Origin of the sequence: Povalibacter sp. (assembly GCF_036520495.1) — a bacterium.
GTDB lineage: Bacteria > Pseudomonadota > Gammaproteobacteria > Steroidobacterales > Steroidobacteraceae > Steroidobacter.
In genome coordinates, this window is the sequence record NZ_DATDJO010000064.1 from 57,672 (window position 1) to 105,335 (window position 47,664).

General features: G+C 62.3%; 38 protein-coding genes (1 of these 38 cut by a window edge). 29 read left to right on the plus strand and 9 right to left on the minus strand.

Annotated features, from left to right (window positions below; translation table 11 throughout):
- A protein-coding gene (locus tag VIZ63_RS21940) for an EAL domain-containing protein (protein WP_331611948.1) crosses the window boundary here: on the plus strand, nucleotides 1–289 show its end. It extends 3,272 nt beyond the left edge of the window; 289 of the gene's 3,561 nt are visible here — the last part of the coding sequence; its start codon lies beyond the left edge, outside the window; the stop codon is at nucleotides 287–289.
- 129 nt (nucleotides 290–418) lie between these two features.
- On the opposite strand, the gene VIZ63_RS21945 is transcribed toward VIZ63_RS21940, so the two are convergent.
- Nucleotides 419–1,432 carry an aldolase/citrate lyase family protein gene (locus tag VIZ63_RS21945; protein ID WP_331611949.1) on the minus strand — a complete coding sequence of 338 codons (1,014 nt, stop codon included), beginning with the start codon at nucleotides 1,430–1,432 and terminating at the stop codon, nucleotides 419–421.
- 372 nt (nucleotides 1,433–1,804) lie between these two features.
- On the opposite strand from VIZ63_RS21945, the gene VIZ63_RS21950 reads away from it, so the two are divergent.
- The 22 genes from VIZ63_RS21950 (at nucleotide 1,805) to VIZ63_RS22055 (ending at nucleotide 30,514) form a co-directional block, all read left to right on the plus strand.
- A complete protein-coding gene (locus VIZ63_RS21950; RefSeq protein WP_331611950.1) occupies nucleotides 1,805–4,777 on the plus strand; it encodes a TonB-dependent receptor domain-containing protein in 2,973 nt (990 codons plus the stop codon).
- A gap of 112 nt (nucleotides 4,778–4,889) precedes the next feature.
- Nucleotides 4,890–5,858, plus strand: a complete 969-nt coding sequence (locus VIZ63_RS21955) for an MBL fold metallo-hydrolase (RefSeq protein WP_331611951.1) — start codon at nucleotides 4,890–4,892, stop codon at nucleotides 5,856–5,858.
- A 256-nt stretch (nucleotides 5,859–6,114) separates the two neighbouring features.
- On the plus strand, nucleotides 6,115–7,869 hold the full coding sequence (locus tag VIZ63_RS21960) for a DUF1592 domain-containing protein (protein WP_331611952.1): 1,755 nt from the start codon (nucleotides 6,115–6,117) through the stop codon (nucleotides 7,867–7,869).
- A gap of 32 nt (nucleotides 7,870–7,901) precedes the next feature.
- A complete protein-coding gene (locus VIZ63_RS21965; RefSeq protein ID WP_331611953.1) occupies nucleotides 7,902–9,239 on the plus strand; it encodes a DUF1552 domain-containing protein in 1,338 nt (445 codons plus the stop codon).
- Between the two features lie 25 nt (nucleotides 9,240–9,264).
- Nucleotides 9,265–10,674 carry a hypothetical protein gene (locus VIZ63_RS21970; protein WP_331611954.1) on the plus strand — a complete coding sequence of 470 codons (1,410 nt, stop codon included), beginning with the start codon at nucleotides 9,265–9,267 and terminating at the stop codon, nucleotides 10,672–10,674.
- 18 nt (nucleotides 10,675–10,692) lie between these two features.
- Nucleotides 10,693–11,802, plus strand: coding sequence for a hypothetical protein (locus VIZ63_RS21975; RefSeq protein ID WP_331611956.1), 1,110 nt, complete (start codon nucleotides 10,693–10,695; stop codon nucleotides 11,800–11,802).
- A gap of 268 nt (nucleotides 11,803–12,070) precedes the next feature.
- Nucleotides 12,071–13,282 carry a thiamine pyrophosphate-dependent enzyme gene (locus VIZ63_RS21980; protein WP_349261251.1) on the plus strand — a complete coding sequence of 404 codons (1,212 nt, stop codon included), beginning with the start codon at nucleotides 12,071–12,073 and terminating at the stop codon, nucleotides 13,280–13,282.
- A 1-nt stretch (nucleotide 13,283) separates the two neighbouring features.
- Complete coding sequence (locus tag VIZ63_RS21985) at nucleotides 13,284–14,297, plus strand: alpha-ketoacid dehydrogenase subunit beta (RefSeq protein ID WP_331611958.1); 1,014 nt, start codon at nucleotides 13,284–13,286, stop codon at nucleotides 14,295–14,297.
- A gap of 3 nt (nucleotides 14,298–14,300) precedes the next feature.
- Complete coding sequence (locus VIZ63_RS21990) at nucleotides 14,301–15,626, plus strand: dihydrolipoamide acetyltransferase family protein (protein ID WP_331611959.1); 1,326 nt, start codon at nucleotides 14,301–14,303, stop codon at nucleotides 15,624–15,626.
- Between the two features lie 7 nt (nucleotides 15,627–15,633).
- Nucleotides 15,634–17,034, plus strand: coding sequence for a dihydrolipoyl dehydrogenase (gene lpdA, locus VIZ63_RS21995; protein WP_331611960.1), 1,401 nt, complete (start codon nucleotides 15,634–15,636; stop codon nucleotides 17,032–17,034).
- 20 nt (nucleotides 17,035–17,054) lie between these two features.
- Entirely contained in the window at nucleotides 17,055–17,528 is a 474-nt protein-coding gene (locus VIZ63_RS22000) for an Lrp/AsnC family transcriptional regulator (protein ID WP_331611961.1), read from the plus strand.
- Nucleotides 17,529–17,835: 307 nt separating this feature from the next.
- On the plus strand, nucleotides 17,836–18,303 hold the full coding sequence (locus tag VIZ63_RS22005; protein WP_331611962.1) for an Lrp/AsnC family transcriptional regulator: 468 nt from the start codon (nucleotides 17,836–17,838) through the stop codon (nucleotides 18,301–18,303).
- Between the two features lie 200 nt (nucleotides 18,304–18,503).
- Nucleotides 18,504–18,932 (plus strand): CHRD domain-containing protein, encoded by a 429-nt coding sequence (locus tag VIZ63_RS22010; protein WP_331611963.1) that lies wholly within the window; start codon nucleotides 18,504–18,506, stop codon nucleotides 18,930–18,932.
- A 201-nt stretch (nucleotides 18,933–19,133) separates the two neighbouring features.
- Nucleotides 19,134–20,369 (plus strand): cytochrome c, encoded by a 1,236-nt coding sequence (locus VIZ63_RS22015; protein ID WP_331611964.1) that lies wholly within the window; start codon nucleotides 19,134–19,136, stop codon nucleotides 20,367–20,369.
- Between the two features lie 37 nt (nucleotides 20,370–20,406).
- The gene (locus VIZ63_RS22020) at nucleotides 20,407–22,449 is read left to right on the plus strand and encodes a carbon starvation CstA family protein (RefSeq protein ID WP_331611965.1); all 2,043 of its coding nucleotides are present in this window, start codon (nucleotides 20,407–20,409) and stop codon (nucleotides 22,447–22,449) included.
- Nucleotides 22,450–22,460: 11 nt separating this feature from the next.
- On the plus strand, nucleotides 22,461–22,652 hold the full coding sequence (locus VIZ63_RS22025) for a YbdD/YjiX family protein (RefSeq protein WP_331611966.1): 192 nt from the start codon (nucleotides 22,461–22,463) through the stop codon (nucleotides 22,650–22,652).
- A gap of 28 nt (nucleotides 22,653–22,680) precedes the next feature.
- Nucleotides 22,681–22,944 (plus strand): hypothetical protein, encoded by a 264-nt coding sequence (locus VIZ63_RS22030; protein ID WP_331611967.1) that lies wholly within the window; start codon nucleotides 22,681–22,683, stop codon nucleotides 22,942–22,944.
- 4 nt (nucleotides 22,945–22,948) lie between these two features.
- Complete coding sequence (locus tag VIZ63_RS22035) at nucleotides 22,949–23,512, plus strand: hypothetical protein (protein ID WP_331611968.1); 564 nt, start codon at nucleotides 22,949–22,951, stop codon at nucleotides 23,510–23,512.
- Nucleotides 23,513–24,001: 489 nt separating this feature from the next.
- Complete coding sequence (locus VIZ63_RS22040; protein WP_331611969.1) at nucleotides 24,002–25,972, plus strand: TonB-dependent receptor plug domain-containing protein; 1,971 nt, start codon at nucleotides 24,002–24,004, stop codon at nucleotides 25,970–25,972.
- A gap of 50 nt (nucleotides 25,973–26,022) precedes the next feature.
- A complete protein-coding gene (locus tag VIZ63_RS22045) occupies nucleotides 26,023–26,547 on the plus strand; it encodes a YfiR family protein (RefSeq protein WP_331611970.1) in 525 nt (174 codons plus the stop codon).
- Nucleotides 26,544–29,345 (plus strand): PAS domain S-box protein, encoded by a 2,802-nt coding sequence (locus VIZ63_RS22050; RefSeq protein WP_331611971.1) that lies wholly within the window; start codon nucleotides 26,544–26,546, stop codon nucleotides 29,343–29,345. Before VIZ63_RS22045 ends, VIZ63_RS22050 begins: the two co-directional genes overlap by 4 nt.
- A gap of 2 nt (nucleotides 29,346–29,347) precedes the next feature.
- Nucleotides 29,348–30,514 (plus strand): sensor histidine kinase, encoded by a 1,167-nt coding sequence (locus VIZ63_RS22055; protein WP_331611972.1) that lies wholly within the window; start codon nucleotides 29,348–29,350, stop codon nucleotides 30,512–30,514.
- Here VIZ63_RS22055 and VIZ63_RS22060 read toward each other — a convergent pair.
- Nucleotides 30,498–31,433: a hypothetical protein gene (locus tag VIZ63_RS22060; protein WP_331611973.1), complete on the minus strand. Its 936-nt coding sequence runs from the start codon at nucleotides 31,431–31,433 to the stop codon at nucleotides 30,498–30,500. The genes VIZ63_RS22055 and VIZ63_RS22060 overlap by 17 nt on opposite strands.
- A gap of 213 nt (nucleotides 31,434–31,646) precedes the next feature.
- Here VIZ63_RS22060 and VIZ63_RS22065 point away from each other — a divergent pair, with 213 nt between their 5' ends.
- Nucleotides 31,647–32,291, plus strand: a complete 645-nt coding sequence (locus VIZ63_RS22065; RefSeq protein WP_331611974.1) for a DUF2306 domain-containing protein — start codon at nucleotides 31,647–31,649, stop codon at nucleotides 32,289–32,291.
- On the opposite strand, the gene VIZ63_RS22070 is transcribed toward VIZ63_RS22065, so the two are convergent.
- The 5 genes from VIZ63_RS22070 to VIZ63_RS22090 all read right to left on the minus strand — a co-directional run bounded on the left by VIZ63_RS22070 (nucleotide 32,218) and on the right by VIZ63_RS22090 (nucleotide 39,500).
- Nucleotides 32,218–33,021: a phosphatase PAP2 family protein gene (locus VIZ63_RS22070; RefSeq protein ID WP_331611975.1), complete on the minus strand. Its 804-nt coding sequence runs from the start codon at nucleotides 33,019–33,021 to the stop codon at nucleotides 32,218–32,220. The two genes, VIZ63_RS22065 and VIZ63_RS22070, sit on opposite strands and share 74 nt — an antisense overlap.
- Nucleotides 33,022–33,052: 31 nt before the next feature.
- Nucleotides 33,053–34,759, minus strand: a complete 1,707-nt coding sequence (locus VIZ63_RS22075; RefSeq protein ID WP_331611976.1) for a BamA/TamA family outer membrane protein — start codon at nucleotides 34,757–34,759, stop codon at nucleotides 33,053–33,055.
- 161 nt (nucleotides 34,760–34,920) lie between these two features.
- A complete protein-coding gene (locus VIZ63_RS22080) occupies nucleotides 34,921–36,621 on the minus strand; it encodes a phosphoethanolamine--lipid A transferase (RefSeq protein WP_331611977.1) in 1,701 nt (566 codons plus the stop codon).
- Between the two features lie 238 nt (nucleotides 36,622–36,859).
- Nucleotides 36,860–38,605, minus strand: a complete 1,746-nt coding sequence (locus tag VIZ63_RS22085) for a glycosyltransferase family 39 protein (protein WP_331611978.1) — start codon at nucleotides 38,603–38,605, stop codon at nucleotides 36,860–36,862.
- A gap of 229 nt (nucleotides 38,606–38,834) precedes the next feature.
- A complete protein-coding gene (locus VIZ63_RS22090) occupies nucleotides 38,835–39,500 on the minus strand; it encodes a DUF6766 family protein (protein ID WP_331611979.1) in 666 nt (221 codons plus the stop codon).
- 515 nt (nucleotides 39,501–40,015) lie between these two features.
- On the opposite strand from VIZ63_RS22090, the gene VIZ63_RS22095 reads away from it, so the two are divergent.
- From VIZ63_RS22095 to VIZ63_RS22110, 4 genes are all read left to right on the plus strand, one after another.
- The gene (locus VIZ63_RS22095) at nucleotides 40,016–42,157 is read left to right on the plus strand and encodes a TonB-dependent receptor plug domain-containing protein (protein ID WP_331611980.1); all 2,142 of its coding nucleotides are present in this window, start codon (nucleotides 40,016–40,018) and stop codon (nucleotides 42,155–42,157) included.
- Nucleotides 42,158–42,443: 286 nt separating this feature from the next.
- A complete protein-coding gene (locus tag VIZ63_RS22100) occupies nucleotides 42,444–43,007 on the plus strand; it encodes a cysteine hydrolase (protein WP_331611981.1) in 564 nt (187 codons plus the stop codon).
- A gap of 628 nt (nucleotides 43,008–43,635) precedes the next feature.
- Nucleotides 43,636–45,153 (plus strand): FAD-dependent oxidoreductase, encoded by a 1,518-nt coding sequence (locus tag VIZ63_RS22105; RefSeq protein WP_331611982.1) that lies wholly within the window; start codon nucleotides 43,636–43,638, stop codon nucleotides 45,151–45,153.
- Nucleotides 45,154–45,169: 16 nt separating this feature from the next.
- Complete coding sequence (locus VIZ63_RS22110; protein WP_331611983.1) at nucleotides 45,170–45,733, plus strand: hypothetical protein; 564 nt, start codon at nucleotides 45,170–45,172, stop codon at nucleotides 45,731–45,733.
- Between the two features lie 11 nt (nucleotides 45,734–45,744).
- On the opposite strand, the gene VIZ63_RS22115 is transcribed toward VIZ63_RS22110, so the two are convergent.
- Nucleotides 45,745–45,954, minus strand: a complete 210-nt coding sequence (locus VIZ63_RS22115; protein WP_331611984.1) for a DUF2269 family protein — start codon at nucleotides 45,952–45,954, stop codon at nucleotides 45,745–45,747.
- A gap of 23 nt (nucleotides 45,955–45,977) precedes the next feature.
- Entirely contained in the window at nucleotides 45,978–46,364 is a 387-nt protein-coding gene (locus VIZ63_RS22120; protein WP_331611985.1) for an NAD-dependent epimerase/dehydratase family protein, read from the minus strand.
- A 730-nt stretch (nucleotides 46,365–47,094) separates the two neighbouring features.
- On the opposite strand from VIZ63_RS22120, the gene VIZ63_RS22125 reads away from it, so the two are divergent.
- Nucleotides 47,095–47,664, plus strand: a 570-nt coding sequence (locus VIZ63_RS22125; RefSeq protein WP_331611986.1) for an NAD(P)/FAD-dependent oxidoreductase, incomplete at its 3' end; no start/stop codon positions are given.

Here is a 47,664-nt window from a genome sequence, read left to right on the forward strand (position 1 = left end):
TCTCAAGAACCTGCCGGTCGACTATCTCAAGATCGACGGACAGTTCATCCAGGACGTCACCACGGATCGCGTCGATCGCTGCATGGTCGAGGCGATCACCCAGATCGGGCATGCGATGGGTATCAAGACGATTGCCGAACGTGTCGAAACGGCGGAAGTGCTTGCGTGCCTTGCCGATATCGGCGTCGAGTACGCACAAGGCATCTATATCGCGGTACCGCAATCGGTGGAGGCGTTGAGTCGCGTGATGCGCACCGGACCGCAGCTCAAACTCGTGCATTCCGCCTGAGGCGGGAGCTGTTGCGGTAGCAGCCGCTCCGGTGATCTTTAGTCCGGAGCGGCGCTGGATCTGTCATGACTTGTTGTTACCTGGATCCCGTCCTGCGACGGGACACGGCAAGACCTGAGTCAGTCTCTTCTAGTTAGGCAGCGGGCGGCCAGATGCCTTGCGGCCGACGTCGATGGTCTTAAAGCCGGCATCGCCCCAGTTCATGATGAAGACGCTGAAGCCCTGCTGCATGCGCAGTTCGATCTGTTCGGCTGTCGCCGGGATGCCGCACGGAACATTGAATTCCTTGCACGCGGACAGGACCTGCTGAATCGCGTTCTCCCATGCTGCTTCGTCGACCGTCCTCTTGCCTGACGCGTCAGTCGTCGAAAACACTCCGCGCAGAGTACCGATGCCGGGAATGAGCACGCCGAGGCCCTTCACAGCAGCGATTTCACGAACGTTCTGCAGGCCATCCTTGCTCTCGATGACGACCCAGTTGATGAGCTCACCGTTGGGATTGAGCGGCCAGACATCGGCCTTGCGGCGATAGTCCTTTTTCGACACGCCCCAGTAGGCAGGTGCCGATCCGACGCTGTCACGTCGTATGCCACCGTTGGCGGGGTAGCGCATCGCGGCGATTCCCTGGCTGAGTTCCTCCGCGCTCTCGACCTGCACGAACATGATCCCGCTGACGCCGAGGTCCAGTTGCTCGCTGATGTGCTTCGCGGCCAGCACCGGATCCGGCGCGATCTCGTGCATCTTCACGACCATGGGATAGCTGATGTGCGGATGCGGCTTTTTGCTCAGATGATTTTCCTTGCCGAGCGCCTTGGCATAGGCCGCAAACACCGGATACGTTTCGTCGTACTTGTGCTCCATGGTGCCGTCGAAGACGAAGTCGCTTAACTTGTAGGCGACAGTCTCGCGCGCGAGCTCCGTAGGTGTTTTCGGCTTGGTCGCTTCCGCGGCCGCGTTGCCTCCCGGACGACGATTGCTTGGCGCGTACAGGCCCATCACCGGCTGCTTCTGTTCGAGCAGCGAAATGATCGGATTGAGTCGTTGTGCCGATGCGGGCGCGTCGGCCGTTGCCGCCGCGCATGTCATTGCCGCGGCCGATATCGCCACCGCGCGTGCAAGTTGCAACAGATGGTTTCGAGTCATCGTGAAAGTCCCCCAACGTATTTGTGTCGATCGCGCGAGCAACTTAGTCATTGCCGTCAGTCGCTGCAAACGATTTTTGCAGCCGTCGAACATCGATCAGCGTGCTGATGCAGCGCCCTTTCCAGCGGCGCGCAAACTAATCCTGCCGATCGTCGTTCAAACAACTTATTCATGCTGTGTTCCGATCGGCGGTGCACGCTATCAGTAAATTCCTGCGAGACGAGAGGAGTACGCTGTTCCTCGAAGTCAGGCGCCGGCGCTCGCCGTTGCGCTCTGCATCGAGTGTGAGGTCGCTTGCTCCGTCGTCAGGGCAGGGGCTCGAGCCTCGCACAACAACGAATTTTTTCTTTGGTGTTAGGGGGTTTCTTGACGATGAATGATCAAAGCTCGGTGCGTCCGGTCGCAGTAGCTGTCCGGCGCGCGCTTGGTTCGGCGGGTATGACGTTGTTGGCGCTCTCGTCGCTCGCAGCGGCGAACGCTCTTGCGCAGGAACAGGCTACTGCGCCAGCCGCAGCGGAATCCGCAAACGTCGGCGGCTCGTCCGACTCCGAATTGAACCCGCTGCTCGGCGAAGTGACCGTGACCGGAACGCGTATCGTGCGCGACGGTTACGAAGCACCAACGCCGGTCGCCGTGCTCGGTAACGAGCAACTGGCGCAGATGGGCGTCACCAACATCGCCGACGCGGTGAACCGCCTGCCGGCGATCTCCAGCAGTATTTCCACCCGCACACAGCAGTCCAACATTGGTACTGGTACGGCCGGTGTGAACACGCTCAACCTGCGTGCTCTCGGTGCGAACCGCACCCTCGTGCTCCTCGACGGCAAGCGCATGGTGCCCTCCAGCCTGGGCACGGGCGGCAACGCCGGCGCGGTCGACGTCAATCAGATCCCCAACGGCCTCGTGCAGCGAGTCGAAATCGTGACTGGCGGTGCGTCCGCGGTCTATGGCTCGGACGCGCTGGCTGGCGTGGTCAACTTCATTCTCGACAAGAAATTCACCGGCCTGAAAGGCTCGGTGGACGGCGGCATCACCGAGGCGGGCGACGGCGAGAACTATCGACTCTCGTTGACCGGCGGTATGCCGTTCGCTGACGGACGCGGTCACCTGTTGTTCAGCGGCGAGTACGCGGACGACAAGGGCGTGATCGGCAACAACCGCAGCTGGGCAGATACGTCGTATCAGCTGATGAACAACCCGGACTACGCGCCTGGCAATGGCCAGCCGCAGTTGCAGACCGTGTTCAATGCGGGTGTCGCGAACGGTACCCGTGGCGGTTTGATTCTCGACGCTCGCCCGATTGGTTCGACGACGTTTACGCAGAACACGCCGTTCCGCGGTACGGCTTTCGGCGAGGGTGGCACACCGTATACGTTCAATTTCGGCCGTACGGCCAACGGCAGCCCGGTGATGGAGGGTGGCGATTGGGAAGCGTCGCGTATCGATCGCTCCACCACGCTCGGCTTGCCTCTGACCCGCCGCACGATGTTCGGTCGCGGCAGCTTCGACGTCACCGACAATCTGACTGCATTCGTCGAGCTGCAGTACTCGCACACCAAGTCGCATAACAGACAAGTGGTGCCAAACCTCAACAACGGCAGCAGCGTGACCATCCTGCGCGACAATGCGTTCCTCTCGCCAGAGATGGGCGCGGCCATGGATACGGCTGGTATCAACGCTTTCCGGCTGGGCACCTTCAACGGTGATCTGCCATACCTGCAGGGCATCAACACCCGCGAGCTGAAGCGCGTCGTGGGCGGTGTCGAAGGTAACTTCGATATGTTCGGCACGGAATGGAGCTGGGATGCGTACTTCACCCATGGCGAACAGGACATCAGTTCCATCACTCCGGGCAACCGCATCAACGCACGTTACACGGCGGCCGTAAACGCAGTTCGCGATCCGCTCACCGGCCGTATCGTCTGCGCCAATGGCGACCCAACCTGCATACCGTACAACCCGATGGGTCTCGGCGTGAACACCCAGGCCGCGATCAACTATGTCACCGGCATGGGCTATGCAGATACGTTGCTCACGCAGCAGGTCGGCGCCGCCAGCATGAATGGTGAGCCGTTCTCGACCTGGGCAGGCCCGGTCTCGGTCGCGTTCGGTGCCGAGCACCGTCGTGAAAAGGTGTCGGGTAGCGCCAGCGAACTGGACGAAGCCAACGCGTTCTTCGCCGGCAACTACCATGCGACGCAGGGTAAGTACGACGTAACCGAAGGCTTCTTCGAAACTGTGGTACCGCTGTTGAACAACGTACCGGGCGCCGAGTCGCTGGATCTGAACGGTGCCGTCCGTTACACCGACTACAGCACGTCTGGCGAAGTGACCACCTGGAAGATCGGTGCCACCTGGCAGCCGCTGGAAGACTTCCGTTTCCGCTTCACCAAGTCGCGCGACATCCGTGCGCCGAACCTGGGTGAGCTGTTCAACTCCGGTCAGTCCGGTACGGGCAATACCTCGGATCCGTTCCTGAATATCCAGTACCTGCTGCTGTCGGTGACGAGCGGCAACCTGGATCTGAAGCCGGAAGAGGCAGACACGACCGGTCTCGGTATCGTGTTCTCGCCACGCTTCCTGCCAGGATTCCAGGCCTCGGTCGACTACTACAAGATCGAGATCGACGGTGCGATGGCGACGCTCAGCACCACGAACATCCTCAATGGCTGCTTCGCTGGCAACGCGCTGCTGTGCTCGTACATCGAGCGCGATCCTGCGACGGCGCCAGTCGCCGGTGGTGTCAGCCGGATCAACATCAAGCCGGACAACATCCTCGGTCAGGAACTCAGTGGCTTCGACGTGGAAGCGAGCTACACCTGGATCCTGCCGGCGGGGCAGTTGCGCCTGCGTGGCCTGGCATCGTTCGTTGAATCGATGGAGACGTACGACCTGACCGCGGGTACGCTGGATGGCCGCGGCGTCAACTCCGATAGCGGTGGTATCGGCCTCGGCACGGCCCTGACGGCGCCGAAGTATCGCTACCTCACCTCGGCGACCTACGATCTCGATCAGTTCTCTGTCGGCCTGACGATGCGTGGTGTGAGTTCGGGCGTCTACAACAATGCGTTCATCGAGTGCCAGGCCAATTGCCCGACGGCGACGGCGCTGAATCCGACCATCGACAACAACAAGATCGACGGTGCCGAGTACTTCGATCTCTCCCTCAACTACAAACTGGATGGTGCGGGCGAGGTGTACTTCGTCACCGAGAATCTGTTCGACGAAGATCCGGCGCTGGTGGCCGGAGGTCGTGGCGCTGGTTACTACCAGGGCCAGGACAACAAGTTCCTGTACGATCGTTATGGTCGTACGTTCCGCGCTGGCTACCGGTTCCAGTTCTAAGAAGCTGCCGGTTCCAATTCGTTAGAAAAAGCGTTCAGAAAAAGACGACTCGGACGGGGCGGACTGCAAAGTCCGCCCCGATTTCCAGGGCAACGGTTTCGGGGGAATAGTAATGCTGACATCTGGTCGCTTCTTGCGTGCCTGGGTCGGCGCACTCGCACTGTGCTGTGCGACGGCGCTGCCTTCGGTTTCCATGGGGCAGGGCGCAAGCCCCGCGGCAGTCACGGGCGCGTCTGCCGCCATTACCGCGCGCAATCTCACGTCCAGGGATTTTCCACGTTGGCAGCAGCTGGAGCCCAACGTGTATGCCTATGAGGGCCTGCATTCCTCGGGCATCAATACCGTCAGCCTGATCGTCGTCACCGATGAGGGCGTGGTCGTGGCCGATGGCCAGGGTGACCTTGCCCAGACCCGGCTGATGATCGAGAACATCGGCAAGTGGACGACGCAGCCAATCAAGTACGTGGTGGTGGCCTCGGATCACACCGATCACGTGGGCGGCAACGCCGCATTCAAAGAAGCCTTTCCAGACGTTACCTTCATCGCTTCGCCGGTGTCGCAGGAGCGGTTGGCCAAGTCGTCGACTCCAGTCGTCATGGCTGTGTCCGAACAGCGCTCGCTGCGTCTTGGCGGCGTCAAGATCGAAGTTCTGAATCTCGGTCGCGCACACACCGGCGGCGATCTGGTGGTGTGGCTGCCGGACACGAACGTCGTGTTCCTCGGTGAGGTCTATCTGCGCGGAGTGTTTCCGGCGATGCGCTCGGCGTATCCGAGCGAATGGCTGGCGACGATTCGCAAAGCGCAAGCGATGAATGCGGCCTGGTATGTGCCGGGTCATGGCTTCATCGACGGGGCCGCGGATCTGCGGCGTGATCTCGAGCAGTCGCGTCGCGCGCTGGGCTGGGTCATCGAAGAGGCGCAGCGACTGCACAAGGCGGGCTTTGCCTGTCCTGCTGCGAATGACTGCCCCGCGCTCGCTCATGCGGATTGGGGGTCATTGAACGATTGGGCTCTGCGGGACTCGCAGGCGCCGATGGCGATCTGGAAGGTCTATCAGGAGCTGGAAGGCAAGCTGCCGTAGCTGGCAGCACGGCGCAGGGTGCGCATCGAAGCTCTGATGGATGGCATCGGCGAAAGTTCGGGTCGTACGCCAGATGCAGCAATTGGATTAGAGACCGGTGGGGTGTAACCCCGTTTGTTTAGTAAGAACGTTCCACTTTGTGCCCTAAAATCACAAAGTTATTACAGAATTACCGTCGTACATTGGTCACTGCGGGAAAGGGTTTCCAAAAGTAACCTGTGTCGGGAAAAGTTTAGTCGGTTGAGGGGGATTCGAGTTGAACTCAGTCATTCACGCATCGACCCGAGGACGTCCGCCGCTTTCGCGTGCGGGCTGGCGTTGTGGCGCCGCTGTCCTGACCGGTCTGCTGCTCTTGGGGTGTGCAGGCAAGCAGGAACCGCAGAATCGCGGCACGCCGGCGCATGTGCGCATCATCACCACGCAGCAGTATCTGAACACCATTGCCAACGTCTTCGGTTCCAGCGTCAGCCTGGAGTTGAAGTTCGCGCCACTGCGTCGCACCGAGGGGCTGCTCTCGAATGGCGCCGCTCTGGCAGGCGTCACGACGGGCAAGATCGAGACCTTCCAGCGGGCGGCCAGCAGTGTGGCGTCCCAGGTGGTCGACCCGAGTCGTCGTGAGTACCTCATTCCCTGTATTCCAGCGGCAATCGACAAGGCGGATGCAGACTGCGCCCGGCAGTTCTTCGAGCCGACCGGCCGTCTGCTGCATCGTCGCACCCTGAGCGAGGAGCAGCTGAACCAGTACGTGAGCCATGCCGGCGAGGCAGCCGAGAAGCTGAAGGATTTCTACGCCGGTATCGAGCTGGTGCTGGAGTCGATGCTGCTCAGCCCCGACGTGTTGTTCATCGTCGAGGACACCGAGGCTGATCCGGACAACAAGGGCGGCAAACGGCTCGACGCGTACTCCATGGCGTCGCGTCTGAGCTTCTTCCTGTGGAACTCCGGTCCCGATGACTTGCTGCTCAAGGCAGCGGAGAGCGGCGACCTGCAGACGAGCAAGGGTCTGCGCAAGGCCGTGGACACGATGCTGGCCAGCCCGCGCCTGGAGGACGGCACGCGGGCATTCTTCGACGACATGCTCGGCTTCGACGACTTCGATGTCCTGTCGAAGGACCCCACGGTGTATCCGTTCTTCACGGGGGCGACCGTCAGCGATGCCCGCGAGCAGACGATGCTTACTCTCGTCGATCATCTGCTGCACAAGAAGGCGGACTATCGCGATCTCTACACGACGCGTTCGACGTTCATGTCGCCGGCGCTGGCGCCGCTGTACCAGATCCCGGCGTCGCAGGGCTGGACACCCTACGAATTTCCGGAGGACAGCCCGCGGCAGGGATTGCTGACGCAGATCAGTTTCGTCGCACTGCGTGCACACCCGGGCCGCAGCTCGCCGACGTTGCGTGGTCGCGCGCTTCGCGAGCGCCTCCTCTGCCAGGACGTGCCGCCGCCGCCGCCGAACGTGGACTTCGGCAAGCTCACCAATCCGGACGCGCACTACAAGACGCAGCGCGAGCGCGTGGCCGTGCACCTGGAAGATCCGGTGTGCGCGGGTTGCCACAAGATCACTGATCCGATGGGCCTGGCACTCGAGAGCTTCGATGGCGCCGGACGCTTCCGCACGGAGGAAGAGGGCACCAGGATCGATACCTCCGGCGATCTGGACGGTGTCGAGTTCGACGACGTCGTCGGCTTGGCGCATGCGCTGCGCGATAACGCCAGTCTGCCGAGCTGCCTGGTGTCGCGCCTTTACAGCTACGGTTCCGGAACCGCCGCCGGGACGACCGATCGCCCGCTCATCAAGTACTTCACTGCTGAGTTCGCGGACGACGGTTACCGCCTGCCTGATCTGCTGAAGACGATTGCACTTTCCGATGCGTTCAAGCGCATCCGCGACGTCGAAGATGAGGGCGCACGCCATGTGCCGGTCTTCAAGCCTCTGGAAACTCCGCCAGTACCGCAAGAGGTGATCACGCGTGCAACGCACGCAGACGCCCCGATAGCGGGACTGTAACCCTACGACGAATAACTACCGGAGATACTCACATGAGCAAACTCAATCGACGCAGCGTGTTGCGAGGTATGGTCGGAGGCGTTGCCGTCAACGTGGCGCTGCCGCTGCTGAACTGTTTCCTCAACACCAATGGCACCGCGCTTGCGTCCGGTGCACCGATGCCGGTGCGCTTCGGCACGTGGGGCTGGGGTCTGGGAATGACCTCGAAGATCTTCGTGCCGAAGACCTATGGCGCGAACTTCGATCTGCCGGAGGAGATCTCCGCGCTCGCGCCGATCCGCCAGCACATCAACCTGATCAGCAACACGCAGGCGTTCCGCGACAATTATCAGAACCTCTGTCACTACACTGGTTGGGTGATTGCACGCACGGGTTCGGCGCCCAAGGATCAACGTGACATCCCGGGCGAGACGATCGACGTCACTATCGCCAACCAGATCGGCAGCACCACTCGCTTCAAGTCGCTGACCGCGACTGCCACGGCCGACGTCCGCAACACCTACAGCTACGAGAACAGCAACACGCCCAACGCCCCTGAGTGGTCGCCGCTGCAGTTCTATACCCGTCTGTTCGGACCGGAGTTCCCCAACCCGAACGCTGCGACGTTCACGCCCGACCCGCGCATCATGGTTCGCAAGAGCGTGCTGTCGGGTGTGATGGATGAGACGAAGGGCCTGATGAAGCAGGTCAGCGCGGAAGATCGTGCGCGTCTGGATCAGTACTTCACTGGCCTGCGGCATCTGGAACAGCAGTTCCAGCAGCGGCTCGAGAAGCCTCAGCCGATTGCGTCCTGCGTCATTCCCAAGGGCATCGACGTCGATCCGTCAATGGGGCAGGAGCAGGAGATGATCTCGCAGCGTCACAAGATCATGACGGAGCTGCTGGTCATGGCCCTGGCCTGCGACCAGACGCGCGTCTTCAACATGGCGTACACCAACGCCAACTCCTCGACGATCAAGCCGGGCTACGAGAAGCCCCACCACACGACGACGCACGAAGAACCGGTCGACATGGCGCTGGGCTACCAGCCAACGGCTTCGTGGTTCACGCGTCGCGCGATGGAAGGCTGGGCTACGTTCGTCGATGCCTTCACCAAGGTGAAGGAAGGCGACGGCACGCTGCTCGACAACGTGTTCATCTACGGCACGACCGATCACGGCTACGCGCGCACGCACAGTCTCGACCACATTCCTGTGTTCACGGCGGGTCGCGCGGGCGGCAAGGTGAAGACCGGTCTGCACATCGACGGCAAGGGCACGGCGGCCACTCGCGTGGGCTACACCGCTCTCAAGCTGATGGGCGTCGACAAGTCGTCGTGGGGCGTCAACAGCAACAACACTTCGCAGGAAGTCAGCGAAATTCTGGTCTGAAGTGACTTCCGGGGGATACGAGAAGATGGTTTCACTACGGCTCATGCTGCGCGCCCTCACGGGCGCGGCGCTGCTCATCGGCTCGGCCAGCGTCGCCATGGCAGCCAGCGGCGACTATTGGCAGTCGAAGGACGCAACGGACAAAGAAAGCTACGTCAAGGAGCCAATGCCGCCGGGCATTCAGGTGATACAGACGGAACTGGAAGGTCCGGTGTTCGCAGACGAGAAGGGCAAGACGATCTACAACTGGCCGCTGGGTGGCTTGCGTAACGGCAATACGGGCGATCGCCGCAACGGTGGTGTGTCGAATTGCACGGACACGATCTACACCGAGACGACGGGCTACATGAGCCCGTATCCGGGCGGGTTCCTGCTGCCGGATCTCGACAAGCGCAGACCGTGCGAGCAGTTGTGGCCGCCGGTGCTGGCAGCAGCTGATGCGAAGCCGGTGGGCAAGTGGACGCTGGTCAAGCGCAAGAATGGTGCGAATCAGTGGGCGTATAACGGCTATCCCGTGTACACGTCCGATCTCGATCGCAAGCCGGGCGACGTGCTGGGCGGCACCAACGCAATCTCGGGTGGAGCGCAGGGTATCGTGCGTAATCCGGTCAACCCCACGGCCGACATTCCTCCCGAACTCGCGATCGTGCCATTTCGCACCGGACGCATGATCACGACGCACCGTGGTGCATCGGTGTACGTCTCGGATGCCGATGAGCCGGGCAAATCCAATTGCACGGGACCGTGTCTGCAGGAGTGGGCTCCCGTGCTCGCGCCGATGACCGCCAGGTCTCGCGGTGACTGGGGCATCATCGAGCGCTCCCCTGGCATCAAGCAGTGGGCGTTCCGTGGCAAGGCGCTCTATACCAATGTCGCGGACAAGCGCTCACGCAGCATGGTCGGTAGCGACTTTCCGGGTTGGCACAATGCGTTCACACAGCGGGCCCTGCCGCCGCCGGCGGAGTTCACGGTTCATGATGCGCGTCTCGGCCAGGTGCTGGCCGATGCCAATGGCAAGACGATCTACATCTACCAGTGCAACGACGACGCGATGGATCAGCAGACGTGCGATCACCCTGATGCTCCCCAGGTGTATCGGATGGCGATCTGCGGCAACTTCGACCCGAAAGTCTGTCAGAAGACATTCCCGTACTTGCCGGCAGCGCCAGATGCACGAGCTGACAGCAGCTTGTGGACTGTCATGACGATCGATCCGGAAACGGGTCGCAAGGCACAGGCTGGTCAGCCAGGTGCGATGACGGTCTGGGCCTATCGCGAGCGCCCGGTCTACACGTACGGGGATGACCAGCGTCCCGGTGATACGGAAGGCGACAGCTACGGCGAGTTCAATGGCGCGCGAAATGGCTTCCGCGCGTACTGGCTGCGCGATGATTTCCGCAACAATTCCCTTGGCCGCACTTCGCGCGAGCGCTAATTTCTCGGGAGAGCACGAATGAACACTGCAGTCAGCCACAATATGGGCAGGAAGATGGGTTTCGCAGTGACGGCGCTGGCGACGGGCGTCGCCGCAGTGCTGGGCACTGCCTCAGCGGAGGGGCTCCGCGAAGGTGATAGCGCGCTGAAGAATGGCCGCATCGGTTATGTGCTGACCACCAAGAACTGGGGCGTCTACCAGAACGCAGACAATTCCGAGTGTCCGCAAGGCTTCAACGATGGTCCGCGTGAGCAGTTCAAGAAGCTGTTCCCGGAGGGCAAGAAGCGCTCGATCGTCGAGGCGCAGCTGGCGCGCGAAGGTGAGCAGTGGCATCCGACGACGCAGCCGGAATCCCTGAAGTTCCTGGAAGCCGGAGGCAAGGTCACGTACGGACTGAATCTCGACGGCAAGATCGGGCCAGAGGATTTCTCGAGCCCAGAGGGTGAGCCGGGCGTCGACAATCAGCTTTTCCGTGCGATCGGCTGCATCGGTCATTACCGCGTAGACGGTACGATCCATCACTTCGAGAATCTGTTCATGCGCAGCTACGATGACATGCGCATCGTGCTCGAGCTGAGCGATGTCGACAATCTGAAGAACGACGACGACGTCACTGTCACCACGTATCGCGGCAGCGATGGTCTGCTGCAGGATGCGACGGGTGAAGGATTCATTCCGGGTGGCACGCAGCGCATCGACATGCGATTCGGCAAGGACTACATCTATTCGATGAAAGGCAAGATCGTCGACGGTGTCCTGAAGACGCAGCCTGCCGATCGCGTCATGCTGCCATGGGCGTCAACCTTCGGTGCGACGGGTCACCACGTGATCCGGGGCTTCCAGCTGCAGCTGAATCTCGATACGAAAACCGCGACGGGCTTGATGGCAGGCTATGTGGATGTGAATGCATTCCGTCATCAGCTGAATACCACCTGGTCGACGCATCATCACAGCTATGGCCAGTTGTCCTCGCCTTCGCTGTACAAGGCGATGAGCCGTCTCGCGGATGGTTATCCGGATCCGAAGACAGGGAAGAACACGGCAATTTCCTCTGCGATCACAGTGAAGTTCGTGCAGACGTACGTCGTGCATCCTGAAGAAGAGAAGCAGCTGGTCGTGAAGAAATAGCGTAAGCGACTTCACTCAGCGGCCTCTACCAGAATCCCTTTCCCGCACTGCGGGGAAGGGATTTTTTCTTTGTGGCGCCAGCTTGAGAAGATCATGCACAGATGCGCTTGTATCACGTGCATTTGGCGAAGAAAGACCGCGATGGCGTGGATAGACTCCTCAACAGAACAAATACATGCTGTGAGGGGGATCGATGCTGAACCACAAGCGTCGTGATCGAGCAGATTGCCCGACATCGGCAGCGCTCGATTCACTGGGAGCGCCGCTGATGCTGCGTATTCCCGAACCGGCAGCTCGGCCCGGCGAGCCAGTCGACTTCAGTCATCTGCGTTTATCGAAGGCCGGTGCCGTCCGTCGCCCATCGAGCGACGCGCCTGCCAGCAGCATGCATGAGCTCGCGTACGAACTCATCCGCGTGCTCGATGACGAAGGCACGGCCGTAGGTCCGTGGGTTCCGCAGATTACTGCCGACACGCTGCGTTCCGGTCTGCGCGCAATGCTCCTCACGCGTGCGTTCGATGAGCGTATGTACCGTGCACAACGGCAGGGCAAGACTTCCTTCTATGTGAAGTGCACCGGTGAAGAGGCGGTCAGCGCGGCCCAGGTCGCTGCTCTCCAGAACACGGACATGTGTTTTGCGAGTTACCGCCAGCAGGGACTGCTGATCGCCCGCGGCTATCCGCTCCTCAAGATGATGGGGCAGATCTACTCGAACACGCTCGATCCGCTGTTGGGCAGGCAACTGCCGGTCATGTATTCGTCCAAGGAGTTCGGCTTCTTCACGGTGTCCGGCAACCTCGGTACGCAGTCGATCCAGGCCGTTGGCTGGGCCATGGCCTCGGCATTGAGCGGCGACCGACGCATCGCGGCCGCCTGGGTCGGCGATGGCACGACCGCCGAAGGTGACTTCCATCACGCGCTGACGTTCGCATCGGTCTATCGCTCGCCGGTGATCCTCAACGTCGTCAATAACCAGTGGGCGATTTCGAGTTACCAGGGTATTGCCGGCGGCGATGAAGCGCCGTTTGCCGCGCGCGCCATTGGCTACGGCCTGCCGGCATTGCGTGTCGATGGCAATGACTTTCTCGCCGTCTACGCAGCGACTGAGTGGGCGGCGCAGCGTGCGCGTGCCAATCACGGCGCAACGTTGATCGAATTGTTCACGTATCGCGCTGAGGGACATTCGACCAGCGATGATCCGAGTCGCTATCGACCGGCCGACGAGGGCACGAAGTGGCCGCTGGGCGATCCGATCGAGCGGCTCAAGCAGCACCTGATCAAGCGGGCGGAGTGGAGTGAGGAGCGGCATGCCGCGCTGCGTGAGGAAGTCATGCAGGAGGTTCGCGCCGTGCAGCGTGAAGCCGAATCCCATGGCGTTCATGGTGCCAACACCACGCATAGCCCGAAGACGATGTTCGAAGGGGTGTTCAAGGATGCGGATCCGCGCCTGATGCAGCAACGCCAGGAGGCGGGGTTCTGACATGCCGACGATGAATATGATCCAGGCCATCAATTCGGCGATGGTCACGACGATGACACGCGACCCGAGCGTCGTGGTCTTCGGTGAGGACGTGGGGTACTTCGGCGGTGTTTTCCGTGCCACCGAAGGCTTGCAGAAAACGTTCGGCAACACACGCTGCTTCGACACGCCGATCACGGAGGCCGGCATCGTGGGCGCCGCCATCGGCATGGGCGCGTACGGCATGCGTCCGGTGGTGGAGATCCAGTTCGCCGACTATATCTACCCGGCGTTCGACCAGCTGGCTTCTGAGGCTGCGCGCATCCGCTATCGCTCTGCCGGCGATTTCAACGCACCGATCACTGTCCGTACACCGTACGGCGGCGGAATTTTCGGTGGCCAGACGCACAGTCAGAGTCCGGAAGCGTTGTTCACCCACGTCGTGGGGCTGAAGGTCGTCATTCCGTCGACGCCGTACGACGCGAAGGGGCTGTTGATCAGTTCCATCGAAGACGACGATCCCGTGATCTTCCTCGAGCCGAAGCGGCTGTACACCGGCCCCTTCGACGGCAATCACGGCGGTCCGGTGAAGACATGGGCGGCGCACGCCGCCAGCAATGTCCCTGCGGAGCACTATCGCGTGCCGCTGGGGCAGGCGGCGATCGCACGCGAAGGCAGCGCCGTGACCGTGCTCGCCTACGGAACGATGGTTCACGTGGCGCTCGCGGCGGTCGCCGAAGCGAACATCGATGCGGAAGTGATCGACTTGCGCAGTCTGATCCCGCTGGATGTCGAGACCATCACGAAGTCGGTCAACAAGACCGGACGCTGTGTGGTCGTCCACGAGGCGACGCGTACATCGGGCTTCGGTGCTGAGCTCGCCGCCATCGTGCAGCGCGAGTGTTTCTACCAGCTCGAATCCCCCGTCGAACGCGTGACCGGCTGGGACTTGCCCTATCCGCACGCCTTCGAGTGGCATTACTTTCCAAGCCCCGCGCGCATCGCGGCGGCTCTGCGTCAGACGATGGAGCGTTGAGCGATGGGTCAGTACAGCTTCAAGCTTCCCGATGTCGGCGAAGGCACGGCCGAGGCGGAAATCTGTGAATGGCGGGTGGCAGTCGGCGATCGCGTCGAAGAGGATCAACCGCTGCTCGACGTCATGACCGACAAGGCCACTGTCGAGCTGACCGCGCCCGTGGCTGGCATCGTGCAGAGCATTGCCGGCAAGGCCGGAACGATGGCGGCCGTGGGATCGGTCCTGGTCGTATTGGAAACTGCCGGCGAGTCGTCGGCAGCTGCAGCGTCACCGGCGCCAGCGGCGAGTGCGCCAAAGCCCCCGGTTGCTACGGTCGCCGCTGCTGTTGCTGCTCCCGTGCCAGCCGAGCCACGTGCAGCGTCGTCGCCAGTGTCCGGCGCTGCCGCCAGTCGTCCGATGAATGGTTCGTCCGCGCAGGCCGGGCGCCCAAGCGTGATCGACGGTGTGTTCATTCGTCCTCCGGCATCACCGGCGGTGCGCCGGCGTGCTGAAGAACTTGGCATCAAGCTGCAATACGTGCGCGGCACGGGTCCGGTCGGTCGCATCGTGCAAACCGATCTCGATGACTATCTCGCCAGCAATGACGCCGGTGCGACAATCGCTGTCGATCCGCTCTACGCAAAACGCCTGCACGGCGAAGACGTACCGGTCATTGGATTACGCCGCCAGATCGCCGAGCGCATGCAGGCGGCGAAGCGTCACATCCCGCACTTCACCTATGTCGAAGAAGTCGACATGACGGAAGTGGAGAGCCTGCGTGCACATCTCAACGAGACGCGCACCAAGGATCAGCCGAAGCTCACACTGTTGCCGTTCTTCATCCGTGCGCTCGTCAAGGTGCTGCCGGAATTTCCGCAGATCAATGCCACGTACGACGACGAAGCAGGGGTCGTGCATCGCAGTGGCGCCGTCCACTGCGGCATGGCGGTCCAGACGCCCAAGGGACTGCTGGTTTCCGTTGTCAGGCATGCCGAAGCACGCGATCTGTGGGATTGCGCGCTGGAGATCGCTCGATTGGCCGCCGCAGCTCGCGACGGTAAGGCGACGCGAGAGGAGTTGAGCGGCTCGACGATCACGCTGACCAGTCTCGGCACGCTCGGCGGCGTGAGTGCGACGCCGGTGATCAACCGTCCCGAAGTCGCCATCATCTGCCCGAACAAGATCATCAAGCGCCCGGTGGTGCTCGACGACGACCGCATCGTGGTTCGCCGCATGATGAACCTGTCCTCGTCGTTCGATCATCGTGTCGTCGACGGTGCGGATGCGGCCGCCTTCATTCAGCGGCTGCGCACGGTGCTGCAACAGCCAGCCACTCTTTTCATCCGCTGAGGCGCGCATGACCAAGATGATCAAGACGCGATTACTGGTAGTCGGGGGCGGCCCTGGCGGCTATGTGACAGCCATCAGAGCCAGTCAGCTGGGTATCGAAGTGACGCTGGTCGAAGGCGACCGCCTTGGCGGTACCTGCCTGATTCGTGGCTGCATTCCGTCGAAGGCGATGATCCATGCCGCCGCGAAATTCGAAAGCGTGCAGAGCGCAGCGAGCGATGCGGGAACGCTCGGGATTCGCGTCAGCGGCACACCGCAGATCGATCTCGCCGAAACGGTGCGCTGGAAGGGCGGCATCGTCGATCGTCTCAGCGATGGAGTTGCCGGTCTGTTACGACGCGCCAAGGTGCAGGTGATCCACGGCTGGGCTCAGTTCACCGATGCCAAATCCTGCAACGTAAGAACGGCGGAGGGCGATGTCGCCATCACCGCCGAACACGTCGTGCTTGCCAACGGCTCAGAGCCGGTCGAATTGCCCGGTCTGCCGTTTGGCGGCGCGGTGATCTCCTCGACGGAGGCACTGTCCCTGCAAGCGTTGCCGCAACGACTGGCCGTGGTGGGTGCGGGCTATATCGGCCTCGAACTGGGGTCGGCGTTTCGCAAGCTGGGGGTCGACGTCACTGTCGTCGAAGCTCGCGACCGGATTCTGCCGCAGTACGACGCAGCGCTCGTGAAGCCCGTCGCGCGCTGGCTCGACCGCGCAGGTGTGAAGCTGCATCTCGGTGCCAGTGTCACCGGTTATGACAGCGGCCAGCTCCTCGCCGAAGCGCAAGGCGCGACCCTCGCGATCGAGGCCGACCAGGTGCTGGTGACAGTAGGTCGTCGGCCACGGACTCAGGGTTGGGGGCTCGACCAGATGGGCGTCGACATGGACGGGCGCTTCGTCCGCGTCGACGATCAGTGCCGTACGTCGATGCGCAATGTCTGGGCGATCGGTGATCTCGTCGGCGAACCGATGCTGGAGCACAAGGCGGCAGCGCAGGGCGAGATGGTCGCGGAAATCATCAGCGGCAAACGTCGTCGCTTCGATCCGCTGGCCATTCCGGCCGTGTGTTTTACCGAACCGGAGATCGTCACCGTTGGGTTGTCGCCCGAGGAGGCTGCTGCTTCCGGAGAGGATGCGATCACGACGCAGTTTCCATTCTTCGCCAACGGTCGCGCGCTCTCGATGGAAGCCGGCGACAACGGCGGCTTCGTGCGGGTGGTTGCCCGCAAGCACGACGGGTGCCTGCTGGGCATCCAGGCAGTGGGCAGCCACGTATCCGAGCTGTCCGGCGAATTCGCCCTGGCGCTGGAGATGGGCGCGACGCTCGAGGACATCGCGGGCGTGATCCATGCGCACCCGACCCTGTCGGAAGCCTTCTTCGAGGCCTCGCTGGCCGGTCTGGGACACGCCATTCACATCTGAGCCGCCTGCGAGATGCATCCATGACAGCGGAAGGCCTCGACAAGATCGACTACAAGATTCTCGCCGTGATGCAGCAGGATGCCTCGCTGTCGGCGGCAGAAATCGCCGAGCTGGTGGGACTGTCGCAATCGCCTTGCTGGCGGCGCATCCAGCGCCTCAAGGACGAGGGCTACATCACGGGGATCGTGGCGCTGCTCGATCGCCACAAGCTCGGACTGCGTGCGCAGATGTTCGTGCAGGTGAAGGTGCTGAAGAACGACCAGGTCAGCCTCGCCGAGTTTTCCAAGGCCATTCGCGCCTTTCCCGAGGTCATGGAATGTCACGTCGTCCTGGGCGTGTTCGATTTCCTGTTGCGCGTGGTGACTCCGGATATGGACGCCTACGAGAAGTTCTACTTCGAAAAGCTCTCGCGCGTGCCGCACGTGCTCGAAGTGACCTCGTTCGTTGCAGCCTCGGAGATCAAAACGGCCACGGCGTGGCCGCTCGATTTCTGATTCGAGCGCACGTCCTCAGGCGAACCCCGCCGCCCACGTTCATTGTCTTCACTCGCCCCGCGGCGGGGAAAACCCTAACGTTTGCAAAGACCTTGCGTTGTATGCAAAGAACGTGCATCACTACGCTACCTAGGTCGACTACGATGCAATTTCGTTCCAAGGCAGCAATGCGAGGGTCACAGACCCAATCCGATATGAACCTGATTCGAAAGGGCACGCCGGTCATGAAGAGCGTTGCCATCCGCCATGCCAGCGATGGCCAGCATATTGCTTACGTAACACAGACGACACTGCAATTGGGGGAACGATGGAAGCGCTGGACAAGATCGATCTGAAAATACTGTGTGCGCTGCAGGAAGATGCGTCGCACTCCGCCGCAGAAATCGCGGAATCGGTGGGACTGTCGCAATCGCCCTGTTACCGGCGTATTCAACGCCTGAAGGAAGAGGGTTACATCACCCGCATCGTGGCGATGCTGGACCGGCGCAAGCTGAATCTGCCCACGCAACTGTTCGTGCAGGTGAAGGTGCTCCGCAACGACCAGGCGAGCCTCGCCGAATTCACCAACCACATACGCAGTTTTGCCGAAGTGCTGGAGTGCCACGTCATTCTCGGCGCCTATGACTTCCTGCTGCGCGTGGTGGTCAAGGACATGGAAGCCTACGAGAAATTCTATTTCGGCAAGCTGTCGAGTGTGCCCAACATCCGCGAAGTCAACTCGTTCGTCGCCGCCTGGGAAGTGAAGTCGACGACGTCGTTGCCGATCAAGTTCTGAGCGATGCCGATGTTGTTGCATGTTCAATTCCGCCCGGCCGGCCCTGCACGCATACATCATGCGAAACCTGCGGGCGGCGGCGGCGTTTCAGCGAAGTTCCTGTCTTCGGGCGGGAGTACGCTCTGTACTGAACGACAAACCGTCAGCGCGATCAAATGCGCATAAGCGCATGCGGTGACACAGATATCGGGGGATATCACATGCTGAAGAACCGTCGAACTTCCGGATTCATCGGTGCGGCGCTGCTGGCCGTGGCCGCGTTTACCACACCCGCAGCACTCGCCCAGGACGTCAAACTCGTCCTGACCGGCGATCTGGAAGTGCCTGCCGTCACCACCACCGCAAAGGGCGAAGGCACTCTGAAGGTTGCGGCCGACAAATCCGTCACGGGTCGAATCACGACCTCCGGCGTCGATGGAATCGCCGCGCATATTCACCTGGCGGCGCCCGGCAAGAACGGTCCACCCGTCATTGTGCTGGTCAAGTCCGGGGACAACGAATGGTCTGTGCCGGCTGACGCCAGGCTCACCGATGAGCAATATGCAAGCTTCAAGGCCGGCGAGCTGTACGTGAACGTGCATAGCGCGACACACAAGGGCGGAGAGATCCGCGGACAACTGCAGCCGTAGATGCGCCCCGTCGATCGCCGTAATCGCCGCGCGCTGCTGGCGGCGAGCCGGACACAGATGAAATGAGTTGCGGACCAATCATCTCGCTGCCGTGCGCGAGCACGGCATGCGGTTGCTGCTGTCGGCATGATGCTGCGGCAGCCTGGTTCGGTCTCACCCTGCAGAGAAAAATCAGCCCGAACTGACGCGTTACAAAGCCACATGCAAAAATTCAAATGCGAAATCGCCGCCACGGCGGCCAGTCTGCTTCTGGCGATCCTGGCAATGCCGCAGGCCGCAGCGGATTCCGGCGAGTCGCCCGCCGAGCGGGGCAGATACATTGCCATCGCCGGCAACTGCATCAGCTGCCATACGAGCGAAGGCGGCGAGCCGTTCGCCGGCGGCCTCGCTTTCGAGACGCCGTTCGGCAAGATCTACTCGACCAACATCACGCCCGATCCGGACACCGGCATTGGCAACTGGACGCAGGATCAATTCGCGCGCGCTGTTCGCGAGGGCGTCCGCGCCGATGGCGCCCATCTGTATCCGGCCTTTCCATATACGGCCTACACGAAACTGACCGACGAAGACGTCGCTGCACTGTACGACTATTTCAAGACGCTCAAGCCGGTCAACGCGGCGGCGCGACCGAACGAAATGGGCTTTCCGTACAACCAGCGCTGGGCGCTGGGCGCCTGGAAGATGATGTTCTTCGACGCCGGCCGCTTCGCGCCCGACGCCTCGAAGTCGCAGGAATGGAATCGCGGCGCCTATCTGGTGGAGAGCCTCGGTCACTGTTCTGCGTGCCATGCGCCGCGCAACATGCTGGGTGCGGAAAAGTCCGCCATGACCGGTGGCGAGATCATGGCTGTCGTGGCGACCGGTGAAACGCGCACCTGGTCCGCACCGAATCTCACCGACGTCTCCAATGGCCTGCAGTCGTGGTCGCTGGACGACGTGGCCAGTTACCTGAAGAAAGGTCGCAATCCCCTGGCGGAGACGCACGGACCGATGAATGAGGTCATCCTGAACAGCACTCGTCATCTCACCGATGCGGACGTGCGTGCGATGGCGACCTACCTCAAGAGCCTGCCGGGCGACAAGGGTTCAGTGGGCAAGGTGGCGAGCGCTGATGTCCTGAAGGAAGGTGAGCGTCTCTACAACCTCAACTGCGGCACCTGTCACCAGCCCAACGGCATGGGTGATATCGATTACGACGGCGGTGCCAAGCTGGTCCACAACCCGCTCGTGCAGGCCAGCAATCCGGCTTCGCTGATCAATGTGATTCTTTACGGCCCGCAGGTGACGGACCTGGGCGAGAAGCAGTGGAAGGACATGCCTTCGTTCCACGAGAAGCTTGCCGACGAAGATATCGCGGCGATCGCCAGCTATATGCGCAACGCATGGGGCAACGTGGGCGGTGCGGTGACCGAAGAACAGGTGTCGGCGCAGCGCTGACCAGAGTCCTGATTAACGTTTCCGGCCGGGAAAAACGATGAAGAAACTGCTCTGGATCGCAATTGCCCTCGTGGGTGCATTCGCCATCGGCGGATTGGCGCTGCACCGTGGCGAATCGATCAACGCCATGTGGATTCTGGTCGCCGCAGCATGCGTGTATGCGATCGGGTACAGGCTTTACAGCGCGTGGCTCGCGGCGACCGTACTGACACTGGATGACAAGCGCATCACGCCTGCAATCCGGATCAACGACGGTCGCGACTTCGTACCGACCAATCGCTGGGTCGTGTTCGGTCATCACTTCGCCGCCATTGCCGGACCGGGCCCGTTGATCGGCCCGACGCTCGCGGCGCAGTTCGGCTACCTGCCTGGAACGTTGTGGATCCTCATCGGTGCGGTGCTGGGCGGCTGCGTCCAGGACATGACGGTGTTGTTCCTGTCCACGCGCCGCAATGGCCGCAGTCTCGGACAGATGGCGCGAGACGAACTCGGTCCGGTCGGAGGCTACGCCGCAATGCTCGGCACGCTGGTCATCATGGTGATCCTGATCGCCGTGCTCGGACTCGTGGTGGTGAATGCGATGCGCCACAGTCCCTGGGGCACATCGACGGTGTTCGCGACCATCCCGATCGCCGTCCTCGTCGGTCTGTACATGCGCAATATCCGCCCCGGCCGGGTGCTGGAAGCGTCGATCATCGGCGTTGCCCTGCTGTTGCTGGCGGTGGGCGGCGGCGGCTGGGTCGACGGTCATCCGGTCGTGCGCGAGTGGTTCAATCTGGACGCCGTCACGCTGTCCTGGTTCGTGATCGGCTACGGCTTCATCGCGGCCGTACTTCCGGTGTGGCTGCTGCTGGCGCCACGCGACTATCTCTCGACGTTCCTCAAACTGGGCACCGTGATACTGCTCGCAATTGCCGTCGTGGTGTTGCGTCCGGAGATCCGCATGCCGGCGATGACGCAGTTCATCGACGGTTCCGGTCCGATCTTCGGCGGCGCGCTGTTTCCGTTCGTGTTCATCACCATCGCCTGCGGCGCGATCTCCGGCTTCCATGCGCTGGTGTCCAGCGGTACGACGCCGAAGCTGATCGGCAACGAACGCGACATCCGTCTGATCGGATACGGCAGCATGATGCTGGAGTCGGGCGTCGCCATCATGGCCATGATCGCTGCCACGCTGCTGGAACCCGGCGTGTTCTTCGCCATCAACAGCTCTCCCGGCGTCGTCGGGACGACGGCTGAAGCGGCGGTGGCGACCATCTCCGGCTGGGGTTTCCCGGTGACAGTCGAGCAAATGCAGTTGCTCGCGACGCAGATGGGTGAGTCGACGCTGTTTGCGCGCACCGGCGGCGCCCCCTCACTTGCGGTCGGCATGGCGAGCATTTTCTCCTCCGCATTCGGCCAGCACATGATGGCGCTGTGGTACCACTTCGCCATCATGTTCGAGGCTGTCTTCATCCTGACGACGCTCGATGCCGGTACGCGCGTGGGTCGCTTCATGCTGCAGGACGCGCTCTCGCATATCTGGCCGAAGATGGGCCAAACCTCGTGGTATCCCTCGGTCCTGATGTCGAGCGCGCTGATCGTCGCCGGCTGGGGTTACTTCCTGTATATCGGTGTCATCGACCCCAACGGCGGTATCAATATCCTCTGGCCGCTGTTCGGCATTTCCAATCAATTGCTGGCGGGCATCGCTCTGTGCATCTGCACCGGCATCCTGGTGAAGCAGGGGAAAATCCGCTACGCCTGGGTCACCGGATTGCCGCTTGCCTGGCTCACGGTCGTCACCACGGTGGCCACGTGGCAGAAAGTCGTCTCGGACGACGTTCGCATCGGCTTCCTCGCGGCGGCCAACGATATTGCCGACAAGGTGGCTGCCGGAACCATGAGCGAAGCACAGGTGGCTGTCGCCAAGCAGTTGATCTTCAATCAGCGCCTCGATGCAGTACTGGTGATACTGCTGACGCTGATTCTCTGGATCGTGATCGCTGATACTGCCCGCGTGTGCTGGCGCGTCGTGCGGGGATTGCCAGTGCTGCCGAGTTCGGAAACGCCGGCACAGGTCGCCATGGCGCAGACCTGATGTCGGATGCCATGAACACTCGCGCCAACGACGCGGTGCGCAGCGCCTGGAAGCTGTTCCGCGCGCTGACCACCGACGACGCTTACGAAAACTATCTCGCTCACCATCGAGCCGCGCATCCCGGGATGCCTGCGCTCGATCGGCGTGCGTTCTTTGTCCGGGAACAGAGTCGGAAGTGGAGTGGCATTACCCGATGCTGCTGAGCCCCGCGACGGCTACAGGGGAGGTCCAATGCAATCATCATCATTGAGCATGCGTCGCATGCTCGCTCGTCGAACACCGGGAAAGCAGGCGTGGTCGTCCGAGGACATCAGGCTGCTGCGCCAGCTGGCGTCAGACGGCTTGCCACTGGAAATCATCGCTGCGCGTTTGCGCCGCAGTCCTTCCGCCGTGAGGAACAAGGCCACCATGCACGGCGTCTCACTCAGGAGTCGGGCGGACGATGACCATGCACTGGAGATTTGTGAGAACGACAACCTCGAGCCAGCGGCCTGATTCCATGTCAGCAATGATCCGCACGTTGTTCGCCGGCTTGTGTCTGAGCCTGCCGCTGACCAGCGGCGTATTGGCTGCCGATGCGCCGGCAATCAACGCCTGTGAATTGTTGAGCGCCGCAGAGATCACCAGCGCGATCGGTGTCAGCGTGACCGAAGGCCGACGTCGTGACGATGGCCGGCAGGCGGACGGCTCGTATTCGTCGGCCTGTCTCTGGATGATCCAGGCACGTCCTCCGGCTGACCCGCGCGCGCGACGTTTCGTGATCCTCAATGTGATGCAGTGGCCGGAAGGTCGCGACATGTCCCGTCGTTACCTGCAGGCGTTTCGCGACTCGGCGGAGCAGGGCGTGATTCCATCCAAGCCCTCACCGCGGAAATTCGGTGACGAATCGCTGTGGTGGGGTGATGGATTGGCCGTTCGCAAAGGCGACGTCAGCTTCGGCGTGTCGGTCTTCATGCCCGATGCCCCGAGCAATCAGCCGGTACGCACGAGTGTGCTCGAAGAAAAACTCGTGCCCATCATCCTGCGAAAAGTCGAGCGCCGCGCCGCCGCGAACGCGATCTGATCGCGATCAGTCGACTCGACCTGCTGCAACCGTGGTCTGCGGTTGCGGAATCGTCAGGTCGTGTCCTGTGTTGATTCCTATCAGCGCTCTTGCCCAGCGCCTTGAAAGCAGTCCGTTCATCGTCCATGCAATAGGCCCTGACGAGCCGCGCCACCCTCGGACCAGCATCGCTTACAGCGGCGCACGCTCATTCGAGCACTCGGACGAAGGCGCGGCGATTTCGTGCATAACGTTCGGTCGCGGACACTTTCATGCGCGTGATTGAGCAAATCTCGCAATTGGCGCGTAGGGTCTTTGCGCGTCGAGGAATTCCACTACGCGCGTGTGGTGGCCACGCATGGCGTGGTCCGTTAGCATCGATGTACCGCAGATGAGGACAGACCGCCGCTGACGAGCGCGTGGTCCCGAATCAGAAGAACGACAACTGCTCGGCCGCACGGACCCCGGACCGTCGGTCACGTAGGCGTAAGAGCCATGGAGAAGAATGAGATGAGACGAGTATTGAAGTTCGGCGCCGACTTTCAACCCCGTCCCTCCAGTCGCCGTTCCCGCGGCTTCCTGCCTCTCCTGGGTACGTGCCTGCTGGGTGCAGCCACTGCCCCCCAGGCCGCCTCGGATCCACTCGCGAATGCCCGGCAGCTCAAGAAGCTCAGCGTCGAGCAGCTTCTGACGTTGGAAGTGACCTCGGTGTCGCGTACTCCAGAGCGGCTGGTGGAGGCAGCAGCGGCGATCCGTGTGATCACGCGCAATGAGATCATTCGTTCCGGCGCGACCAGTATTCCCGAAGCCCTGCGATTGTCGCCGAACCTGCAGGTCGCGCAGGCGAACGCGAGTCAGTGGGCCATCAGCGCCCGCGGCTTCAATAACGTGCTGGCCAACAAGCTGCTGGTCATGCTCGACGGTCGCACCGTGTACACGCCGCTGTATGCCGGCGTGTTCTGGGACGTTCAGGACACGCTGCTCGAGGACATCGATCGGATCGAGGTCGTGCGCGGGTCGGGCGGAACGTTATGGGGAGCGAACGCCGTGAACGGGGTGATCAGCATCACCACGCGCAACGCCGCGCAGACGCAGGGACTGTTCGCGGAAGCCAATATGGGAACGCAGCTGCGCACGCTCGGCGGTATTCGTTATGGCGGCGAGCTGTCTCCCGATCTGCACTATCGCGTGTATGCGAAGGCGTTCGACCGCGATGACACGACGTTGATCAATGGTTCGAAAGCCGGGGACTCATGGGATTCCCGGCAGGGCGGCTTTCGCATGGATTGGGCGGGCGAGGTCTCGACGCTCACGCTGCAATCCGACTTCTACAAGACCAGCCCCAACCCGGATGGCACCGTGGCGGTCGCCGCCGATGGCGGCAACCTGCTCGGCCGATGGCAGCAGGTGGTTTCCGCGACTTCTGATTTCCAGCTGCAGATCTATTTCGACCGCACGCGTCGCGACTTCGGTAACGGCTTCACGGAACACCTCGACACCTACGACCTCGACTGGCAACACCGGTTTCAGCTGAGTCCCCGACAGCAGCTCGTTTGGGGAGTGGGCGCGCGAAGCATGCAGCACGAAGTCAGTAACCTGCCGCTCTTTCAATTCCTGCCGGCGGACAAGGACCTGCGGCTCTTCAGTTTCTTCGTACAGGATGAGATCACACTGGTCCCGGAGCGCCTGCGATTGACGCTGGGAACCAAGATCGAGCACAACGACTACACCGGTTATGAGCATCAGCCGAGCGGACGGCTCGCCTGGACACCGTCGCAGCGGCAGACGGTATGGGGGGCGATCTCCCGGGCGTCGCGGACTCCCGCGCGCATCGATCGGGAGTTCTATCTGAATCTGACGCCGCAGATCGGACTCATCGAGGGAAGCGACTTTCAGTCCGAAGACCTGCTCGCCTACGAACTTGGATGGCGCATGGCACCGAACTCGGTGTTTTCGTTCGGGCTGACGGGGTTCTACAACGAGTACGACAATCTGCGCAGCGTCGAGCCGGGACCAGCGCCTTTGTTCGTGCCGCTCACGTTCGGTAACGGCGTACGAGGCGAGACCTATGGCATCGAAGTGTCGGGCACGTACCAGGTGATCGATGCCTGGCGACTGCGCGGCGGCTATACGTGGTTCGACAAGCGCCTCGTCGTCAAGTCGCGCAGCGCAGATACGAACAATGCGTCTGGAGAGGGCAACGATCCGCAGAATCAGGTCGTCATCCAGTCGCTCGTCGACCTGACGGACTCCGTGCAGATCGACGCGACCATGCGATACGTCGATGCACTGCCGAACCCGCGCGTACCAAGCTATGTCGCCATGGATCTGCGGCTCGCCTGGACTCTCGGCGGACAGGTTGAACTGTCGGTGGTAGGACAGAACCTCTTCGATAAACGGCACGTGGAGTTCGTGCCGTCATCCCCGGCGACGCGCGAGATCGAACGCAGCGTCTATGGACGCATCGCCTGGCGCATGTGAAGAAGCGGTTCAACGTGTCGCGACGGCAGGGCGTTCTCAGGATCATGCTCATGATGATGACCGCTGCCGGTTGGTGGGCGACGTCAGCATCTGCAGCAGCGCCCGAGTACCAGCTCAAGGCCGTGTTCCTGTTCCAGTTCAGCCAGTTCGTGGAATGGCCGGTCACGACGTCCGTGCAGAACGCTCCGTTCAGCCTGTGTGTGCTGGGCGAGGACCCGTTCAAGAAATATCTGGATCAGGCCGTGGAAGGCGAGGCGGTGGACGGCCGTCCGTTCGCGGTGAAGCGTTACCAGCGTGTCGAGGAGGTGGAGGATTGCCAGATCCTGTTCATTGCATCGTCAGCGACGCTGCCGCTCGAATCAACGCTTGCAGAATTGCGTGACCGGTCGATTCTGACCGTCGCCGATTCCCCTGCCTTCGCCGATCGCGGCGGGGTCATCGAGTTCGTCACTGTCGACAACAGATTGCGGCTGCGTATCAACCCACAGGCAGCAGAAGCGGCCGGCCTCACGATAAGTTCCAAGCTGCTGTCACTGGCGAGCCTGGTGACGCGGCATCCGGAGCCATCGCAATGACCCTGCAGCGCCAGCTCATGCGTGCAGCGTTGCTCACCAGTGGGCTCGCATTGCTGCTGACGCTGGTTGGCTTCGTTACCGCCCAACTCATCACGCTGCGCGAATCGACGGTGACGCATCTGGCGTCGCTCGGCAATGTGATCGCTGCCAACAGCAGCGCCGCACTGGCCTTCCACGATACGGAGGCGGCTCGTGAAATACTCGGGGCGCTACGCGCCGATCCCAGCGTGGTGGCGGCCGAACTCTTCGATCAGGAAGGCAACTACTTCGCCGCGTATCCGATCTCGATCTCGCCGCAGAATTCGCAGCAGATGCCTGTCGATGGCGGCCATCGCTTCGAGGGTCGTTATCTCATCGATGCTTATCCGGTGGTGCAGAACGGCGCCCGGCCCCTCGGAACGCTGGTGCTCACATTCGACATGGCGCCCGTGTACCAGCAGCTTCTTGGACTCGGGGCCGTCGCCGCATTGGTGGCGGTGATCGCGTTGTTCGGTGCGTACCTGCTGTCGCGGGCGCTGCAACGACAGATCTCGGAGCCCATTGCGGCACTGGTCGCTACAGCGAGTGCTGTCTCGGATCGAAGCGACTACTCGGTGCGCGCGGCACGCGTGAGTAACGACGAACTGGGCCGACTCACGGATACGTTCAACAAGATGCTGACACGCATCGAGGAACAACGCGGCGCATTGCTCGACAGCGAAGGGCGGGTGCGCGCCGTTCTGGACTCCGCACTCAGCGCCGTCGTCGTGATCGACACCAGCGGTCGGATCCTGGACTGGAACCAGCGGGCCGAGAGCATGTTCGGGTGGCAGCGGGAGGAGGCGGTCGGCCTGAATCTGGTGACCACCATCATTCCGGAGCGTTATCGCAGTGACCACCTCAGCGGCATGCAGGGCTTCAATGACAGTGGGGCCATGCCGATCCTGAACCAGCTGATCGAACTTTCGGCGTTGCGTCGTGATGGCACGGAGTTCCCGGTCGAGCTGTCGATCAGTGCGATCACCACCGGTTCGACGACCACCTTCTGCGGCTTCGTCACGGACATCACCGAGCGCAGGCAGGCGCAACGACGCATCGAATCGCAGCTCAACCGGATGAATCTGCACAACCGGATCACGCGGGCGATCGGCGATCGGCAGGATCTGCCGAGCATATTTCGCGTCGTGCTGAAGAACCTCGAAGACAACATGCCGATCGACTTTGGCTGCGTGCTGCTCTACGACAACGCGGGCGAAACGCTGACGGTGGGCAATATGGGGGCGAGCAGCGCGTTGCTCGCCAGGCAGTTCGACCTGGTCGAGAGCATGCAGATTCCCCTCGAGCCGAGCGGTCTGGTGCGCAGTGTCCGCGGCGAACTCCTGTACGAACCGGATCTCCACGATTCATCGTTCGCCTTTCCGCGCCGGCTCTCGGCCGCGGGCCTGGGGTCGCTGGTCGTCGCGCCGCTGCTGGTCGAAAGCCGTGTGTTTGGCGTCGTCGTCGCGGCCCGCCGCACGGTCGCAGGCTTCAGCAGTGGCGATTGCGAGTTTCTGCGCCAGCTGAGCGAGCATGTCGGGCTCGCTTCACACCAGGCACACCTGCATTCGGCACTGCAACTCGCCTATGACGAGTTGCGACAGACGCAGAAAACGGTGATGCAGCAGGAGCGCCTGCGCGCATTGGGTCAGATGGCAAGCGGCGTGGCGCACGATATCAATAACGCCATCTCGCCCATCGCGCTTTACACGGAGTCGCTGCTCGAACGTGAGCCTGGCCTGAGTGATCGCGGGCGCCGGCATCTCACGACGATCCAGCAGGCGATCGAGGACGTTGCCCAGACAGTCGGCCGCATGCGCGAGTTCTACCGTCCGCGGGAAGCACAGTTCGAACAGGCTCGGGTGGATCTGAATCGGGTCGTACAACAAGTCATCGAGTTGACGCGTGTGCGCTGGAGCGACGTCGTGCAGGAGCGCGGCATCGTCATTACCCCGCAGATCGAACTGGCGGCGGCCCTGCCGACGATCATGGGCGTCGAGAGCGAGATTCGCGACGCACTGACGAACCTGGTCTTCAACGCCGTCGATGCCATGCCGGACGGCGGGATGCTGAGTATCTGCACGTGCGTCAGTCCGTCACCGGCCGGCTCCGACTCGCCGGTCGACGAGCAGGTGGTGCTCGAGGTCCGTGATACGGGCGTCGGCATGGACGAGGACACCCGACGCCGCTGCATGGAGCCGTTCTTCACCACGAAGGGCGAGCGCGGCAGCGGCCTGGGCCTGGCGATGGTCTATGGCATGGTGCGCCGACACACCGCGGAACTGGATATCGAGAGCGCTCCCCGGCAGGGAACGGTGGTGCGCGTGAAATTTGCCGTGCCTGCCAGTGGTCCCGAATCGGCCGTGCGCTTGCCGACGGAAACGACAACACGGCGGCCTCTGCGCCTGCTCATCGTCGACGATGACCCCGTCATCATCGATGCGCTGCGGGAGATCCTGGAGGGCGACGGTCATGCCGTTACGGCAGCGGATGGCGGTCGCAAGGGCATCGAGCTGTTCGCCGCCGCGCAGGCGGGCCACGAACCGTTTGCCGCGGTCGTCACGGATCTGGGCATGCCGTATGTGGACGGTCGCCAGGTTGCCGCCGAAGTGAAGGCGCTGTCCGCCGCGACTCCCGTGCTGTTGTTGACCGGCTGGGGCCAGCGCCTGCTCGATGATCGAGACATCCCTCCGTGTGTGGATCGGGTGCTGAAAAAGCCGCCGCGATTGCGTGAACTGCGCACCGCACTGGCGGAGCTGACCCTGCCACCTCGAGTTCAATGAGCATGACTTCGACAACTCCGATTGCTGCCCCGCTGGCTCGCCTTCTCATCGTCGATGATGAGGCCTCGCAGATGACAGCTCTGTGCGATGTGCTGGAGGACATCGGCTACGCGACCACGGGATTCACCTCCGGTGTCGAGGCGTTGCAGCATCTGCGCAAGGAGCAGTTCGATCTCGTGGTCGCGGATCTGGTGATGCCGCAGATCGACGGCATAGCGCTGCTGCGCGAAGCGCAGGCCATCGATCCCTTCCTGCTGGGCATCGTCATGACCGGGCACGGCGCCGTGGATACGGCCATCGCGGCGATGCAGGCTGGCGCGCTGGACTATGTTCTCAAGCCATTTCGCTTGAGCGTCATCCAGCCGGTACTGGCCCGGGCTCTGAGCGTGCGCAAGATGCGCCTCGAGATCGCGGAGCTGCAGGAGCGCTTGCGCCAGCATGTCACGGAACTTGAACTCGCAAACAAGGAGCTCGAAAGTTTCTCCTACTCCGTCTCGCATGACCTGCGGGCGCCGTTGCGCGCGATCAGTAGTTACTCGAGCATCCTGGTGCAGGACTACTCGCAGGAGATTCCCGACGGAGCGCGCAAGCTGCTGACCAAGGTGACGGCCAACGCCCATCGGATGGCGGAACTCATCGAGCACCTGCTGCACTTCTCGCATCTGAGCCGGCAGGTGCTGAAGCACGACACAGTGCACATTGGCGAGATGGTCGCTGGAATAGTGGAAGAGTTGCAGAAGGAGGAAAACGCTCGCCCGCTCCAGGTGAGCGTTGGCAGCCTTCCGGCGGCGACGGGCGATGCAGTGCTGCTGCGCCAGGTCTTCATCAACTTGCTCGCGAATGCGTTCAAGTTCACCCGCCATACTGCGGCAGCCACGGTGGAAGTCGGCGCAAAGTTCGAGGACCACGAGACGGTGTACTTCGTTCGCGACAATGGCGCCGGTTTCGACATGCGCTACGCCGCCAAGCTCTTCGGCGTGTTCCAGCGTCTGCACGCGGCGAGTGAATTCGAAGGCACTGGCATCGGTCTGTCACTCGCGCAACGCATCGTGCAGCGACATGGTGGCCGGATATGGGCCGAAGGCGCCGTGGGGCAGGGCGCGACGTTCTATTTCACTTTGTCACCGCCGTCCGACGCGGCCGTGCAGCCGGCTAGTACGCCCAGGTAAAGGACAAGACCAGATTCTGCTCTATGCCCTTATGGATGATGGGCTCGAGAAGTGCTTGTGACAGCAGCGTCCCCACGTCGATGGTGAGTCGTGCGGGGCGGTAGGTCAGGTTCAGGCCCAACGTCACGGAAGGATCGCCGAAGTGGGTGCCATTGCCGGCCGTAGCGGAGTCGCCCGAGAGATCGAAGCCCGGCCCGCAGATGTGTCCAGCGACACCGCGCCTTGGTAGTGGATACGCGAGCAGCGCATGGAATGCGACGCTCCACTCGCCGAAGTCGCGCGGTACTTCGATGCCGGCGAACGGAGTCACGTGCCCGTAGGTGGCATCGAAGTCGATGCTGCCCGTCATGCCCCGTTGCGGTCCCGCCAGGATCTCGTAGTCGAAGCGGTAGTCGCTCAGGACGACCTGCTGCCATAGCGCACCCGCGACCCAGGTGTACCGGCCCAGCAGATGCGCGTCGCCGTCGTGTGCCACGAAGAAGCCGACACCCCGGTCATCGGTTGTACCGTCGAGATCGGTGAACAGTGCAGCGGCGGGTCGCTCGATTGGCGTGTCGGGGCGGAACAATGTCTGCAGCGGTCGGGATTCGCGACCGCTGTCGAAGGTCAGGTGATCATAGAAGCCGATGACACCGCCACGCCACGCATGGCCGAAGTCGTGCTGCCAGGACATCGACAGCATCGGGCCGTCCAGACTCAGCGTGCCGACTTGCATGGATGAAGCGGCACCTTGAAAAATCAGCCCGGGGGCCTCGTCCGACTCTCCGCCAGTCCACACGGGCAGCGTCGCGTAGCGATTATCCATGGCCACTTCGGGCAGGTGCTCGGCGACATATTCGATATCGTGCTCGGCGGCACACAGGCGAGCGACAGCGCAGAGGCATGCTGCGAACAGGGCGTGCCAACGATGCATCGACATGAGAGGTCCTCTTCAGGGCCGAGGCTGCCTGTTGGTTGGACGCTGCCGGGTCGCCGGGGCAATCTCCACGGCCCGGCAATCGTGCGGATCCGTGGCCCGTTCACGCGTCCTGCTGCTTGAGAGAGGATCGCCTGCGAGGGGAAGTTCGCGACGGACGCAACCTTGCCGTTGCCAACCGCGTCGTAACCGCAAGATGTCGGACTGGAGGCGGGCATGAGGGCCAGGTCGGTTGCATGGTGGACGATGGCGCTGTTGGCGCTCGGCGTCGCGGGGTATGCGTTGCATCTCGTGCTGGTTCCCGGGGCCCGTCCACCGTTAGCCCAGGCTTTACTTGTGAAAAGCCCCGTCGCTGCGTTCTCGCATTTCATCGGTGGGGCACTCGCCCTGGCCGTGGGCGTATTCCAGCTCAACACCCGACTGCGGGTCCGATTCGCATCACTGCATCGGTGGTTCGGACGGATCTACGTGCTCGCGGTCCTGTTCGGCGGAATCGCGGGCTTCACACTCGCTGTGCATTCAACAGGGGGTCCGTTCGTGCAGTGGGGCTTCGGCCTCCTGGCGGTGAGCTGGCTGGGCAGCACCTTCGGCGCATATCGATACATCCGGCGACGAAATCTGGCAGCCCATCGGGACTGGATGATTCGCAGCTATGCGCTGACGCTTGCCGCTGTCACGGTGCGCCTGTATCTGCCATCGGCCCAGCTCGCCGATCTGCCGATGGCGATGGCGTATCCCGCCATTGCGTGGCTGTCCTGGGTGCCCAATCTGTTGCTGGCCGAATGGATCATTCGCTCGCGCAGGGCACCGGCGGTGTTACCTGGTTCGGCGGCGACAACCTCGCTGAGCAACGCCGCATAGACCGTAGCGATTCACTCGCCGCTCCCCACAGGCGACAGCGAAAGGCAGCGCAATAGAGTGTGAGCGAGACGCACCAGGCAATCGTGGCGCTGTACAGATCGTGCGAGACGAAGTGCGCGCCGCGCGACTGCTGTGCAATGCCGAATACGAGCCCCAGCGCAACGGCCATGGCCAGTCCCGCGCGCGCCCACCGTTGATCCAGTTCGAGTGCGGCGAAGTAGACAGCCATCAGTGCGTAGGCAGAGCCGGCGTGCGCCGCCGGAAAGCAGTGCGCCGTACGCAGTGCATCGGGACGGTCTGCGAACAGGTGCACATACGGAAAGCGGCCGGCAAAGATCGTCAGATCCCACGGACAATCGACGTTCGTTACGTGCTTCAGGAAGCCGATGATGGCTATGGTCGACAGCGTCGACAGCAGAAAGTAGGCGAAGGGTCTGCGCCAGTGACGCATGCGCTCACTGATGAAGGTAGCGATCCAGGCCACTGCGATGGCAGCAATGATGCTGCGCACGAGCCAGCCGCCGCCGGAGTGCATGAATTCGTTGGCCCACCAGCTGTCGCCGCCCAGCCAGCGCTGCCTGACGGCATCGAAGAACAACGCGTTGGCGATGGCGATGTCGACATTCGTCGTCGCGAGAATGGATGTTGCGGCGAGGGCCAGCGCCAACGGCCAGCGAGCGGCGTGCCACCAGAAATGGAGGGCAGTGTTGCTTTCGACAGCGGGTTTCATCGGGCGGACGGCAACGTCGATGAACGGATGGTCAGAACGATCGCCTGGTCTCGATCAGGAACTGGACATTGTCGATGTCATTGCCGCCATCGAGCGGCATGGCGACATCGATGTGCAGGACATTGCCCAGGCCGGAGCGGGCACTACCCAGTCGCAAGCCGACGCCGACATCGCGCAGCCAGCCCAGCGACTCGCCGGACCCGTTCGCCGCAGCATACGGATCGGTCCCCCACGTGCGACCCGCGTCGAAGAACACGGCGGCGCCGACATTGAACAGCTTGAGCGGCTGCCAGTTGGTATAGAACCGCTCCTCGATCGTGAACAACGCGCGGGAGGTGCCTGCCTGATAGCGCAATGGGTAGCCCCGCAAGCCATTGTCTCCGCCGAGCAGCAACTGCTCCTCGGGGTCGAGCTGTGAGGCGAGTGAGAACGTCGCGGACGCGAACAGGACGCTGCGCAACGACTGTCGCAGGTAGTAGCGGCTGCCGATGTCGAGCAGCGTATTGCGCAGCTCGCCGCGCTCCACGCGCCCATGCAGGCCGATGTTGCCAATGATGTATTGCTCATCGGCCGGTTCGAAGCCTGCCTGCGCCGAGGCATTGATCATCAGCGCGCTCTGCGTCGAGCCGAACGCTGTCGAGGCGTATCCGAGTTCAAGGCGTGCGGTCCGGCCGAGGTACAGATCCTCGGTGCGTCCGATCTGATCCAGGTTACGGGTCTTGCGGTATTGATCCTCGATCACTTCGACGCCGGCCCACGGATAGGCCAGCACGCGGCCCTGCGGAATGGCGTTGCTGACGAGATCTGCGGTACCGCCATCGATGGGCGGCGCGAAGGCGCGATCGATGTAGCGCAGTCCGCCCAGGTAGCGTCGTGTCCAGCCCTCGCGCAGGCCTTGCGACCAGCCACCGCCCACGTCGAATGACGATTGCTGCATCTGGAACTGATTGACGATCTCGCCGAGGGAATACTGCGACTGGGTTGCGGTCGAATCCACAGCGGCGACGTTGAAACTCCAGCGTGAGTCGAGGGAATAGAAAGGCCGTCCCAGACTCAGTGTGCTCTCGTGACCATCGCTCATGTCGGCATGCGAAGCGCCAAGACGCCACCAGCTGCCAAACACCTGCGGATCCTTGTACGCGATTCGCCAGATGTCCCGATCCACCGTGCTGGAACGATCCACGGCGATCTGCTTTCCCCAGCCGAGAAAGTTGGTGTCCTCGAATTCGAGATTGATGCTGTTCGCGCCGCCCTTGCGGCCGAACGAGAAGCCGGGACTCATGGTCCAGACATCGTGAACGCGCACCAGGACGTCGACGGTATTGTCGTCGTTGTAGCGGACAGGCTCGATGCTGGCCTCGTTCAGGTAGCGTTGATCGCGCAGCATCCGCGCCGATTCTTCCAGTGAGTGCGGGTCGTAGGCGTCGCCGCTGTGAAACAGCAACTGGTTCGCAATCGTCTGTGTTTTGGTGGAAATGTGCAGCGTGTTGGCCAGCCGGTAGGGCGCCGCGAGCGACGTTCCCTTCTCGAAGACATCATCGACCAGTATGTCGACTCGTCCGATCTTTGCCCGCCGTCGCAGTAGTTGCCCGCTGTCGAGCGCGCGGTTGGCCGATGGACCCGCCTGGGGAGTGATGAGCGCGAGCTGCGCAATGTCCTCGGCTGCCGCGACCGGCCCAAGCGCGAGCAGCATGGCGAGACACACGCCGTGGGCAATCGCTGTATTCACACGCTTCATGGTGGTCTCCCGGGCGCTCTCGCTGCTGGCGGGTCTGTACATCCGGCGTCGATCGGCCGATTGCTCCGATCTCACGGTAGGACGTAAGTCGTGGTCAGCGGCAATCGCCAGGGACGTGCGAGATGAACTGGCCGGGAAGCCAGGCTGCTCAATGGATCGCGCTACTCGTGAGTGCCTGCCGCGGGGCCCGTGCAGCTCGTCAGAAGGTCCAGCGCCGAGTTGTAGCTGGTGTTGCGCACACCCGCGGCTCCGAGCACCGTGTGATAGATGTTGTCATGGGAGACGGGGCGCATCGACTGCGACTCCAGGCACTCGCCGTTCACCTGACGCCGCTCTTCGTAACCGGGAGACATCCACAGCATCATGGGCACATGTTTCTGAACGGCGGGGGCAAAGCTGTACGGCAGGCCGTGGAGGTAGATGCCTTGCTCGCCCAGCGACTCGCCATGGTCCGATGCGTATAGCAGCACGCTATCGACCTGGCTGGACGCCGCACGCAACCGGGCGATGCTCTCGGCGAGCATGTAGTCCGCGTACACGATGCTGTTGTCGTACGCATTCACTACTTCCGCAACGCTGCAGCGTTGCAGCTCGTTGGAATGGCAGGCGGGAGTGAAGGTCTCGAACCGGGGTGGATAGCGTTCGAAGTAGGCCGGGCCATGACTGCCGATGGCATGCATGACGATGACAGTATCGTGTCTGATGTCCCGCAGACGCGGCACCATGTCATCGATCATGACCTCGTCATAGCAATAGGAGTTTGCGCATTTTCCGGCATCGGTGCGGTTGGCGTACGAAACCTGCCTGACGCGCTCACACACGCCCTTGCAGCCGGCGTTGTTGTCGCGCCATTCGACATCGAAGCCGGCCTCGCTCAAGGTATCCAGCAGGTTCTCGTAGTGCGGTGCCTCATCCACATCGAACGATTCGCGTCCGAGATGAGAGAACATGCATGGAACGGAAACCGCCGTGGCGGTGCCGCATGACGTTGCCTGGTCGAAGTACACCAGCCCCTCCTCGGTCGACAGCCGGGGGTTCGTCGGTCGCGAGTAGCCGCCGAGCTGAAAATTGTCGGCGCGCGCTGTCTCACCGACGACGATCACGATGACCATCGGCTTCTGCTGCGGCGGCAGCACCCGCGTCACGGGTCCGCTGGCGTTGATGACCGGACCGTTGCTGTGTTCCCGCTGCTGATCGACGATCAACTGCAGCGTGCTGGCAACTGGGGCGACAGGGCTCAGGGAAAAGCGCAGCGGCTTGTACTCGCGAAGGAACACAGCGTAGCTGGCAGAGCCGCTGAACAGCGCCACCGCACAGATGACCAGGATGCCGGCGATCGCGATGGCGCGTTGGCGCAGCGCGCCTCGCCAGTGAAGGCGCGGGAAGCGGACTTTCCTTACGATCAACGCGGGCAGAACTCCCATCACGAGGGTCCACTCGGCCAGCAATGAGCTGAGCAGTCCCCGCGCCTCGGCCGGATCGGTCTGCAGGATATTGCGCATCATGTCCTTGTTCATCAGCACGCCGTATTCGCTGGAGAAGAACGAACCGACGGCCGCAATGACGAACAACAGCGAGGTGGCGACGATCAGGATTCGCCGTGGGATCAGTAACAGCAGGAGTGCCTGCACGCACCAGACGACAGTGAACAGGCTGGCTATGAACGCACTCGACGCGACGTTCCCATGCCACATCGCTGCGGCGGTGTCCTCCCAGAAGCGCAGGTTGTAGAGCACGAGCCATACGAACGATATGGCAAACGAGAATACGACGGGTGAGTCGCAAGCGAAGCCATTCCTCCAGAGGGACAGCACGCGATCCAGACCCGAGTGGCGCGTCAGCGCATGGGCGGGGACGCTCACGGCCGTGCAGATGCGCAGTGGTTCATGCCGTGTTTGACGACATGCGGAGGCATTCTCAACCGCAATACTCTGCAGTGCTCCGGGATCCTGGATTCGCCTTGCAAGTGCCCGGCTGGATGCGTGGGGCGGAGCGGGAGCACATAGCTCACTCGTGAGACGTCACCGCTGCGATGAATCAATCGTCGACGTCCCGACCAGGACGGCGATGCTTACGGATCTGTAGTATTCATTCGTCTCGTCAGCGACCGGCGTCGGCGGTCACTCGATGTGCGTACGTGTAAGCCGCCGCCGCATGGCCACGGGCAATGCACACTGGGTCGGCGGTGCCTTCGACCAGCCACCATTGCGTGCGATTCGCCTCTCCGATGGCTTGCGCCTGCGCCGTGGCGAAACACAATTCCCGTGCGTAGTCGCTCACGATCAGTTGCCGCCCGACGCCATCGCTCAACCATTTTGCGGCATCGAATGCCTCCTGGTCTGCGTCACGCCAGCGGGCATGCCCGAAGTGCACGACGCTGCGGCGCACGTTGAGCAAGTACTGTTCCTTGAAAGCCACAAAGCCCAGTTCCCGCTGTGGATCGGCGGCCTGCGCGATCCTCTGTGCGAAAGCCTCACCCGAGCGAGCGCTGTTCATTGCCGGATTCAGCCAGAAACTGACGATCAGCAGCAGTGCGGTGAACACACCGGCGTATGCCCACAAGCCGCGATGTGGTCGCGCGATCACGCACACGATGATGCTGACTGCACTCAGGAGCATGAGGGGAGCCAGTGGGTCGATCGCATAGTCCGCAATGACATCCTGGTGCCTCGCAGGCGCAATCCACAGATAGAAGAGCACCGCACTGCACGCGACGGCCATGGCCACGGTCAGTCCGTACAGAATTCGCTGGACCGATGTCCGTCGCAGCAGTTCATGCGCGTACGGCGCACAGCCCAGTGCCATCGCGGGCACGGCGGGCAGGACATAGACACCGCGCTTGCCGGCACTGAGGCTGAAAAATGCGATGACAAGCATGATCCACGACAGTAGCAATGCGATTCTCAGGTCGCGCTGCTGCAGCGCCTGGCGCCATTTGGGGATGAGCCAGGGAATGAATACCGTCAGCGGCAGCCACAATGCGGGGATGACGTTCACCAGGAAGTACCAGAACGGCTTGTTGTGATGCCAGGCGCTGGCGTAGCGCTCGATCGTCTGCCGGAACAGGATTTCGTCGCGATACGCCGCCAGCGCTGGATCGCTCTGGGCGGCGAGCAGGATGGGTCCCAGCCATATCCCGACGGCGACCAGGAAGGCGAGCGGACCGAGGAGCCAATAGCCCCACCGCGTGTCACTCATTCGCGGCGACCAGTGCGGGGAGCGCAGCAGCGCAAAAGGAATCAACACCAGCAAAGGTAGAAACCCCACGCCTTTGGTGATGACTCCGAGTCCTGCGGCGGCCCAACCGGCGACATACCAGCGCCATTGCGGTCCCAGCAGCAGGTGTCGCAGCAACCCGTAGAGGCTGAGCGTCGTCAGCAGGCACAACGTCGCATCGATCTGGGCCTGTCTTGCCTGCCACGTGAATTGCACTGTGAGCAGCAACAGGCCTGCTGCCGCGAATCCTGTCTGTTGGTTCCACAGGCGACGCCCCAGGTCGTAGACCAGTGTCACGCAGCCGATGCCGCTCAGCACTGAAGGCAGGAGGAAGGACCAGCGCAGCGAGCCGGTGAGCTTGTAGAAAGCGGCAATCAGCCAGAAGAACAGCGGTGGTTTGTCCGAATAGATGTCGCCGCCGACGCGCGGCACCCACCAATCGCCCGTCAACACCATGTCGCGAGCGATCAGGGCAAAGCGTGGCTCGTCGGCGGGCCAGGGATCGCGCAGACCGATGCCGGTCGCGATCAGCAGCAACGCCGCACACAGCAGCAGCCAATAGTCGGTCTTGATGTCGCCGGAGGCTACGCTTGCGGATTCCGGCAGAGTTGGCGTGTGAGCTTTGCGCATTCGTTGTCTATGCGTTCGAGCGCATGAGGTCATGAGGTCAGTGCCGGTCTGTAGCCTTGCGATAGAGGCCAGCCGGAAGGTCAGGGCATTGTAGCGGGGGGACCGTCCGGGGCGTCGGGGGCCGGCATGGTGGCAATCCCGTATGACGATGACGGCGGGCGGATCAATCTGAATCGGATTCGATCGCGGGGAAGCATCGGAGTGGACTGGCCGAACTGCAGGCCGGGCGCTAGTCCGATCCGGTTTGCGCATGCGGCGCATCCACTGGTTTGGATTCCGGCGAGCCACGCTGCCGCAGGAAAATGCTCAGTACGACCATGGACCAGATGGCGAGAAATTCGCTCTGCCAGTTCTGCAGCGATTCGAACCAGAACTGCGAGCTGAAGAGATAGTCGGCAAAGGTCAGCGCCGGTTCGCCATGCTGGTGCAACTGCTCGTTGTACGCTCGCACACCCCCGGCAGCGTGCAGCAGGAAGCTGACGAGGAAGAGAGCGAGGAAAGTCAGGCTCAGGGAGTTCTCGTAGAGCTTGAGTCGCCATCCACCGCGTTTGACGGGACCCGGGACATCGTCGAGATTCGCGCGCAGGCGTGGATCGCGGTCGACGTCGCTGGATTCATCCGGCGACTTCGATTCTGCGGAGCCTCGTTGAAACAGGAAAACGGTGAAGACGACGTAGACGAACATCTGGAAGAATTCGCTCTCCCAGTTCTCCATCGTGACTTCGACAAAGTCGCCGCTGCGCAGATAATCCGCAAAGGGTATCGAGGGCTGTCCGTGGGTCTGCAGTTCATGCAACTCCACTGCGTATCCTGCGAGGGACTGCCCCAGGAGTGCCGCCAGGAAGAACGCGAACAGCACCAGCGAAAGTCCATTGTCTTTCCAGAACCGCTTCATTGGCAGGGTCCGTGTGACTGCTCCGGTCGCCTGGCGTCGAGGCGGTCTGCTCTTTCGGCCATGCGTGCTGCCAGACCACCGCCGCACGTCGGGTGACTCCACAACGTCAGTTCCTTTCGTTTGTTCCGCTGCGCTCAGCGTCCGGGGATCTGCGCGCGCGGGCCATGCAGGCAGACGCCGGGATTGCGGTCATGGCCCCTGGGATCCTTCAATGCCGTCGTCTCAACGTCTCATTGGTTGCTGCGCAAGTTCGGCAGCTTTGTGCGTAACGAATGCGCGAGAGGCAGGATATTGCGTCCGCCGCACATTATTTTTCCACGATGAATGCTCTGCGGAGCAGGAGATTGCAAGGATTCCAGAATCGGACCATTCGGGGTTGCGGTGCCTATAGTGTCGGCCCTCGATTCGCAGCGCCTGCGGGCTGCGACCATAACTAAGAATCTGTCGGGGGAACCTGGGGCTACGGCTTCAGACGCACCCGCGTCCAAATGACATCGGGCCGTCTGGGGAATCGTATGCAGCGCCGTCAACTCACTTCCACTGCGTCGTGTCTTCGACACGGTATTTACCTGACGCTGTTTGGTCCGTTCGCCAGCGGACTTGCCGCCGAGCCGATCCGCACCGATCTGCCTGGCCGCACCGGCGACGCACAGGCCATCATGGAAGAGCCGCCGGTTGGGGGTGCGGCGATCTCTGCTGGCCCAGCCGACACGGACACGGGTGTCCTGCGCTACCCCGCGAATTTCTTCGCCGAGTTTCAACCGACGACGGCGCTCGACATGGTGAAACGTCTGCCGGGCTTCAGCTTCAACGCGGGCGACGTCACCGTGCGCGGTTTCGTCGGCGCGCTGGGCAACGTCCTGATCGACGGTCAGCGGCCGGCGTCCAAGTCAGTGCTGCTCGAGGATGTGCTGCGGCGTATTCCTTTTGCCAACGTGGCGACCATCGAGGTGATTCGCGGCGGCGCGCCGGGGATCAACATGCAGGGTCAACCCGTGGTGGCGAACGTCGTGCGGGTCGGCGGCGACATGAGCACTCATTCCAGCGAACTGACCGGGATGTTCGCGGAGAAACACGATCCGAGCGTCGGGCTGCGGCTGGAGACGACGCGCAACATGGGACGGCTGTCGCTCAACGGTGCGCTCAATGCACGCAACGAACAGCAGTACGGCAATTCCGGCAGCGGCGCACTGATTCGTCGCGGACCCGATCGCGAACTGCTGGAAGCAAGCAATTTCGATACGGACTGGCGCCAGGAGCAACTGCAGCTCAGTGGCTCTGCCGACTATCAGACGGATGTCGGCCTGTGGCGTATCAATCTTGGCGGTACGACGCAGGATACGAAGCAGCGCGACATCCTCTCGCCACGCGCCGGCGCACCGCTGACGCTCGACGGCAGCGTGATCACGAACGTCAGTCTCGATCAGGGCGAAGCGGGCGTCGACTACGAACATCTGTTCAGCGGCGATGTAACCGGCCGTGTGCTGCTGCTGCAGTCGATCGAGAAGAAGATCATTGCCGCCGATGCGACCAATGCCCAGTCCGTCCAGTACTCCAACGACGAAGCGCTCAAGGGTGAATCGATCCTGCGCAGCTCGGTCACGTACCGGCGTTCGCCGGAGCTGACCTTCGAGGGCGGGCTGGAAGGCGCGTACAACTTCCTGGACGTCGAAGCGAACCTCGTGCGAAACGGTGTTGCCGTTGCATTGCCCACCAGCGATGTGAAAATCGAGGAGAAGCGCGGCGAAGCGTTCGTCGAAGCGCGCTGGAAAGTCTCGCCCCGCCTGTCGAGCGACATTGGCTTTCGCTATGAGCTATCCACGATCAGCCAGTCGGGCGACAACGATGCCCGACGTTCGCTGAGCTATCCCAAGCCGAGAGCGTTGCTGACATTCAGTATCGATGATGGCCTGCAGCTGCGCAGCCGCATCGAACGCACCGTAAGTCAGCTGGAGTTCCGCGACTTTGCCTCGCAGGCGTCGCTGGATGCCGGCACGATCAGCAGCGGCAACGCCGATCTGCATCCCGAATCGGCATGGGAGTTCGAAGCAGCCATCGAAAAGCGTTTCTGGGGCCGCGGCGCAGTAGTCCTCGGTTACACGCACGCCATGGTCAGTGACGTAGTCGACCTGGTACCGGTCGAAGGCTTCGACACGGCGGGCAATCTCGGCGACGGCACGCGCGACAAGATCTCGTTCTCACTGTCGCTGCCGCTGGAACGCATCGGCATCGAATACGCATCGCTGCGTGTCAATGGCGCCTGGACCTGGTCCGAGGTCGACGACCCGGTGACGAACGAGGCGCGGCGGATTTCCAGGCATTCCCCGGTCAGCGGCGACGTGGCGATCACCAAGGAATTCCCTTCGCTGTCCTCGACACTGTCGCTGGAGAACTCGTCGAGCAAACGCGATACCTCCTATCGCTTCGCCGAAGTCCGCACGGACCATTGGGACCATTTCATGCGCCTGTACTGGGACTGGACGCCGAAGGCCGACACGGTAGTGCGTCTGATGTTCAACAACTTCACCGGTCGGCCGAGAAGCCGCTGGCGCACGGTCTACGAGGGCTCGCGTGCAAGCGGCCTCATTGCCTATCACGAAGACCGTCACATCGACGCGCTGCGCTTCGTACAGCTGCAGTTGCGCAAGAGCTTCTGAACGACCGGTCGCGAGCGAGCCGGGCATCCATCCGGTGTCGCTCGTGATTCGGGGCAGAATGACGGCATACATAGATGCCCGTGGGTGGCGTGAGCAGCCCGGCAATGCGCGTGGGTCATTTTCACGAGCGTCCGTTGTAGTCCTATCCTGCACAACCATCGAGCCCGGGGGCTCACCGCCCCATACTTTCCGGCACGACGGATGGCGCTCGCCGACTGCTGAACCCGGTGAGAGGAACTCTGGCGCGCAGCAGTCATTGCTGAGCATCGCTGGATCGATTCACGCCATGAAGGGTAAACGAGGTCGCGCAACCACGGCGCTCATCATTCTGGATCTGATCTCTGAGTTCCGTTTCCAACACGCGGAGCGGCTGCTTCCGGTGGCGAAGCGAATCGCGGCGCCGGTGGCGCGGCTGAAGGCCCGTGCCAAGGCCGCGGGCCTGCCCGTCATCTACGTCAACGACACGGCCGGAAAGTGGGAATCGGACCAGGGGTCGTTCGTATCCCGGTGTCTCGCCGACGATGCCCGTGGGCGCGAGATCGTCAAGCGCGTCATACCGGACGTCGATGAGTACTTCATTTTCAAGCCGCGGCATTCCGGTTTCTATGCCACACCCTTCCAGGAGCTCCTCGAGCGTCTGGCGGTGAAAGAACTCATTCTTGTCGGGCTGACCACCCATCAATGCGTGTTGTTTACGGCGGTCGACGCCCATGTCCGCGAATTCAAGCTGATCGTGCCGAGCGACTGCGTCGGCGCATTTTCGAGCGAGGAATCGCGGCACGCGCTGTTCATTCTGCGGCGCTCGATCAAGGCGCGTACGCCGAAGTCGACGTCCCTGGTGCTCCGATGAGCAGCAGACGTCGCGTCGGTGCGAGGCGTACACGCGGCCATCCCCCCCGAAGCCATGGCGATGACTACTCCCGAAAGGCGTGTTTAAGTTCTGACGCCGGGGAAGGGAGGTTGCGCCTGTGGACGCCACCCTTGCGATGTCGGATCCACTCCTCGTGGCCATACGCGGGGCGCAGGATCGATGGCGGCGCAATCCAGCTTCTCAGCCTCCGGTTTGTACTTGATTGCTCGGCTGGCTGCGCATGTTCTTCTCGTGGTGAAAGCCGCAGGGTTTGCAGCGGAACTCGAGCGCCATTGATGCTTTATGTGTGAGGTGCGACGTATCGACCAGCGATGTCGATGCCTCGAGATCGTATTCGTAGCAGGCATTCACAACAGCTGCGCATGCAGTCGCGCCAGCGTGCGGGCGAATCGCAGGAGCGACTGGGTGTCTCCGGAAGAATGTCGGGCCTCAGCGGTTCGGGTCCGGAATCGGGTGCAGAAAGCGGCCGCGCTGAGGGGGCATCAACCAGCACCACATCGACGAGGAAGCAGTAATCGCAGAAAGCGGTGTGTCCTCCGGGAGGCGCTCGCCGCCTTCCCGGAGGCTTCGTTGCGAGCAGCAAAAAACTTGAAGTGGAGCGGTCCCGATGGATGCATCGATCAGCGGCAGCGCATGGCTGGACGTGCAGCTGCCGACCTTCCCGGCGCTGAGCGAGGATCTTGCCGTCGATGTCCTCATCGTAGGCGGCGGACTGACTGGCATAACGACCGCCTATCTCATGTCGCTCGAGGGCATCCGGGTGGCACTGGTCGAGCGTGATCGCCTTGCCTGTGCCGATACGGCCCGGACGACCGCCCATCTGACCTACGTGACCGATGAACGCCTGCATCGACTGGCAGAGAAATTCGGCACCGAGGCCGCAGTCGCCTGCTGGAAGGCGGGCGAGCTGGCCATCGATACGATCGAGGATATCTGCAAGGCCACTGGCGCAGACGCACAGTTCGTCCGCGTGCCGGGCCATTTGCACACGCCCGTCGGTGGTGATCCGGCAAAACACGTGAAGGACTTGCAGCGTGATGCCGAGCTCGCCGCCCAGTTCGGCTTCGACGTCACGTTCATGGACACGCTTGCGCCGATGCAGCAGCCGGCAGTGCGTTTCCAGCGGCAGGCCAAGTTTCATCCACGCCGCTATCTGCGTGCATTGCTGCCCATCATCGAACGTCATGGCGGACGCATCTTCGAGAAGACGGCGTTCGAAGGCATCAGCGATGATGCGATGACGGCACGCGTGAACGGACATTCGATCTCGTGCCGGTATCTCGTCATCGCCACCCACAATCCCCTGATGGGCAAACGTGGCGTACTTGGCGCCACGCTGTTCCAGACGAAGTTGTCGCTCTACACCAGTTATGTGCTCGGCGCCCGCCTGCCTGCCGGCACGCTACCCGAGGCCCTGTTCTGGGACACGCAGGATCCGTACGAATATCTGCGGGTCGAAGCGGCACCGGATCATCAATGGGTGATTTTCGGTGGCAGCGACGTCAAGACGGGCCAGGAGTCCGACACCAATGATGTGTTTCTGAGATTGCAGGCACGCCTGCAAACCATTCTGCCGCGGGCGGTGGTGGAACGACGCTGGATGGGGCAGGTAGTGGAAACGGATGACGGTCTGCCGTTCATGGGCGAAAACGACGACAGGGAATTCATCGCGACGGGTTTCTGCGGTAACGGTTTCACCTTCGGCACCCTCGCGGCGATGATGGCGCGTGACCGGTTCCTCGGCCGCGAGAACGCGTGGCAAAGTCTTTTCGAGACCTCGCGCCCGCCCTTCCATGGCGGCACCTGGCGTTACCTCCGGGAGAACGCCGACTTTCCCTATTACTTCATTCGCGATCGACTGCAGCGTGTGACGGAAGAACTGGATGATGTGCCGAAGGGCGAGGGCCGCATCGTGAATCATGCGGGTCGCAAGGTGGCGGCTTATCGCGATGCTCACGGAGCAGTGACGCTGCTGTCGAACCAATGCACGCATTTGCGATGCCTGGTGCACTGGAACCGCGCCGACTCGACCTGGGACTGTCCCTGTCATGGATCGCGATTTCGTCCCACGGGCGAAGTCCTGAGCGGGCCAGCCGAGTCACCGCTGGAAAAGTTGGACGCGTAGATTTCCGGAGTCGCCAATGGAGCAGGTTGCCGCCGCCGTCATCCCATTCATAGGTTGGGGGCTGTATCCAGCATGGCTGGTGGCAGGTGGCTGTGACTACTTGTGTCATCGTGCGACAGACATCGGATACACCTCCGGACCGACCGAGTCCTGGCTGCACGTTGCGCAATTCGCCACCTTGCTGGCGCTGTTGTGTTTTGCCATCTTCGTGACGCCGAGCTGGCTCGGTGCCGGATTGCTGGTTGTATGCGTCATCGCGCACAGCGCGCTTTCCCTGATCGATGTGTCATACACCGTGACCCGCCGGCATGTGAGTGTATTCGAGCAGTTCGTGCATGGATTCATGGACGTCATCCCGTGCGTCGCAGTCGCGCTGTTGATTGCCGTTCAGTGGCCGTTGCGTGCCGCGCCTGAGTGGCGCACGTCCATCGACCCCGGCAGCTGGCTGCTGCTGGGGTCGTTCATCGTCCTGTCCGGGCTACCGATCTTCGAAGAGCTGATTCGCACGTATCGGCAGGCCGCCGGATCGTCACAGCGCGCCGCGACACTCATGGGCAATGAGCCTGCCGGTCACGGATGACAATCGCCAGCTCATGCGGGCTTCGCGACCATGAGGTAGAACACGATGACCAGTGCGACGAAGGCGCCCGCACCCAGCGCCACCCACCAGCGCCGATAGTGTCGATAGCGAGGCGGCAAGTCTGCACCATCACGCGCTGCGGCTTCGGCCAGGGCGCGCATTCTGATTTGCATCCAGACAACTGGAAGCCAGCAGGCACCAGCGAACAGGTACAACGCCACGGATGCTGAGATCCAGCGCAGGGTCAGCGGATAACCCGCCAGACGCGCTTGCTGGTGAAGTAACCAGTCGTGCCATCGGAGGCGCCGAGTGCGGATATCTGCAGGACGCGCGTCACTCCGGCGGTCACGCAGGCATCGAAGAGCGCGCGAGGCGCAGGCGTATGCAGATCGGCGAAACGCTGCGAACCGGTTTCGCGAATGATGCCCACGGCATTGATGACCGCATCGATGCCCCGCAGGCGCGGGAGCCAGACGGCCGATTCGTGATCACGCGCGAAATCTGCCGGGGTGTAACTGTGTACCTGCGATGGCTGCCGCTGCGCGGCGATCACAGTGTGGCCGGCGAGTACGAGGGCTCGCGCCAGGTGGCTGCCAATGGAGCCAGTCGCGCCAGTAACCAGAACGTTCATGTGAGTCGAGCCACTCGATCAGCGTCGGGCCCTGACCCAGACGCGTGGCACCCTCGCTTTGTTCGCGAGCAGTGTCTGCTGTCATCCATGGCCGCCGCGACGTTCTCACCCTGGGCCGGGTCCGTGGGAACCGGGAAGGTGAGCGTGCGGTTGTAATTTCCAGAACGCATCTCTGCTCGTCCTTTTCGCATCGGTGACCTATGAAGACAAATGCTTCGCGGTCTGGGCATCGTCCATTGCTTCGTGACACCCTGATCAGCGGCGCGATCACGGCGGTGACCTCCGCCGTCGTCCTCGCTGCATGCGGAAGGCGCCAGGAAGGGAGTCCGTTCGGTCCTATCAATGGTCCGAGTCAGTGGTTATGGGGCGAGCAGGAGGGATATCGGCGACGGTTCACTGCCCGCAATACATTGGTCGGCTATGCCATTCACCATCTGGCGTCGACTCTGTGGGCAGGTCTCAATGAAAGTCTTTACTCGAGCCGGCACCGTCCTGCTTCGCCCGCCCAACACCTGGCCGCGGCCGCAGCCACAACCGCGGTGGCGTACGTCGTCGACTACAAACTTACACCGCGTCGATTCCGTCCCGGCTTCAAAAAGCATCTGGATGGCGGTGGATTGATGCTTGTGTACGCGGCCTTTAGCGTCGGTCTGAGCGTGTGGCCCCTGCTGCGAGGGACGCACAGCGCAGGGACGACACGCAGAAGTCACGACATCTTCATCCGCCGGCCATGAAGCCCAAACTCTGGGACGTCATCATCGTGGGAGCGGGACCCGCCGGCCTGAGCGCCGCGCTGATCCTCGGTCGCGCCTGTCGGCAAGTCCTGATCTGCGACAGCGGCACGCCTCGCAGCTGGGCATCGAAGAGAATGCACGGATTTCTTACCCGCGACGGCATATCGCCAGAATCCTTCCGTCGTGCGGCGCATGGCGAATTGCGCGCGTTGAGCAACGTGACATTCGTTGCGGGCGAGGCAACGCGTGCGGTGCGACGTACCGATGGCGGGTTTGCATGCACGATCGGCCGACGTCAACAGGTCTCGGGCCGAAAGCTGCTGATCGCCACCGGTCTGCTGGATCATCTGCCGCATATCGACGGGATCGAAAAATTCTTCGGCAAGACTGTGTTCCAGTGTCCTTACTGTGACGGCTGGGAATTTCGCAACGCGCGGGTGGCGGTGTACGGACGAGGCCATCGGGGGTTCGAGATGGCACGGGCAATGACGGCCTGGAGTGACGATGTCCTGCTGTGCACGGACGGGTATCGACGTGTACCGCGAGCGTGGCGGATCGGGCTCGAC

Excerpts from the sequence above, each read along its gene's own strand:
- VIZ63_RS21945 (WP_331611949.1), bottom strand. The coding sequence starts at position 1,432 with ATGACTCGAAACCATCTGTTGCAACTTGCACGCGCGGTGGCGATATCG.
- VIZ63_RS21950 (WP_331611950.1), top strand. The coding sequence starts at position 1,805 with ATGAATGATCAAAGCTCGGTGCGTCCGGTCGCAGTAGCTGTCCGGCGC.
- VIZ63_RS21955 (WP_331611951.1), top strand. The coding sequence starts at position 4,890 with ATGCTGACATCTGGTCGCTTCTTGCGTGCCTGGGTCGGCGCACTCGCA.
- VIZ63_RS21965 (WP_331611953.1), top strand. The coding sequence starts at position 7,902 with ATGAGCAAACTCAATCGACGCAGCGTGTTGCGAGGTATGGTCGGAGGC.
- VIZ63_RS21970 (WP_331611954.1), top strand. The coding sequence starts at position 9,265 with ATGGTTTCACTACGGCTCATGCTGCGCGCCCTCACGGGCGCGGCGCTG.
- VIZ63_RS21975 (WP_331611956.1), top strand. The coding sequence starts at position 10,693 with ATGAACACTGCAGTCAGCCACAATATGGGCAGGAAGATGGGTTTCGCA.
- VIZ63_RS21980 (WP_349261251.1), top strand. The coding sequence starts at position 12,071 with ATGCTGCGTATTCCCGAACCGGCAGCTCGGCCCGGCGAGCCAGTCGAC.
- VIZ63_RS21985 (WP_331611958.1), top strand. The coding sequence starts at position 13,284 with ATGCCGACGATGAATATGATCCAGGCCATCAATTCGGCGATGGTCACG.
- VIZ63_RS21990 (WP_331611959.1), top strand. The coding sequence starts at position 14,301 with ATGGGTCAGTACAGCTTCAAGCTTCCCGATGTCGGCGAAGGCACGGCC.
- lpdA (WP_331611960.1), top strand. The coding sequence starts at position 15,634 with ATGACCAAGATGATCAAGACGCGATTACTGGTAGTCGGGGGCGGCCCT.
- VIZ63_RS22000 (WP_331611961.1), top strand. The coding sequence starts at position 17,055 with ATGACAGCGGAAGGCCTCGACAAGATCGACTACAAGATTCTCGCCGTG.
- VIZ63_RS22005 (WP_331611962.1), top strand. The coding sequence starts at position 17,836 with ATGGAAGCGCTGGACAAGATCGATCTGAAAATACTGTGTGCGCTGCAG.
- VIZ63_RS22010 (WP_331611963.1), top strand. The coding sequence starts at position 18,504 with ATGCTGAAGAACCGTCGAACTTCCGGATTCATCGGTGCGGCGCTGCTG.
- VIZ63_RS22015 (WP_331611964.1), top strand. The coding sequence starts at position 19,134 with ATGCAAAAATTCAAATGCGAAATCGCCGCCACGGCGGCCAGTCTGCTT.
- VIZ63_RS22020 (WP_331611965.1), top strand. The coding sequence starts at position 20,407 with ATGAAGAAACTGCTCTGGATCGCAATTGCCCTCGTGGGTGCATTCGCC.
- VIZ63_RS22025 (WP_331611966.1), top strand. The coding sequence starts at position 22,461 with ATGAACACTCGCGCCAACGACGCGGTGCGCAGCGCCTGGAAGCTGTTC.
- VIZ63_RS22030 (WP_331611967.1), top strand. The coding sequence starts at position 22,681 with ATGCAATCATCATCATTGAGCATGCGTCGCATGCTCGCTCGTCGAACA.
- VIZ63_RS22035 (WP_331611968.1), top strand. The coding sequence starts at position 22,949 with ATGTCAGCAATGATCCGCACGTTGTTCGCCGGCTTGTGTCTGAGCCTG.
- VIZ63_RS22040 (WP_331611969.1), top strand. The coding sequence starts at position 24,002 with ATGAGACGAGTATTGAAGTTCGGCGCCGACTTTCAACCCCGTCCCTCC.
- VIZ63_RS22045 (WP_331611970.1), top strand. The coding sequence starts at position 26,023 with ATGATGATGACCGCTGCCGGTTGGTGGGCGACGTCAGCATCTGCAGCA.
- VIZ63_RS22050 (WP_331611971.1), top strand. The coding sequence starts at position 26,544 with ATGACCCTGCAGCGCCAGCTCATGCGTGCAGCGTTGCTCACCAGTGGG.
- VIZ63_RS22055 (WP_331611972.1), top strand. The coding sequence starts at position 29,348 with ATGACTTCGACAACTCCGATTGCTGCCCCGCTGGCTCGCCTTCTCATC.
- VIZ63_RS22060 (WP_331611973.1), bottom strand. The coding sequence starts at position 31,433 with ATGTCGATGCATCGTTGGCACGCCCTGTTCGCAGCATGCCTCTGCGCT.
- VIZ63_RS22065 (WP_331611974.1), top strand. The coding sequence starts at position 31,647 with ATGAGGGCCAGGTCGGTTGCATGGTGGACGATGGCGCTGTTGGCGCTC.
- VIZ63_RS22070 (WP_331611975.1), bottom strand. The coding sequence starts at position 33,021 with ATGAAACCCGCTGTCGAAAGCAACACTGCCCTCCATTTCTGGTGGCAC.
- VIZ63_RS22075 (WP_331611976.1), bottom strand. The coding sequence starts at position 34,759 with ATGAAGCGTGTGAATACAGCGATTGCCCACGGCGTGTGTCTCGCCATG.
- VIZ63_RS22085 (WP_331611978.1), bottom strand. The coding sequence starts at position 38,605 with ATGCGCAAAGCTCACACGCCAACTCTGCCGGAATCCGCAAGCGTAGCC.
- VIZ63_RS22090 (WP_331611979.1), bottom strand. The coding sequence starts at position 39,500 with ATGAAGCGGTTCTGGAAAGACAATGGACTTTCGCTGGTGCTGTTCGCG.
- VIZ63_RS22095 (WP_331611980.1), top strand. The coding sequence starts at position 40,016 with ATGCAGCGCCGTCAACTCACTTCCACTGCGTCGTGTCTTCGACACGGT.
- VIZ63_RS22100 (WP_331611981.1), top strand. The coding sequence starts at position 42,444 with ATGAAGGGTAAACGAGGTCGCGCAACCACGGCGCTCATCATTCTGGAT.
- VIZ63_RS22105 (WP_331611982.1), top strand. The coding sequence starts at position 43,636 with ATGGATGCATCGATCAGCGGCAGCGCATGGCTGGACGTGCAGCTGCCG.
- VIZ63_RS22110 (WP_331611983.1), top strand. The coding sequence starts at position 45,170 with ATGGAGCAGGTTGCCGCCGCCGTCATCCCATTCATAGGTTGGGGGCTG.
- VIZ63_RS22120 (WP_331611985.1), bottom strand. The coding sequence starts at position 46,364 with ATGAACGTTCTGGTTACTGGCGCGACTGGCTCCATTGGCAGCCACCTG.